This is a genomic window from Haloarcula marina, from assembly GCF_024218775.1.
Lineage (GTDB): Archaea > Halobacteriota > Halobacteria > Halobacteriales > Haloarculaceae > Haloarcula > Haloarcula marina.
Genome location: NZ_CP100404.1, coordinates 1,264,073 through 1,318,447, shown reverse-complemented (window position 1 = coordinate 1,318,447; position 54,375 = coordinate 1,264,073). Strand labels below are relative to the sequence as shown.

The following is a 54,375-nucleotide window of genomic DNA, read 5'->3' as shown; positions in this document are numbered from 1 at the left end:
CCGGCGACGAGTTGCTGGACCGGGTCACGAAGGACCTCCGAAATCGGGTGTCCAGTCGGGACGTGTTCGCCCGCATCGAACGCCACCACACGCCGCCGCACGTCCTCGCATACTCCGACGAGGGATACGCCATCGTCCGCCCCGACGGAAGCGTGGAGGGCGAGGGCACCGTCCTCCGGGACGTGAAGCCGACGGTGGCGCTGTGCTCGATGGACTCCTACGACGTGCCCGAGAGCGTACCCGACAACCCGCTCCCGGAACCGGACGAGGTCCCGGAGGGCGGCGGCGAACTCGGCAACCGGATGTTGCAGGTCATCGCGGGCGCGCAACTGCTCGCTGGCCTCGCGCTGTTGGGTGGCGGCGTCCTGGCCGTCGCGGGCGTCGTCGGCGGTCCCGGAGTCAACATCGTGGCGCTGTTCGTCGCCGGACTCGCGTTCGTCGGCATCGCGCTGGTGCTCTTTTTCACCGTCGCGAACGCCCGCCTCTCCGATAAATTCCGCGCCGAGGAGTACCGGGACCGACTCCGCGCTGTCGGCCTGGAAGACGGCGAACGGCCCGACTTCGTCCCCGAACTCGACCCCCAGAACGGAGGGCACGAGACGGAGACCAACGAAACCGACGAAGTCGGTGCGTGACGGTGCCTGCGGGCGGTATCCGGTGGGTTTATACAAACACAGTCCTGACTTCGGGACGTATATGAACAGGCGGGAGTTCGTCCGGACCGCAGGAGGTGCCGCAGGTGCTGCGGCCACCCTCGGAGCCGCCGGGACAACCGCTGCCCAGGAAGAGGGCGGCGGCGGCGGCGAAACTGCACCGGACTACGGCGGCTATCTCGATCAAGTCGGGAACTTCGGCGGCCCGACGAGCACTGTCGACGCCACCGGACAGGACACCGTGACGGTCGAAGTCGGTGTCAACGCGAACGGCGGCGCCTACGGATTCGGCCCCGCGGCCGTCCACGTCGACAACGGCGCGACTGTCCAGTGGGAGTGGACCGGCGAGGGCGGCGGCCACAACGTCAAATCGACCGGCGATGGCCCGATCGATTCGGGTAGCGCAGTCGCGAACGCTGGCGTCAACTACGAGCACACCTTCGAGGAGGACGGCGTCTACACGTACTTCTGTGCCCCCCACGAGGGTCTCCAGATGAAGGGCGCAATCGTCGTCGGCGAGGACTACGCCACCCAGACAATCGGTGGCGGCGGACCGCAAGAGGTGGACCCCCACTACGCGGGCGTCCCGATTCAGCCCCACTACGTCGGCTTCGGCGCGGGGCTTGCGGTGGTCATCCCCCTCGTCTTCACGTTCTTCCAACTGAAGTACGGCGAATCGCCCCACACTAGCGGAGGGAACAACTGATGGCGTCCGAAGGCTCCACCTACGGCGACATCCACCGGTACGAACCGCCGCGCGAGAGCACGGCCGCCGCGATGGGTATCGTCCTGCTGACGGTCATTCAGGTCGCCCTCGTCGGCCTGTTCACCTACGGGATGCTCACCGGATGGGCGTCCGGTATCGGGACGACGCTGACGGTTCGACTCATCGAGGCCAACATGTTCCTCGGCGGCGTCCTGACCGTCATCTTCCTCGACTTGGCGTTCATCATGCTGCTGTACCGCAAGGAGTTCCTCCCGGACGTGATGATCGTCAAGAAGCGCCGTCGCAAGTGGGAGGACCTCTACATCCGGCAGGAGGACGTCGACGGGGCCTCTCTCGCCGACGAGGAACAGTTGGTCGACACGATCAAACGCGCAGTCTACCCCTACTACAAGAAGTAATATGCCACTAGACGAAGACAAGTATCCAGCCGAGACAGGTCGTCGGCGCTTCGTAAAGGGAGTCGTCGGCAGCGCCGCGCTCTCCAGCGTCGGAGTCGGCGGTGCCGCGGCCGTCGACGCAACGACTGACGCCGCCGGAGAAGGCGGCGGGACGACTACGTTCGTCGGCGTCGAGAACACCGACGGTCCAGCACCGCGTGGGATGCCCATCATCCCCATCGAAATCAACGGCGGCGAGATATCCGGCCTCTGGCCGGAGTTCGACCCCGAAGCGGGCGTCGCAATCGCGCCGGACTTCGGCGGCAGCGGAATCGACTACTCCTCCGCGTGGTTCCAGTACTGCGGTATTCAGAGTTCGCCCGGTATCTACCCGCAGGCCGAGCGAACGAACACGTTCCTGAACAGTCCGGGGTCGTTCGCGTGGCAGGGAGAGGTGGAGCGAGGCGCACCGCTCACCGTCGACATGTTCGACGACTACCAAGAGTGGGGCAACGGTATCGGACGGTCCGGCCTCGGGAAACCCGCGAGCGCCAACTGGCGCGCGGGCGACGAGGACAGTGGCGTTCCGATACAGATTCTCCGATCCGTCGAAATCGAGAAGATGGCAAACGGGGAGGGCCAGTACGGTGACCTGCCCAACAACATCCAGAACTTCATCTCGGAAGCGACCCAAGACGGGTTCATCGCGTGGCTGAACAAGTGTACGCACTTCTGCTGTGTCCCGGGCTTCAAGACGCAGGAGGGGAGCGTGAACTTCGGCGCAGAGGACAGAATTTACTGTCAGTGCCACCAATCCGTGTACAACCCGTTCAGTCCCGTCCAGAAACAGTTCGTGGCACTGCCACGCCCCCCACAGGCATAGACAATGAGTCTCGAACGCAAAGACGAACACGACCACAAAGGCTGGATGGAATCGCGCGAGCTATCGCCGCTCGAATCGATTTATCTGACCGCGCTCATCTGGCTCGATAAGCGCCTGCGCGTCGTTGACTACCTCGAAATCCTCGAGGACCTCTACTACAAGGTCAACATGCAGATGCCGAAGAGCCACACCGAGCAGTACAACCTCGACAACAAGTTCTGGTACTGGTACCCGCTGTACGCGCTCGGGTCGTTCTCGACCATCGCGTACGTCGTGGCCGCCATCTCCGGCGCGCTACTCGGCTTCTACTACGCGCCCGCGGCGGCCGCCGCCGACGGGTCGCCGACCGTCGCGTACGACTCGGTGCTGCTCATCATGGGCCAGTTGAACCTCGGCTACTTCCTGCGGTCGGTCCACCGCTGGGCCGCGCAGGTCATGGTCGCGGCGGTGTTCCTCCACATGCTCCGCGTCTACTTCACGGGCGCGTACAAGGAGCCCCGCGAACTCAACTGGCTCATCGGCATCATCCTCATCTCCCTGACGCTGGTGTTCGGGTACACCGGTTACCTGCTCCCGTGGAGCCAGCTATCGTTCTGGGCCGGACAGATAGGCGTCGAGATGTCGCTTTCCATCCCGCTCATCGGCGAATGGGTGGCACAACTGATGTTCGGCGGGTTCACACTCTCGCAGTCCACGCTGCAACGGATGTACATCCTGCACGTGTTCTTCCTGCCGTTCATCACGACGGCGCTCATCGCCGTCCACATCGGCATCGTCTGGATGCAGGGCATCGCGGAACCACACTGATACAATGAGCGACAACGAAACCAACGACGACGTTCGCACAGACGGCTCGGGCGGTGGCATCGTCGCGCCTGACGACGAGACCCCCACGTGGTCCGAGCGCAAACAGCGGTCGCAGGGCCTCTCGCGGCTCACCTACGAGTACTTCGAGCGTGCCCGCCGCGAGGACCAGGACCTCCGACAGGAGTCCGACTACGTCGAACGCGACGTGCTGGCGTTCCCGGCGTGGCCCCACGAGATGATTCGGAACCTCGCGCTGACGAGTTTCTTCGTCGGCATGATTCTGTTCCTCTCGGCGGCGCTCCCGCCGGAGATGCCCAACGCGGCGAACTCCGGCGTGACCCCCGCCATCATCCTGCCCGACTGGTACCTCTACTGGTCGTTCGGCCTGCTCAAACTCGGGCCGCTGAACCCGGACCTGTCCATCCTCGGCGGACAGAAACTGATGGCCGACCGGACCTACGGCGTGCTGGCGAACGTGGTCGTCGTCGGCTTCGTCGCTATCGTCCCCTTCCTCAACAAGGGGTCGGCGCGCCGCCCCGTCGAGCAGCCCTTCTGGGCCGCCGTCGGGATGGCTGGCGTCATCTTCAGCCTGACCATCGCCGCGCTGTCCATCAAGAACCTCATCCCGATGGACTCGCACCTGCTGTTCGACCTGACGTTCCTCGTCCCCATCGTCGCGGGCACCATCACCTACGCGGTGCTGAAGACGATGCGCGAGGGCTACATGTTCGACCTCAACCGCCGGTACTACCGACTCCGCCCGCCGAAGTAACGCGTTCGTCTACCCGTTTTCCCGCCACACACTACCGTTCGCGAGCGACGCGCGGCGACGCATTGTCCCCGTCTCGCCGCAGTAAAGTAGCTCCCAGCCCTAGCGGTGGTAATGACCGAGGACCAATCCGCCACGGAGGACGACCCGGACCTCACTGGCGTGCGGAGCGCCGAGGGGTCGCGTGACGTGGTCGTGCCGCTACGGGTCTACAAGACGGTCACGGTGTTCTCGACGCTCATCGCGGTGTTCAGCGTCGTCGGCGGGTTCATCCTCGTCGACGTCGCCACCGACCGCGCCTCCGCCCCAGCGTCGGAGATAGACGTGCCGGTGGCTATCGGCGGCGTCGGCCTCATCCTGTTGGGGACCGTCGTCTACGCCTTCTCGACGCGATTTCGCACCGAGGAGATGGGAAAGTCTAAAGACGACGCTAACGAACACTCAGATAATGGCTGACGAGTTCATCAAAGGGTTCGGCGCGCTGATGGTCGGCGGACTCGGCTGGATGACTATCGCGGGCTGGTACCGCACACCGAGCTTCGAGGGAGCACAGCTCATCGGCGAGGTGACCGTCGAGGAGCCCACCCTGTTCGACAGCATCGCACTGGCCCTGATGGACGTGTTCTTCTGGTTCGCCATCTTCGGGGCCCTGACGTTCTGGGTCCTCATTCCGCTGCTCGAAGAACTGCGCGAGTACCTCGACGAGCGGTCGGCGTAAGTCGTCTCTTTTCACGATAGCGAGCCCTGAGCAGCGCCGCCGCCGGTCGACGGTTTCGGTCCGACAGCACACCAGCGCGGTTAGCCGCGGCAGGACTGCCGTAGCACAGAAACGAATATGGCGGCCTGCGTGACGATGGCGACGTACGTGAGTTCGGCCAGGTTACCCTACTCGGGCCGGTGACGTGTAGCGACACGTCGCTGTGGGCAACAGCGGCACCGCTCGTCCGGAGGAAACTACCGAAAACGGAGACGTGACGATTTCAGACGATGGCCTGCCACGGAGCCTTGATGAGCCAGAAAAGGCTCTGATAGCTCGCGTACAGCAGGACGACCATCGCCGCGGTGACCGCGCCCTTCGGGCGTTCGAGCGCGAGGTCACTGCGGGCTTCGACTTTTCGCGACTCGAACTCGAAGAAGTCGGTGATGACCATCCCGAGGACGAGAACGGACATGACCATGCCGCCGTGGTGAGCGAGCGTCATGTAGTACAACGACGTGACGACCAGCAAGACGTTACTTGCGAGGTGGGCCGGATGCCGACTGATTTCGTCCGCGCCGCCGTCGGCGTACTGCGCAGTCTGTCGTCTGTGGGCCAACAGGCGCGTCCCGAAGTTGGCAACCACCAGCACGAAGAGGATATACTCGATAACGAGCACGTCCCCGGGAGCCGTACTCCCCATAATGGTGTCCAGTGGCCCGAAGAGGGTTACGGATGGCTGCATATTCGTGTCTCCGTCCGAGGGCCATTAGTGTCTTTCCAATCAGGGCGGGGTCAGTCGAAGCGCGAGCGGCTCGCACCGACGACCGCGACTCGCGCGGTGCCGGACAGCGCGAGCGACACTGCGTCCCCGCAGTCGACAGTTCCCCGTCGCGTCCCGTCGACGAACAGCGCGACGGTGGCCTCGTCGCGCTCGACCGACAGCGAGAGGGCGTCGATCGGGAGGACCCAGTGGTCGGGACTGGTCGCGAACGGCGCGACGGGTGCGACGACGCCGACGGCGTCCGACGGTGCGAGAATCGGCCCGCCGATGCGGCGGGCGTAGCCGGGTGACCCGGCGGGCGTCGCGACCGTGACGCCGTCGGCCCGGAACTTGCCCACGGCGTCGGTCGGCGTCTGGATGGCGTACTCCGAGATGTGGGCGGCGTCGGCCGTGACGACCGTCACATCCCACACGGCCATGCCGGTTGGCTCTCCGGCGACCGTGACCGACAGCACGGGGTGTCGTTCCACCGTCGCGTCGTCGAGCGCGTCCACGGCGTCCCCGACGGCCGCCCGAGAAACGGAGCGGACGCCCCGACCAGCGTCGACCGGGAGGACGAGCGAATCGCCGTCGGCCGTGGCGACGGCACGCACCGCGTCGCTTCCGACAGCGACGACGCTGTCGGCGGTCGGCACGTCCTCAGGGGTCCCCCGAACGACCGAGTAGCCAGCGTCCCGAACCGCCTCGGCGACACCGGCGTCGCCGACGACGCCCACCGTGTTACTCATTGTGAGAGAATCCGGTCGGGCGGAGAAAAGCCTGCCGCACTCGGTTTTTTTCGGTCCGCGCGTCGCGGCGCGGTTCGTCAGTTCGAGAGTCGCTGGCGAGCGTACTTCGCCAAGAGCGGGAGGTCAGAGAGGTGGAACAACTGGGCGAACGCCCGTCGGTTGCCAGAGTTGACCTCGGTCAGCACGTCGTCGTCGGTCTGCTGGAGGTCGGCCATCAACTGGTCGTAGCGCTCGTTTGGCGCGAGGTACAGCAGTTCGGTCATCGTCAGTCGCGTTCGCTGTTTCGGGGCCACGTCGCTGTGCCACAACTGATCGTAGACCGCCAGCGACTCCGCGGACGTGTCCGGGTCGTTCGGGGTGAGGGCGGCGTCGACGGTGGCCGCGGCGGCGCGGGCGGATTTCATGCCCTTGTGGATGCCCTCGCCCCAGAGCGGGTCGATGCTGGGGACGGTGTCGCCGATGGCCATGAAGTTGTCCGTGCTCAGGGAGGCCGGCGGCTGAATGTGTGCCGAGCCACGATGAGCGTGTTTCCCCTCGATTCGTTCGGCGTTCTCGAAGCGGGGGTCCCTGTCTAACCAGTATTCGAGGTAGTCGTCGATGCCCATGCCCTCCTTCGAGTAGTCGTGGTGGGCCGCGTTCTGAATGTAACAGAGGCCGACCTTCGCGGTGTCCTCACCGGTGTGGAAAATCCACGAGTAGCCGCCGGGCGCGAGGTCGTGGTCGAGGCGGAGCATCATCGCGTCGTTGAGGTCGGCGTAGCCCGCCCGATTCATGTCGACGCCCTCGTACTCGTACTCGATGCCGATGGCCTGCTTCTCGCGTTTGAGGTCGCAGACGCCGAGTTTCTTCGCCAGCGGCGCGGCCGGGCCCGTCGCGTCGATAATCACGTCGGCGTACACCTCTCTGTCGCCGTCGTAGCGGACGCCGACGACCTCGCCGTCCTCCATGATGGGGGCCGAGACTCGCGAGTCGAAGCGATAGGTCGCGCCCTTCTCGCGACTGTCGCGGACGAGGAAGCGCTTGAAATCGGCGAACTCCAGCACTGCGCCAGTCTGGGTACGGACGTAGTGGTCGTTCGGCGATTCGAGGACGACCTTGTCGGTGTAGTGCATCACGACGTCGTCCGGGATCGAGAAGGCCGTCATCGCAGAGGGGAACGTCCCGGCCGTCGATTTGTTGCTCTGACGTGGGAAGTCCGATTCCGACTCGGTTTCGAGGACCAGTACGTCGTAGTTCCGCTCGGCTAAGTCACGAGCACACTGGCCGCCCGCGGGACCAGCCCCGGCAATCACCACGTCAAAGCGGTCGCGCATGCTTGTGGGTTACTCGTATCGGTTATCAGTCTTGCTTTATCTACCGCCGACGCGCCGTCTCTCGAAAGGGTAAAGGACCCGCCAACCACAGCAGTTGCCACACTCGGAGAGACGATACATGGTGCTCAAGACAGGGGCTGGCGCGCTCGCCGACAGTCGAAGGCTCCCGACCGCACTCCGGTCGGTCCTCGGCTACTACGCGGACACCGGCGTGTTCGACTACAGCAGCCTCTCGCTCAAGTCGGAAATCGACGACCGGACCGAACGGATGCTCGACGACGTGTACGACCGCGTCGAGGCGGCGCTCGAAGACGAGTTCGGCCGCCCCGTCTCTTTTCGCTACGACACGAAACTCATCCTGCCCGCGCAGTTGACGCTCGGGTACGTCTATCGAGAGGCCCGTCGAGACGCCGGCACTGACCCGGTGACCGATAACATCGCCACCGGTGTCCCGCCCGTCGAGACGGCGGGCCTGAGCGGCGACACGCCCGACATCTCGCCGCGCGAGCAGGTCGTCCGCGCCGAGCAGATGACCCGTCTCTCCATCGAAGCGCTGGTCGACGGCGACATGCGCGACGCCATCAACGACGACGAGTTCGAGGACTTCGAGACGGACATCGACGCCGACCCACGCCGGGTCGCTGAGACAGCGCAGGCCGCGTTACAGTCCCACCTCGACGGCCTCCTAGACCAGATGCCCCCCGTCGTCGCCGACGCCTACCAGTGGGCCGTCGACTACTCCGAGGCCCATCAGGACCGCGACGACTACTTCCGCGACCTGATGACGGCCGCCGAGGACGGCGACGAGGACGCGAAAGACGCCATCCGCGAGGAGTACAAGTTCGCCGACTACGATGAGGACCCGGCGGCGCTGACCGAGGCCGAGAAGCAACTCCCCTACAGCAAGACGCAGTACGCCCGCGTGGGGGTCATCTACGACGGAATGCTCGACCTCTATCGACTCGCCGGACTGGACATCGACGACGACTTCGCGAAGGCCATCGTCCTCGCTATCATCGGCGCCCAGGTGTGGCTGGACGACGTGGACGACTACGCTGACGACCGGGCCGAAGGACAGTTGACGCCCGTGACGGCGGAGTACCTCCTCGCGCCGGACGACCGGGCGGCCTACACGCGGGTCGTCGACATCACCGAACAGTACCTCAACCTCGCCAAAGAGTACGCCACGGCCGCCGAGTCGCCGCTGACTGGCGTCGCTGTCGAGTACATCTATCGCTCGGGCGACCCGAGTGTGTTGCCCGGCCACCGCTGAGCGGTTTCTCGTACCGCCGCGTTGTCACAGCGCACACCCAACCACGTCGGTATGCCGTAGTTACTCCTGTATCGCCTATCTTCCACGTGACCACGAACGCTCGCTCGGCGGCGGTGTCCCACCTCGTCGACAGAGACTACCTCGCGGCCGCGCAGTCGTACACTCACGACGCCCACCGGCGCTTCGGCGGCAGCGACACCGGCAGCACGCTACTCGAACCCGGTGGCAGGGGACGGACGGCGAAGGGACTCGCGTCGCTGACGCTCGCTGGCCTCTGTTTCCGACTGGTGGGACTGGACGACCGAGGAGAGACGCGGTGTCGAGAAGTCGAACTGCTCGCGGGCGAGCAACGCGACCACGTCCGGGAGGGCGTCGAGAGCGCACTGTTCTCCGAGTTCGTCGGCGACGCGAGAGCGGTCCGCGGGGCCGACCCGGGCGACGCCTACACCGACGCCGCCGACCGCTACCGCGCCTGTGCACCCGTCGACCCGATGGAGCAGGTGACAGCGCCGACGTTCGACGCCGCGAACGAAGTCGTACTGCACGCCTCTCGGAACACGAGCGCAGAGGTCGCGTGGGACGATATCCACGGGAGCGACACCGGGTCCGTCGGCTACCTCACACACCGCCCGGCGTTCAAACGGCGGACGTTCCCCGGAGTCGTCGACGCGGTGCTCGACGCCGGGATACTGCACGTCCCGCGCGGAACCACAGAGTTCAACAACGCGAACTTCCGGTGTCCCGACTGCGACCGGACCGACGTGAACTGGGTGGCCGGAGAGACGGTCTGTCTGCACTGTAGCGTGCGGATGGCCGACCGCTGACTCCCGCACCTACCGCTTCCCGAGTGCCCGCTCGAACACCCGCTGTGCCCGTTCGTACGCGTCGTTCCGGTCGACTATCGGCCCGGGATAGTCGGGCGCGAGTTCCTCGCGTTCCGCCGCCGGGAGCGTCGGCCAATCGACGATTTTCGAGGCCGGTACGCCGCGCAGTTCCGGGACGTACTCGGTGACGTAGTCGGCCCCGCTGTCGTACTTGCTCATCTGCGCCACCGGGTCGAAGATGCGCACGTCGACCGAATCGGTCCCCGTCGAGGCCGTCCACTGCCAACTGGCGTAGTTCGAGGCCGGGTCGTGGTCGACCAGTCGCTTCGTGAAGTACCGCGCGCCCTTCCGCCAGTCGGTGAGCAGGTGTTTCGTGAGGAAGGAGGCGACGTTCTGTCGGGGTCGGTTGTGGACGTACCCCTCCGCGTCCAGTTGCCGTATCCCCGCGTCGACCAGCGGATACCCCGTCTCGCCGCGTTTCCACGCCTCGAAGTGCTCTGGGTCGTTCTCCCACTCGATGGCGTTCGGGAAGGACTTGTAGTTCGCCGTCAGGAGCGTCGGATTGTGGTACAGCAGGTGGTAGCTCTGTTCGCGCCACGAGAGTTCGTAGCGGTACTTCTGGACGTTGCGCTTCCCGTCGGCGCCGACCACGGCGTGGCGGTCGCTGGCGTCGCGCCACACTTCGCGGATGCCTATCATCCCCGCCGCGAGGTACGGCGACATGCGCGAGACGGCCCCGACCGGTCGTTCGACGGCCGCCTGCATGTCGTCGCGCGTGTCGTTGTACGTCTCGATGCCGTCGGCGAGAAACCGGTCCCAGCGGGCGCGGGCAGCGTCGTAGCCCGCCGCGGGAAGGTCGATATCGGCCTCGATTTCCGGCGCAGTCTTCGAGTCGCTGACGGCGGCCAGCGAGTCGTCGTCCGGCGTCTCGGCAGGTGGCAGTTTCTGGACGGCCTGCCAGTCGTCGTAGAACCGACTGTGGTTCTCGTACCGCTGGTCGAGTCGGGCGGGGTCGACGAGCAACAGGTCGGTCAGGGACTTCGTGGGGAGGGCGTCGTCGACGCGGCGCTGGCGGTTCCGCCGCGCAGGTCGGTAGTGCTCGTTGTAGAACACCCGGTCGGCATCGTGCTCCTCGACCACCTCGGAGAGAACGTCGACGGCGGACCCCGAGCGAACGACGAGGTCACTCCCGCGCTCGCGATACTGCCGCTTCAGGGCACGAACACCGCGCATGAAGAAGGCGCGCTGGCGCTTGCCGACCTTCTTCAGCAGGTCGGAGTCGACGACGTAGACGGGGACCACGTCGGCGTCGTTCGCCGCGAGCGAGAGGCCGCGGTTGTCCGGAATCCGAAGGTCCCGCTGGTGCCAGAAGACGTGCATACCTCAGGTTGGGACCGCGCACTTATGGTCCGGACCCAATCCAGTTGTGTGTGCGACGGCGTGGCAGTGAGAACGGTGCGGTAACAGGGACGCTGTGCGGTCGCGGGCACCGATACCGTCCCGAACTCGCGGTATCGCCCACGTGTTTGGCCCGCAGTCGAGCGTTCGTCTGTGGCGAGCGCGAACCCGACAGGAAAGAAGAAGGCCTAGTAGAACTCGCGAACGAGGTCCATCGCGCCCTCGGGCGCGCCGTCGGGGATGTCGTTCATCGGGGCCTCGATGCCTTCACGTTCCTCGAAGGGGACGGAGTCCTCGTCCTGATAGAGGACGCCCATGTACTCCTTGTCGCTCTCGAGTATCTTGTCCTTGGCCTGGTCGCGGTTCTGCGCGTCGTGGTCCGTTTCGTCCAAGTCGACGATAGTGTCGCGGAAGTAGTCGTACGTGTCGACGTCGTTGAACGTGACACAGGGCGAGTAGACGTTGACGAAGCCGAAGCCGTCGTGTTCGATGGCCTGCTGGACGATTTCAGCGTGGCGCTGAGAGTTCGAACTGAACGACTGCGCGATGAATGTCGCACCGGCCGCGAGCGCCAGCGCCTTCGGGTTGACCGGCGGTTGGCCGGGACCTTCGGGGGTCGTCGCCGTCTCGAAGTCCTGCCGCGAGGTGGGCGAGGCCTGCCCCTTGGTGAGGCCGTAGATGCGGTTGTCCATGACGACGTAGCTCATGTCGACGTTCCGGCGGACGGCGTGGATGAAGTGGCCCGCACCGATGGAGTAGCCGTCGCCGTCGCCGCCGGCGACCATCACTTCGAGTTCGGGGTTCGCCATCTTCACGCCGATGCCGACCGGCAGGGCGCGGCCGTGGACGCCGTGCAGCGCGTAGCTGTGCATGTACGTCCCGATTTTGCCGGAACAGCCGATACCGGCGACCACGAACGTGTTGTCGGGGTCGTTGCCCGTCTCGGCCAGCGCTTTCATCATGCCGTTCATCGTCCCGAAGTCGCCGCATCCGGGACACCACGTCGGTTGCTTGTCGGATTTGAAGTCTGTGAATCGGACGTCTGAGCTCATTCTGCTTCGACCTCCTGTGTGCCCGCGTCGCCAGCGAGCGTCTGTTTGATTTCGTCTGCCAGTTCGTCTGCCTTGAATCGCACGCCGGTGTACTTGTTGATGCGCTCGACGCGTTCGAGGACGTCGTGTTCGATGACGTCGGCGAACTGGCCGGTGGCGTTACACTCGACGACGATGACGTCGTCGGCGGATTCGACTTCCTCGGTGAGGTCCGGCCGCGGGAAGATGTAGGGAACGGAGATGAACCGAACGTCGTGACCGTCCTCGTCGAGGAACCCGAGGGCTTCTCGCATCGCGCCCTCGTTCGACCCCCACGAGATGACCAGCGTGTCCGCGTCGGCGTCGCCGAACTCGCGGTAGTCGAAGTCCTCCTCCTCTTTGGCCGTCTCGACCTTCCGCTGGCGCTTGTCGACCTGTTCGACGCGGACCTCGGTGTCCTCGGTCCGGCGACCGAGTTCGTCGTGTTCGAGGCCGGTCGTCATGTGCGCGCCGTCGGTGGTGCCGGGGAAGGCGCGCGGCGAGATGCCGTCTGCGGCCGGGAAGTGCGCCTGGAAGCGCCCCTTCTCGTCCAGCCACGCGTCGATGTCGTTCTCGTCGACGACTTTGCCGCGCTCGATTTCGACCTCGTCCATGTCGAAGGTCTCGGGCGAGAACGTCTGTTCCGTGACCGCGAGCGCGAGGTCGGAGACGAGATATACCGGCGTCTGGTACTTCTCGGCGAGGTTGAACGCCTCGACGGTCTTCCAGAAGCACTCGGAGATGGTCGTCGGCGCAAGGACGAACCGCGGAATCTCGCCGTGACCGCCGTACAGCGTCATGTTCAGGTCGCCCTGTTCCTGCTTGGTCGGCATCCCCGTCGAGGGGCCCGAGCGCATCACGTCACAGATGACCAGCGGCGTCTCGCTGGTCGCGACGAGGCCGAACGTCTCGGTCATCAGGTCGATACCCGGGCCGGAGGTGGCGGTCATCGACCGCGCACCGGCGCGGGCCGCGCCCAGCGCCATGTTGATGGCCGCGAGTTCGTCCTCGGCCTGTACGACTTTGCCGCCGAACTGGTCGACGCGCCCGGTCATGTACTCCATCACGTCCGTCGCCGGGGTGATGGGGTAGCCAGCGTAGAAGCGACAGCCACCGGCGATAGCGCCCATCCCGATGGCCTCGTCGCCGTTCAGAAGGACGTAGTCGGCGTCGGTGGTTTCCAGTTCGTAGCCGAACTCCTCGTCGTACTCCTCGCGGACGTAGTCCCGGCCTTTGCGGGCGGCCTTCTTGTTGTTCTCGACGATGGCCTCGCCCTTGTCGCCGAAGCGCTTCTGGAGGCTCTCGTCTAAGTTCTCGATGGGGAAGTTCGTCACTTCACAGGCCGCACCGAGGGCGACGACGTTGAGCATGATGGCCCCACCGGCGTCCTCGGCGAGACGCTTCAACGGGACTTCCAGGGCGGTAGCGTCGCCGGGCACCTCGACGTCCTGCATCGTGGTGCGCTCGCCGTCGTAGATGATGACCGAGTCGTCGTGCAGTTCGTCCTCGTTCTCGTGGATGGTCCGCTCGGTCAGGGCGATGAGGATGTCGAGGCGGTCGACGACGCTCTCGACGCGGTCGACCGCGGTTCGGACCTTGTACGCGGTGTACCCGCCACGGATTCGAGAGGCGAAGTCCTTCGAGGTGAAGACGTGTCGACCGGCCCGGGAGAGTGCCTGCGCAAAGATTTTCCCGGTCGAGTCGATACCATCGCCGGCTTCCCCGCCGATGGCCCAATTGAGGTCGTCTGGCATACTATCTCACGGGTAGCCTGCGGGGTAGGAAAAGGCTTCTGTATGCGCCCGCGCGCGAGGAACTCGGAATCGAAACAATATGTGCAACAGGCGGCAGAATCAACCGAAATCCCCTTGGCTGGCCCCCGCTACGTCCGCCACATGGACGAACGTTCACTCACCGTCGCAGACGTTCGGTCGGTCGGGCCGAACGCCATCGCTATCGACATCGAGACGCCGCCAGAATTCGACGCCCAACCCGGTCAGTTCGTCAAACTCACGCTCGCCGTCGACGGCGAGGACGAATCACGCTTCTACACCATCTCCTCGCCCGACGTGACCGACGAGTTCGAGATTACCGTCGGCATCGACCCAGACGGCGAAGTCGCGCCTCACTTGGCCGACCTCGAAGCGGGTGACACGGTCCGCATCGCCGGTCCCTTCGGGTCGGACTTCTACGAGGGCGAAGCACGGGCGGTACTCCTCGCTGGCGGCCCCGGCATCGGTCCGGCCGTCGGCATCGCAGAGCGCGCGCTGGCCGACGGGAACGACGCCGCCGTCGTCTATCAGGACGACGACCCGATTCACGAGGACCGACTGGCCGCGCTCGAAGCAGACGGCGCGTTCGTCGCCGTCCTCGACGGGGACGACGGCCTGACCGACGCCGTCGCCGACGCCACCGCCGATGGCGGTCAGGTGTTCATCTACGGCTTCGCCGACTTCTTGGACGACGCGACGGCCGCGCTGGAGGCCGCCGGTGTGGACGCCGACGACGCGAAGGTGGAAAACTTCGGCTGAACCGCTTTGTTCGTCGGGTTCGCGCGGAGCGCGAATCATTTCTGGAAAGGCGTTCGTGAAAACGACCGAACTCCGGCGTCGTCGCGAGTTCGGGACGTATCGGAGTGTGCGACCGCAGAGCAAACCACGGAACTGCGAGGTCGATACCAGTCAATCGACTACTCCCGGGACCGGCGCGTCGTCAGCGTCTCGGGAACCAGTCGCCTGAGTTCGAACGACACATCCTCGACTGGCCGGTCGAAGATGTCGACGGCGGGGATGTCGACGTTCTCCAGTCCCGCGAGCGACCGGTCGGCGACGTCTTCGATGCGGACGGGTTCCAGTCGACCCGACGCGACGACGCTCCGGTACCCCTCGCCCGACCGGTCGTAGGTGACAAACGTCACCGGTCTGCCGTCGGTGGCGCGGTCGCTGGTCGGCCGGGTCGCCAACCGGAAGTAGAACGTCGTCTCGCCGGGGTCGTACCCGTACGACACCGGGACGGCATCGGGCGGGCCGTCACCGGACGCACTGAACGCGAGGACGCCCGTCCCGCCGACGCCGAGGAAGGTGTCGCGTTCGTCGCCCGTCATTTCCACTGCGCTCGTGTCACTCATACGTAATTTGTGGCGAGCCGCGGTAATAAATGTCGAGACGGCGATGGAACCGTAACAAAACCTATTACCGACGGTTGCCAAGCAATCCCATGCGTGAGGCAAGTCGGACGACGCGCCAACGCATCGCCGATAGATTACGCGACGAGACGATGGCGGCGGGGACAATCGCGAACACGTTCGAGATACGCACGAGCAGCGCGCTCAGCCACGTGGAACACATCGCGAAATCGCTGGACGCCACCGACGAACAACTGCTCGTCGCGCCGCCCGAGTGCGAGAAGTGCGGGTTCACGGACTTCGACGACCTGACGAACCGGCCGAGTCGATGCCCGGAGTGCAAATCTGAGAGCGTCGCCGAACCCGCCTATCGAATCGCTTGAGCGGGGGTGCGGTCGACGCTACTGCCCCGAAAAGCCGATGCGTCCGCCCGAGGAGAGGTCGTGGTCGCCCGACGAGCCCTGCTGTTCGAACTCGTAGCGGTCGTCGGTCAGGTACACCGCGCCGTCCTCGACGGTGACGGCGACTTCCTCCAGCACCGCGCCCTCGCAGGGGCCGAACGTGCAGGTGCCGGTATCCGACTCGAACGTCGCCCCGTGTTTCTCACAGACGAGTTCGTCTTCGCGCATCGTCGCGCCGCTTCCCTTGTCCAACCGGATGTCTCGCCAGTGAGGGCAGTAGTTCTCGAAGGCGACGACGCCGTCGGTGAGGCGCACGAGGATGGCTTCCTCGGTGTCGAACCCGTCGCGGACCGTGAACAGAAAACTCCCGTCCTCGGGGACCTCGTCGACCGCCACAATCCTGCTGTCCTCGTCCATGTTGACTCGAGATATGTGACTGGCCCGCTTCAATTCCTCGGTCGGAAACTCTCCATTCAATAAACGTTTATTCACGCGTCGGACCAACTCCGTGGTATGGACGAGGTCGTCATCTACGGGTCGTACGGGTACACGGGAGAACTGGTCGCCGAGGAAGCCGTCGACCGCGGATTGAACCCTGTGCTGGCCGGGCGCAACCGGCGGACAATCGAACGACAGGCGACCGAGTTGGGGTGTAACTACGAGGTGGTCGGCCTCGACGAACCACGGGCACTCGACGCGATGCTCGCCGACGCGACAGCAGTCCTCCACTGCGCCGGTCCCTTCTCGCGGACGTGGGAACCGATGGTCGACGCCTGCCTCCGAACCGGGACGCACTACCTCGACATCACCGGGGAACTCGGCGTCTTCGAGGCCATCCACGACCGGGACAGCGAGGCGGACGAGGCGGGGGTGATGCTGTTGCCCGGCGTCGGGTTCGACGTGGTTCCGACCGACTGTCTGGGCGCGCACCTCCACGAACGACTGCCTGAAGCCGACACGCTGGAACTGGCCTTCCACGCCGAGATGGGGGCTTCGACGGGAACGGCGAAGACGCTGGTCGAACACATCGACGAGGGCGGGGCCGTCCGGCGCGACGGCCGAATCCGGCAGGTCGGCGTCGCCCACGAATCCCGAACAATCGACTTCGGGTGGGGACACGACGGCCGCCACGCCGCGAGCATCCCGTGGGGTGACGTGGCGACGGCGTACTACACGACCGGCATCCCGAACGTCACCGTCTACATGTCGATGCCACCGAGCGCCGTGCGGCAGACGCGACTCGCCGGAACCCTGTCGCCGGTCCTCGGCCTCCCCCCGGTGAAGGCGGGCCTCCAGTGGCTCATCGAACAGACGACCGACGGCCCGGACGCCGACGAACGGGCCAGCGGCGAGAGCCTCGTGTGGGGCGAGGCACGCGCCGCGGGCGGCGACCGCGTCATCAGCCGACTTCGCGGCCCGCACACGTACACGCTGACCGTCGAAACCGCCATGGCGACCGTCGAGCGCGTCCTCGACGGGAACGTCCACACCGGCTATCAGACGCCCGCCGGTGCGTACGGTCCGGACCTGATTCTCGACATCGACGGGGTGGAGCGCGAAGACGTACTCTGAGTGCCGACGCGTCGAGAACGCGGTTGGACGGCGTCGAACGCGGCGTCCGCAGGAGCGCCCCACGACCCGTGTCGCGCGAGTCGCTGAGTGCGGTCGAACAGCCACCGAGATATTGAGAGAGAATAGCACACAATACCAGTCAGCAACGCTACCACAATCCCACAGACTCGAACACCTGACCGGGAGAGCGCCGCGAAGGAGGCCTGCATCGAGCGCATATTGAAAAGTTTGATTGAATTTTTCAGTCTAGTTTTCGAATATATTACAAACCAATAACATCCTTATCTTTAATGTTATGTAGTAATTCTTCATGGATGTAGGCATGGCAGCGCAGACCACACGGCACGCGGTAAACGATCACGGAAATACAGACAGATGACAGGATTCAACGCAGGGAGAAGCGGTGGCTTCTCTCGACGCGACGTACTCAAAGGCATGGGCGCGCTCGGCGCAGCGGCGACGGGTGCATCACTCGCGAGCGGTGGGGCCGAGGCGGTCGGTTCGAGCGCGGTGTATCAGTACTACCACACCGACTGGAACCAGGTCAAAAGCGACCTCTCGACGATTGCCGACCAAGGCTACGACGCGATTCAGGTGCCGCCAGCGCAGTACAGTCGGCTGGACCGGAGCCATCAGCAAGGCGTGACAGACCCGCCGCTGGGGTATCAGCCGGTCGACTTGAAGAACTTCAACAGCGTCTTCGGCACCGAGTCGGAGTACGAGGACATGGTGGCCGAGGCTCACGCACAGGGCCTCGATGTCATCGCCGACGCCGTCATCAATCACATGGCGGCGAACGACGACTTCCGCGGCGCGCCCGGCATCTCCTTCGCGGACCTGCCGTACTTCAGCGAACAGGACTTCCATCCCGAGTCCTCCATCGACTATTCGGACCCCGAATCGGTCGAGGACGGGTGGCTCGTCGGCCTGAAAGACCTCAAACAGGAGTCGTCGTACGTCCGCGGCCAACTGAAAGACTACGTCGAGAAGTACGCGGGACTCGGTGTCGACGGCGTTCGGTGGGACGCCGCGAAACACGTCCCCGAGTGGTTCTTCAGCGACTACGCGAACCAGTGGGCCGACGACCTCGGCCTCTACAAGGTCGGTGAAGTCCTGCAAGGCGACGTGAACTACTGTCAGGGCTACGCGAACACGGGCATGTCCGTCACGGACTACGCCCTCTACTACACGATGAAGGAGGACGTGTTCCACCAGAACGGCGACATGAACGCCCTCGACGGGGCCGGACTGGTCAACCAGTCGCCGTTCCAGTCGCTCACCTTCGTCTCGAACCACGACAGCGGCCCGCCGCAGTACGAGAAACTCGCGTACGCGTACATCCTCACCTACGAGGGATACCCGCGCGTCTACAGCAACCGCATCGGCGTCAGCGACGGTGACATCCGCAACCTGCTGTGGATAAAGAACAACCTCGCAGGCGGCGCGGCCTACACCCGCCACGTCGACCAGAACCTCTACATTTACGAGCGGCAGAACAACCTGCTCGTCGGCCTGAATCGGTCCGACTCGTGGCAGGGCAAGTGGGTCTACACGTCGTGGACCAACCAGACGCTCAACGACTACAGCGGCAACGCCGGTGACGTGACCACGAACGGGGACAACTGGGTCGAAGTGTGGGTCCCGCCCCAGAGTTGGGTCTGTTACGCACCGTAGTAAACTGTCAGCACGGGTTGCATCGTCCTACTTTTTTGCCGGTCTCTCCGCCAGAGCGACTGGCTCAGTAGTGTTCGGTCTCGATTCGCTCGTCGTACAGGCGCTGGAGCAGTTTCGTCATCGGACCGGCACCCACGTCGATGCCGTCGACGGTCCCTATCGGGCGAATCTCCCACGTCGAGTTCGTCAGGAACGCCTCGTCGGCGTCCCGAATCGCGTCCAACGAGTACGCCCCCGTCTCGACGGGGAATCCCTCTTCCTGGGCAAGTTCGACCACGACTTCTCGGGTGATGCCCGGAAGCAGGTCCAACCCCTCGCTCGGCGTCCGGAGCGCGTTGTCGGAGACGAAGAAGACGTTGCTCGTCGCGCCCTCGACGACGTTGCCGTCTACGTCCCGCATGAGACACTCGTCGGCGGCGTCGCCGTCGACGGCCGCCCGTCGGAGTTCGAGTCGCCCGAGGATGCCGTTGAGGTAGTTGTGGGTCTTCGCGTCCGCCGGGACTGCCTCGCTCGGAATCCGACGAGTCCGGACCGTCTGCACGTCGGCGGGGCCGTCCCAGACTCGCTCGCCGTCCCGGCCGCCGCGCGGGAGTTCTTTCACGACGACGACTACCGTGGGGTCCACCTCGGCCCCGGGGGTGAGTTTCCCCGGTTGGACGCCGCGAGTGACCGAGACTTTGCAGTACGCCTCGGTGAGGTCGTTCGCGTCGAGCGTCTCGTCGACTCGTTCGCGCAGGTCGTCCGGAATCGCCTCGCCGAACCCCAGCGTCTCGGCGCTCCGCTGGAGGCGGGCGCGGTGGGCGTCCCACGCAAACGGGTCGCCGCCGTATACCCGCAGGGTCTCGAACACGCCGTCACCGTAGGCGAACCCGCGGTCAAGCACCGACACCGTCGCCTCGGATTCGGGTACGAGGTCGCCGTTTACGTGGTAGTGCATGTGTGACAGAAGTTCTCGACCATCCGTTTCCCGTGGTCGGTCAGGATGCTTTCAGGGTGGAACTGGACGCCGACGTGGGGGAGTTCGCGGTGGCGGACGCCCATGACGATGCTCTCCTCGCCGCCGTCGTCCTCCACGGTGTAGGCCGTCTCCTCCAGCACGTCCGGCAGGTCGTCGCGGCGAACCGCGAGCGAGTGATACCGGCCGACTTTCACGGGGTCGGGCACGCCCTCGAAGATGCCCTCGCCGTCGTGGGTCACGAACGAGGACTTGCCGTGGACGACGGCCTCGGCGTGGCCCACGGTCGACCCGTTGGCGGCACACAGCGCCTGATGGCCGAGACAGACGCCGAGCGTCGGATACCGGAGTTCCGCGAACGTCGGCATCGAGATACCGGCGGCTTCGGGAGTCCCCGGTCCCGGCGAGACGACGATGCCGTCCGGAGCGAGGTCGTGAATCTCGTCGACGGTGACGGCGTCGTTGCGCCGAACGAGCACGTCGTCCTCCGTGCCGTCCAGTCGCAGTAGCACCTCGCCGACGTACTGGACGAGGTTGTACGCGAACGAGTCGTAGTTGTCGACGACGAGAATTGTCGGGGCGAGCGAGTCGCTGGGCGGTGCGCCGCGACCCCGCTGGTGGCTCGAATCGCTCATCGGGACCCCCCCACCGAGAGGTTCGCCCGACGACCCAGCGCCTCGTCGACGGCGGTGACGAGCGCCCGGCCCTTGTCCAGCGTCTCGTCGTACTCGCTGTCCGGGTCCGAGTCGTGGACGATGCCCGCGCCGACCCGGAGGTGGTACTCGTCGGCGTACCGGACTAGCGTGCGGATGACGATGTTCAGCGTCGCCCGGCCGTCGAATCCGAAGATACCGATAGAACCGGTGTACGGGCCGCGGCGGGTCCGTTCGACCTCGTCGATTATCTCCATCGTCCGCGGCTTGGGCGCGCCCGTGATGGTCCCGCCGGGGAACACCGCCGCGATTGCGTCTTCGAGGGTCGCCCGCTCTCGGAGTCGGCCTTCGACTTCCGAGACGAGGTGCATCACCGCCGAGTAGCGGTCGACGCGCCGGTAGTCGGTCACCTCGACGCTCCCGAATCGGCTGACCTTCCCGAGGTCGTTTCGTTCGAGGTCGACGAGCATCGCGTGTTCGGCCCGCTCTTTCTCGTCGTCGAGCAGGTCGGCCTCCAGTTCCTCGTCGGCCGCAGTCGTCTCTCCGCGCGGTCGGGTCCCCGCGATAGGTTCGGTGACGAGGCGGTCGCCGTCCCGATGGAGGAGGAGTTCCGGGCTGGCGCTGACCAAATCGACGCCGGGAAACTCCACGAGCGCCGAGTACGGTGCTGGGTTGACCGTCCGAAGCGCGTCGAACGCTTCGACCGGATGGACCGCGGCGGGCGCGGTGAGTCGCTGGGAGACGTTCGCCTGAAACGTATCGCCGTCGCGGATGTACTGTTTGACCGCTCGCACCCGCTCGGCGAAGGCGTCGCGGGTGCAGTCGCTCTCGAAGGCAGCGGAGTCGGTGTCGACCGCTGGCGGGCCGACGCTCGGGTCGCCGTCGACGGCCACGCGGGCGAGTTCGAGGGCGTGTTCGCGGCCGAACTCGTAGGCCAGCCCCGCGGTGTCGAACTCGTCGAGTCGCGGGCAGGCGGTAATCGTGAGTTCGACGGGGCCGTCACCGCGGGGTTCCTCCCACGCCGCGACGCGGTCGTACGTGGCGACCTGCAACCGCGGGAGGGCGCGGTCGGCGACTGCGTGCTCGGGCAGGTCTTCCAGTTCCCGGGCGATGTCGTAGGAGAGCCAGCCGATTGCGCCGCAGGGGTACGGGACCGAACAGTCCCCGCGAACGAGCGTCTCCCCGTCTAAGACGGCAGCGAGTCGAGGCAGCGAATCGCCATCCCCGGGATTCACCTCGCAGAAATCGGCTGGCGTCGTCGCGAAGTAGCCCCACCCGGACTGTCCGCCGGTCGTGCCGAGGTACACGCCACCAACGTCGTCGCGCGCCCGTCGGTAGGCGTCGAACGGGTCGTCGACGGTCACGCGGACGGCCACCGGCACGCGGGCTGTCGGCGGCGCGTCCGCCGCGAGTCGCTCGAAAGCGTCGCGGCCAGTCTTCACCGTTGGCATTACCGAGAGAAAGCAGACGGGAGTGTAATTCCCTTGCGGTTCGGGCAGTCAGTAGTCCTGTGCGCGTTCTATCCACCCGGCGACGCGGCTCTCCGAGAGGTCAGTCTCGGCCGCGATGTCGGCGGCGTCGGCCGCGGCGAGGTCGCCGACCGACTCGATGTCGAGGCCCGACAGTCGCTCGGCGTAGGCCGGACCGATACCCTTGATTTCGGTGACGGGCAGGGAACTCCCGTCGTCGGGTTCGGCCTCGGGGACCGTCGCGTCGGCGGCCGCCGCTTCCGACTCTTCCTCGGTCCCTTCCGGTATCTCGTCCTCGATTAGGTCCGCGTCCACGTCCTCCTCGGCCGCGTCCTCGGATTCCTCGGCGGCATCGCTCTCGCTGTCCGCCGAACTGTCGGCGTCAGTCTCGGTCTCGGTCTCGCTCTTGGTCTCGGTCCCTGTCTCGGATTCGGTCTCTGTCCCGGTCCCAGTGTCGGCCGCAGAGTCCGCAGTCGTCGCTGTCTCAGTCCCTTTGACCGCATCTTCGGATTCGGTAGATGGCTCTCGCTCGACGGTGACGTCGACATCTCCGGAAGAGCGCCTCCCGGAAGACTCCGAGCCGTCGAGCCCGAGCGCAGACTTTAGCTTCTGAAGTAGACCCATACGCGGGCTTACAGCCCCCCGACACTAATCTCTTGCTGGTACGTTATCGGTCACAAACCGGCACGGAGCGCCGCGTTCATCGAATCCACGGGCGCGTCTTCGCCCGTCCATCGTTCGAACGCCTCGACTCCCTGATACAGTAACATCCACGCGCCGTCGACGGTCGTCGCCCCCGCCGCGGCGGCGTCCCGGAGCAGTCGCGTCTCGATGGGCGAGTACACCGCGTCGAGGACGGCGAGGTCGCCGTGGAGCGCCTCGGCCGGAACCGGCGTCGCGTCCTCGTCCATCCCGACGCTCGTGCAGTTGACCAGCACGTCGGCGTCGGCCAGTAGTTCCGCGAGTTCGTCGAGGCCGTGCCCGCTCGCCTCGGGTACGTCGGCCGCGAGGTCGACGGCCTTCGATTCGGTCCGGTTGGCGATGCGGACCGCCATCCCTTCGTCGGCAAGTCCGAACGCGACGGCGCGACCGGCCCCGCCCGCGCCGACGACGACCGTCGTCCCGGATAGCTCGACGCCGTGGTGGTCGAGGGCGCGGACTGCCCCGACGGCGTCAGTGTTGTAGCCCCGCGGCGTCTCACCGGAGAAATCGACGGTGTTGACCGCGCCGATGCGCTGGGCCAACGGGTCCGGGTCGACGGCCGCGAGGACGTCCTGTTTGAACGGGATGGTGACGTTCAGACCCGCAACGCCAAGTTTTTCGGCCGCTTCGACGGCCGCCGCGCCCTCGTCTGCGGGCGGTTCGAAGGTGACGTACTTCGCGTCGATACCGAGCGCCTCGTACCCTGCCTCGTGCATCGGCGGCGACAGCGAGTGGCCGACCGGATTCCCGATGAGACCGTAGACGTTCATACTCGCGCCAGCGCGCGGGAGAGTTATGAACGCCACGCTATCCGGGCGGTCGGCGGTCCTTTCGCAAGCTTTTCACTCCGACCTCTGCTGTGCTCTGCTAGTGAGTCGTCTACGTCATCCACTCGTTCAGGTCGGCCTTGCCGTCCTGTTGACCGCTGGCTGGGTCGTCGCGGGTCTCCTCGGCGTCGGTATGGACATCCTCACGACCGTCGCGGTGAGCGGGCTCGCCGTCCTCGGCGCGTCGTTTCTCCTCGCGTGGGGCGCGGAGACTGCCGAGAAAGACGTACCGCGGGCGTTCGCCATCGCGGTCCTCGCCGTGTTGGCCGTCGCGCCGGAGTACGCCGTCGACGCGCTGTTCGCGTGGAACGCCGGGGCTGGCGGGGCGACTATCGAGGCCTGTAGCCAACTGTCCGCAGCGGCCATCGAAGCGGGCGAAACGCCGTTGGCGGAGGCCTGTCACGACGCCAACCTCGCCATCGCCAACATGACCGGTGCGAACCGCATCCTCATCGGCATCGGCTGGGCCGGTATCGCCGTGTTCACCATCCTCCGGGCCGCCTCGACCAACGACCCCGCAGTCGAGTCACGCGACGGATTGCTGGCCGACGTAGTCACCCTCGACAAAGACATCGCGACCGAAATCGCGTTCCTGCTCGCCGCGACGGCGTGGGCCTTCGCCGTGCCACTCGGCGGCGGTATCGGCGCGCTGGACACGCTGTTCCTCGTCGGTCTCTACGTCACCTACATCGGCCTCGTCCTCAAGTCAGATATCGAGGAGTCCGACCACACCGTGGGCGTCCCGCTGTACTTCCAGCAGTGGTCCCTCCCCTGGCGGCCCATCGCCGTCCTCGCGCTCTTCGGGTACTCGGGCGCGATGATTTTCACGGCCGTCGAACCGTTCGCGCACGGACTGGAGGAAATCGGCCTGCAAATCGGCGTCCCCTCCTTCTTCATGATTCAGTGGATTGCGCCGCTGGCGAGCGAGTCGCCCGAACTCATCGTCGTCGCCGTCCTCGTCAATAAGGCTCGCTCGACGGCCGGGTTCAACGCGCTCATCTCTTCGAAACTGAACCAGTGGACGCTCCTCATCGGGACAATCGCCGTCATCTACTCCCTCGCGCTGGGCCGGTACGGCGTCCTCCCCTTTGACTCCCGACAGTCGGCGGAGATATGGATTACCGCCGGACAGTCCTTCTTCGCGTTAGCGATTCTCTGTAACTTCGAAATCTCCGTTCGCGAGGCCATCGTGCTGTTCAGTCTGTTCATCTCGCAGGTGCTGATAGAGTTCGCGCTCATCCAGGACCTGCTGGTGTTGCCCATCACGAGCCACGACCTGTTGCTCGTCTACACGGGCCTGTACGTCGTCGCCGGAGTCGTCCTGTTCGCCGTCCGGTGGCGGTCGGCGAAACTGCTCGTCGGACTGGCCGCCGACGCGTTCCGGAGCGCGATGGGGAACGAACCGGTCCACCCCGAACGGGCCGACTGATGCTCGCTATCGTCGTCTCGCGCGCGGACGAAGCCTCCGTCCACGTCGGCGACCACCTCCGAGAACTCGCCGATTGGACGACGGTCGAGGACGAAACACGACCTGACGACGAGGGTGGCGGCACAGTGTACCGGACCGACGGCGCGGAACTCCGCGAGTTCGACGCGCTCCATCTGGACATCGACGACGCCGCGGCCGCCTTCGGCGACCCGGAGTGTCTCGTCTTCGCCTCGCGCCACGCCGGTGACACCGGGAAACTGCTGACTGCCCACCACACCGGGAACTTCGGCGCGGCCGAGTACGGCGGCGAGTCCGGTCGCTTCGCGCGTGCCTGCCCGAACGCTCACCGGGAAGTCGTCGACGCGCTGACCGAGTTCGCGCCGGACGACTACGAGGTCGGCATGGAGTGTACGCACCACGGACCGACTGAAGTCGGCGCTCCCTCGATGTTCGTCGAAGTGGGGAGCGCCGAGGCGCAGTGGCGCGACCCCGAAGCGGCCCGAGCGGTGGCACGGGCCGTCCTCGCGCTCCGCGACGCGACGGCCGACGCCCTGACCGAGAACGGCACTCGACGCCACCTCGTCGGCTTCGGCGGCGGTCACTACGCGCCCCGCTTCGAGCGCGTGGTCCGCGAGACGGACTGGGCAGTCGGCCACATCGCCGCCGAGTGGTGTCTCGACGCCCTCGACGAGTGGGCCGACAGCGACGAGGCCCGAGCGGCCACCGTCGACCGCGCATTCGAGGCCAGCGCCGCCGACTACGCGCTCCTCGAAGCCGACCATCCGGAACTGGTCGAGACTATCGAGTCGCTTGGCTATCGGGTCGTCGACGAGACGTTCGTCAGGGAGACGACGGGCGTTCCGCTGGGGCTGGTCTCGGCGCTCGAAGACGCCGTCGGGGCCGTCGCCGAGGGCCTGCGCTTTGGCGACCCGGCCGCCGACGACCCCGAGTGGCGCGTCGCCGAGATTCCCGAGGACTTGCTCGCGGAAGCGCGGGGCATCGACGCCGAGACGGTGCGGTCGTGGCTCGAACGCGACGCCGTGGCGTTCGGCACCGAACAGAACGGGACCGTCGTCGCCGGACCGGTCGTGCTGTCCGCCGAGCAGTCACGGGACGCCGCGGTGTCGATGCTGGCCGACGTGCTTCGGCAGCGCTACGACAGCGTCGTGCGCGAAGACGGTGCGCTGGTCGCCCGCGAACAGCGGTTCGATCCGGAGCGCGCGCGGACCCTCGGCGTCCCGGAAGGACCGAAGTTCGGCAAGCTGTCGGCAGGGCAACCAGTCGAAGTCGACGGAGACGAGATACCGCCGGAGAGCGTTCAGAGAGAACGTATACGTCAATTTACGTTGTAGTAAACCGGCGTTTCATTGCCCGAAACACCCCGAGAAATCGTCAGACGCGTGTCAGACGCAGGGGGAAAACTAATGAGTGTTCGTACGCAACGGGGATTTAAATATGGACTCGATTATCGACGACGCCATCGACGAAGCCGAAGAGGAGCACGATGCATCCTCGGACGCCGAGTCGGCAGCGGAGACGACGCCGAGCAGAGAGGACATGTCCACCTCCGGGCAGATGACCGACGAGGAACTCGCGAGCGTCGTCAAAGACCTCGAAACGAAGATTACCGTCGTCGGGTGTGGCGGGGCCGGTGGGAACACCGTCACCCGGATGATGGAAGAGGGTATCCACGGCGCGAAACTCGTCGCCGCCAACACCGACGCCCAGCACCTCGCGGACGAGGTGAAAGCCGACACGAAGATACTCATCGGCCGGAAGCGCACCGGCGGCCGCGGCGCTGGCTCGGTCCCGAAAATCGGCGAGGAAGCCGCCCAAGAGGACATCGAGGACATCCAGCAGTCCATCAGCGGGTCCGACATGGTGTTCGTCACCGCCGGTCTCGGCGGCGGGACCGGCACAGGCTCTGCCCCCGTCGTCGCACAGGCCGCCCAAGAGGCCGGTGCGCTCACTATCTCTATCGTCACGATTCCGTTCACCGCGGAGGGCGAACGCCGCCGCGCCAACGCCGACGCCGGTCTGGAACGTCTGCGCGCCGTCTCCGACACCGTCATCGTCGTCCCGAACGACCGCCTGCTTGACTACGCGCCGTCGATGCCCCTCCAGGACGCCTTCAAAATCTGTGACCGCGTCCTCATGCGCTCGGTGAAGGGGATGACCGAACTCATCACCAAGCCCGGTCTGGTCAACGTCGACTTCGCCGACGTTCGCACCATCATGGAGAACGGCGGCGTCGCGATGATCGGCCTCGGCGAGTCCGACTCCGAGAACAAGGCCCAAGACTCCATCCGCTCCGCGCTCCGCTCGCCGCTGCTGGACGTGGAGTTCGACGGCGCGAACTCCGCGCTGGTCAACGTCGTCGGCGGTCCGGACATGTCCATCGAGGAAGCCGAAGGCGTCGTCGAGGAGATTTACGACCGCATCGACCCCGACGCCCGCATCATCTGGGGGGCGTCTATCAACAACGAGTTCGAGGGGAAGATGGAGACGATGATAGTCGTCACCGGCGTCGAGAGTCCGCAGATTTACGGCAAGAGCGAGGCCGAACAGGAACGGGCCGCCCAGCAGTTGGGCGACGACATCGACTACGTCGACTGAGTCCGCAGTTCCTCACCGTCTCGGATTTTCCGTCGCACCCGCGTCGGTACCGACTGGTCTGTCCGGTGGGCGCGACGACCCTGCGGTCCGCTCACACCGCGGACGGCGACCACAATATAGAAAAGCCATCGGTGGATACGACCCGCTATGGACGTTCCCTACGACCTCACCTCCTACGTGCGCGTGCTCAAGTTGGCGAGCACCCCGTCGTGGGAGGAGTTCTCGCAAATCGCAAAGATAGCCGGTGCGGGCATCGTGCTCGTCGGCCTCATCGGGTTCATCATCTTCGCCATCATGACCTTCGTCCCTGGCAGCAAGCCGGTGTAAACAGATGGGTATCTACGCAGTCAAGACCACGGCGAGTCAGGAACGCACCGTCGCGGACATGATTATCAACCGCGAGGAACCGGACATCCACGCGGCGCTGGCCCCGGACTCGCTGACGAGTTACGTCATGGTCGAGGCCGACGACCACGCCGTGTTCGACCGCATCTTGGACGAGATTCCCCACGCCAACGGCGTCGTGCAAGGCGAGTCCTCCATCGCGGAAGTCGAGCACTTCCTCTCGCCGAAACCGGACGTGGAGGGCATCGCCGAGGGGGACATCGTCGAACTCATCGCCGGGCCGTTCAAAGGCGAGAAGGCCCAGGTCCAGCGCATCGACGAGGGCAAAGACCAGGTCACCGTCGAACTGTACGAGGCGACGGTCCCGATTCCGGTCACCGTGCGCGGCGACCAGATTCGCGTGCTGGACAGTGAGGAGCGCTGAACGCGCTCCACAAGCAATCGGCACGGCCTCGTCGCGCCGAATATAACGAGAAACAGAGAGCGAAGCAAGCCGTGAGACGGCAGGCGGCGGTGAGCGAACGCCCGGTGGCGTCACCGTCGGTCACTGAACGATTCCGGTTTTCGAGTCCCATTCGCATAGCGTCTGCTCTGGGCGCGTACCGAAGGGAGACGACAGACAGGGTGACCTACCTTACCCTTCCAGTCGCTCGATGACTTCGTTCATGTCGGCGGCGGCCTCGACTGACTCTTTGATGTTCTCGCGGCGACGGACCTCGGCGGCGGAGGCGTCGTAGGCGCGGACGTACTCGGCGCGTGAGTGTTCGTCGAAGGCGTGTTTGATGGCGAAATAGCCGTCGGGGACGACGGTCCCGCACACCTTACACGAGATGCGGTCGTGTTCGGTCGACTGGTGGACGATGAGGTCCTCGACGTGGTCGAACTGGCTGTCGTCCCCCTCGATGGCGCACTCCCAGCGTGGCATTGCTGAGAGGCAGGCCGCCCTCGGATAAAAGCGTTCGCCACGGCCAGGGTCGCTTCCGCGAATAGAAACCTCTAATGGGTACACCGGGATAACGAAACGCGTGACGAGTGAGGGGTACGCCGTCGACCTGCACGTGAAGATACTGAACGAGCAGGTCGTCCAACGAGCGAAAGCCCGCGGCCTCGACGCCCTCGTGTACGCGCCGCACTTCATTCGGTTGCCGAACATCAGGGCGCGGGCCGAGCGGTTCTCCGACGAAGAGTTGCAGATTTACCCGGCCCGCGAACTGTTCACGGGGACGTGGCAGCGCCGTCGGCACCTCCTCGCCGTCGGCCTCAACGAGCAGGTACCGGACTTTCTCACCCTCGACGGGACGATGGCGGAACTCCAGCGACAGGACGCGGCGGTGCTGGTTCCCCATCCCGGATTCCTGAGCGTCAGCCTCGGTATCGAGGAGATACGGACCCACGCGAACAACATCGACGCGGTGGAGGCGTACAATCCCAAATACCTGCCCCACCACGAACGGCGGGCGCGCCACATCGCCAGCGAGACGGGCCTGCCGACGTTCGGGTCCTCCTACGCGCATCTGACCCGCACCGTCGGCGAGGTGTGGACCGAATTCGAGGAACCGCTGGCTGACGAGGCGGCCCTCGTCGAGGCGTTGCAGTCCGGCGCACCTCGGCGGGTCGTCCACCGTGACGGACCGAGTCACGCGCTCCGGCGGGCGCTGGAGTTCGCGCACCTCGGTTACGAGAACAGTTGGGAGAAGTTCGACCGCGTGATGTTACAGGGCACCGCGCCGACCCATCCGGACCACGTCGCCTACGACGGGCAGTTCGACGACGTGAAGGTGTACTAAACGACGAGCGTGGTGTTTTCCGCGAGCATCTGCGTCATCTCCGGCGGGAGGTACTGCGGGAGGACGTGGACGATAGCCGCGATAGCCGCGAGTTCGACGATAGTGATAGCGACGGTGACTATCTCGGCACGGTCGCTGGAGGTCGTGACGCCGAACGGGAAGCCGTACTCCGTATCGGACAGCGGGTAGAACAGCGCGATGCCGCGTCTGGACCCGAGATAGTCGAGTACGTAGTGGGTCAGCACCCCGAGCCACACCCACTGGAGGTTGCCCCCGTGGTAGATGGGGTGGGCGAGGAAGATGATGAGAACGGGGAGGTTGTGGAGCGTCTTCCGGTGTTTGCCGAAGGCGGTGTCCACGTCGGGGAACAGCGCTCCGAGGACGACTGGGAGGAACACCTCGGCGATGGTCGCGAACGTCGAGACGTCGCCCGACGGGTCGAGGACGTACCCCAACCCGATGCTCAGCAACACCGCGTTCAGCACGTGGCCGCGTTTGTTCATCTATCCCGCCCGAGTACCGCGCGACCGAAAGGCTTTGCTACTGGTCCTGTGCGGCCGTCAACAGGTCCGTCAGCGCCTGCTCGGCGAACTGCGCTTTCACCGCGGTCCGACTCCCGTCGAACTCGTAGCGCGCGACGGCACACTCGGAGTCGCCGGACTCCCACGGCGCGGCGTAGGCGACGCCGACGTAGACGGTTCCGACCGGTTTCTCGGGCGTGCCTCCGCTCGGTCCAGCGATACCCGTCGTCGCGAGGCCCCAGTCCGTTCCGGCGGTATCGCGGATGCCGCGGGCCATCTCGCGCGCGACGGGTTCGGAGACGGCCCCGTGAGCGTCCAGCGCCTCCCGAGAGACGGCCAAGAGGTCCTGTTTGGCCGCGTAGGAGTAGGTGACCACCGAGCGGTCGAAATAGTCGCTCGACCCCGGCACGTCTGTCAGTCGGGACCCAACGAGGCCGCCCGTGCAGGACTCGGCGACGGCGACAGTCTCGCCGCGTTCCCGCAGTACGTCGCCGACCCGTTCCTCGACGGGTCGGTCGGTGTCGCTCATACCCCCGCGTTGGACGCGGGAGCGAATAAGGGTTCAGCCGTCGGCCCGGAACCTTTCAGTATGGAACGACGACGTGTCGTATGTCCTACCAGACGACGGTCGGATGGTCGCTCTTGTCCTCGGGAATCGTGACGCTCCTGCTCGGCTTCCTCCCCGGGTCAGACTTCCTCTGGGGCGGCCTGCTCCTCGTGTTGGGCGTCGTGACGCTGTACGTTCGGCAGTGAGCACGCAGACACAACGGAAAGACACAGGATGGCCGCGTCCGCAGAGCGCGTATGGACTACGAGACGCCCCAGTTCTTCCGGGTCATGCAGTACGCGGCGGAGGCAGACCGGGACGTCGTCGACATGGTCTCGGGCAACCCCGACTGGGACCCGCCCGAGGGGCTTCGGGACGCGCTTCGAGACTACGCCGAGGCTGGCGTCGACGAGTATCAGTACGCCCCCAGTCCCGGGCTGACGGAACTCCGTGAGGAGATAGCGGCCCGGCGCGGCGTCGACCGGGACCGCGTCGTCGTCACCAACGGGGCTGGCGGGGCGAACCACCTCGCCATGACCGGCGGACTCGACCACTTTCCGGGCGAGGAAGTCCTGCTCACCGACCCCGTGTACCCCTACTACGCCGGGCGCGTCAACTTCGTCGGGGCCGAGATGTCGTTCGTCCCCGTCGACGACGACGGGCGACTCGACCCGGCGGCCGTGCGCGCGGCCGCCAGCGAGGACACCGCCGTCATCGTCGTCAACTCGCCGAACAACCCGACGGGCGCAGTCTACGACGCCGACGCGATGAGAGCGTTCGTCGACATCGCCGAGGCCAACGACGCCCTGCTGGTCAGCGACGAGGTGTACGACCACTTCGACTACGCCGGGCGGTTCGCGTCGGCGCTCCGCTTCGACTCGCCGAACGTCGTCGCCACCAACTCCTTCTCGAAGTCGATGGCGATTACCGGGTTCCGCGTCGGCTACGCCGTGTTCCCGCCCGCGGACGGCCCGCACGGCGAACTGCTGGACCGCGCGCAGACGCGGCACATGCTCACGAACGTCTCAGGGAGTCGCCCCGCACAGTACGCCGTCCTCCGCGCCTTGCAGACGACCAGCCCCGACTACTACGCCGCCAGCCGTCGCCGTCTGCAACGGCGCATCGATACCTTCTGTGACGCGCTTGCGGATGTTGGTGCAGAGTACAACCGCCCCGACGGCGGCTTCTACGTCATGGCCCGATTCCCCGGCTTTCCGGGGAGTTTCGAGAACGTCTTCGAACTCGTCGACGAAGGGGGCGTCGCGGGGATGCCGGGTGCGGCGTTCGGCGACTCGCGCGCCGACTGGATACGGTTCGCGATGATGACCGACCGCGTCGAGACAGCCACGGCGCGACTGGCGGACTTCTTCGACTGAGACGGAACACGGCTACACCGCTTCGACGCGCCGGAACAGCGCCGCACCGAGCGCCACCGTCACGACGGCCGCGACGACCATCGCCCCGAGGTCCAAGACGAGCGCTCGCTCGGAGTAGCCGACCAACGCCCCTCGCAAGCCGTCGACGCCGTAGGTGAGGGGGTTGAGGTAGCCGACGACCTGAATCGGGAGCGGCAGGTTCGACAACGGGTAGAACGCCCCGGAGAGGAACGCCAGCGGAAACAGCGCGAAGTTGATGATGAGGTTGTACCCCTGCGTGTCCTTGAACTGCGAAGCCATCGCCAACCCGAGACCGATGAACGTCGCCGCGATGAGGACGAGAAAGACGACGGCGAGGGCGACGCCGACCAGCGACCGCGGACGGAAGCCCAGCGGCACGGCGAGCGCGAGGATGAGCAGCGCCTGCAACATCGTCGTCGTCGCGCCGCCAGCGATGCGCCCGACGACGACGGCCGTCCGACTCACCGGCGCGACCAGAATCTCCTTCAGGAAGCCGACTTCGCGGTCAGAGAGGACGGCCAGGCCCGTGAACGACGCCGAGAACAGCATCGTGAACCCGAGGATGCCGGGGACGAGGTAGTCCAGATACGACAGCGACGACGGGATGGACCCGAATCGGGCGTCGCTGAACCCGAACCCGAAGAACACGAGGATGAAGAACGGTCCCAACAGGAGGCCGACGACGCGGCTCTTGGCCCGCCAGAACCGCACGAGGTCGCGCTTCCAGAGGCCGTAGACGGCCACCGCCTCGCGAGTGAGACGGGCGGACGAATCCGTCATCGTTCCTCCCCGTCGCTCTTGCCGCTTCGACCGTCGCCGTCTGCTCTCGCAGAGGCCTTCTGTGGTGTCTCCCCCATCTCGGCCTCCGCCTCGTCGACGGTCCGGCCCGTCAGCGAGAGGAACACACGTTCCAGCGTTGGCCGGTCGACGGAGACGGTCTGTACGCCCGCTACCTCGCTGGCCGCGGTGACAAGCGCCGCGACCCGGTGTTCGCCGTCGTCGACGCCCACGTCCACGCCGTCCGCTGTGGTCGTCACGGACCGGACCCACGGTTCGTCGCCGACGGCGCGCGTGACGGCCGCCGGGTCGTCCGTCCCGAGACGGACCACGTCCCCGCCGAGGCCGTGTTTCAGCGCGTCGGGCGTATCGAGGGCGACCACGTTCCCGTCGTCGACGATGGCGACCCGGTCACAGAGCGCGTCGGCTTCCTCCATGTAGTGGGTCGTCAGGACGACGGTGACGCCCGCTTCGCGGTTCAGACGGGCAATGTACTCCCGGACGGTCTTGCGCGTGCCCGCGTCCAGTCCGACGGTCGGTTCGTCCAGAAAGAGGACCGACGGTTCGTGGAGCAGACCGCGCGCGAGTTCGAGACGGCGGGCCATGCCCCCCGAATACTCGCCGGCCGGTTTGTTGGCATCGTCGGCGAGGTCCACGAGGTCCAGCACCGCCCGCATCCGCGCCGTGCGCTCGGCTCTCCGAATCCCGTACAGACGGGCGTGAAAGCGGAGGTTCTCGACGCCGGTGAGTTCCTCGTCGAGCGCCGGTTCCTGAAACACGACGCCGATGCTCCCGCGCACGCCGCCGGGGTCGGTGCGCACGTCGTGGCCCGCGACGCGGGCGGTCCCCTCGCTGGGTCGGAGGAGGGTACACAGCGTGTTGACGAGCGTCGACTTGCCCGCGCCGTTGGGGCCGAGCAAGCCGAGAATCTCGCCCTCGGCCACGGAAAAGGAAACGTCGTCGACAGCGACGAGGTCGCCGTAGCGCCGCGTCAGTCCGTCGACTTCGATGGCTGCCATTGCCGTCTCGACGGGCCGGACGGGCTTGAGGGTTGGTCCGCGAGCGTCAGTTGAACACGAGGTCGACGGTCAGCGCCCGCTCTAAGAGCGCGTCGTCGTAGAATTCGCTCGTCTGTCCGGGGTGGGCCTCGTCGATGGCACGGACCTTCACGACGGTGTTGGCGAAGTTCTTGTAGGTGGCCTCGTCGACCATCTGCCCGTCGACGACGACGGCCCCCGTCCCCTCGCGCTTGGCGTCGTTGAAGGCCTCTATCTTCGTGAGGTCGCGGTCCAGTTCCTCCGTCGTGGGCATGTGGATGCGGTTGGCCTGGACGGTCTGTTTGGGGTGGAGCGACCACGACCCGTCGATGCCGATGGTGGCCTCGCGTTCCACTTGGTCGGCGTAGCCCTCGGCGTTGTAGTAGGTGACACCCGCCCGTTCGTGGAACAGTTGGTCGAAGGGGCCGCCGATAGCGACGAGGTCGACGGCGCTCGTCTCGTTCGAGAGGGCTTCGAGCAGGCCGTCCCAGCGCGGTCGCTCGCCGTGGAGCGCCCGGCCGCCCAGTTCCGCCGTGTAGTCGACGGGGCCGAAGACGATGCCCGACAGTCTGGAATCGGCCGCGAACTGGCAGATTTCCCGAAGGTCCGACCGGGCGGCCGCGGTTTCAAGGATGATGGCCATCTCCAAGGCCCCGTCGTCGAGGCCCGCCTCGCGTTCGGCGTCGGCCAGCACCCCGGCGGCGTCCCGGACGTTTTCGAGGCGGCCGACCTTCGGGAAGACGATGCCGTCGAGGTGTTCGCCCACCTCGCTCGCGAGGCGACGGACCTGTTCGGTCCCGCGCTCGCGGAACTCGGGGCCGTCGTAGGCCCACTCGACGCGCGGGAGAATCTTCCCGGCGAAGTCGGGCGCGTGGTCGGGCAGGCGGTCGACGATGTTGTCGACGGCCTCGGCTTTCATCGACGGGGCCGTCCCGTCTTCGATGTCCGGCACGAGCCAATCGGGGGTCTGGAACCCCTCGCTGGTGAGGCCCGAATCGAGGAACTTCGCGCTGTTGTCCCGGGGGACGGCAGCGGGTGCGGTCTGGAAGGTTCGGCAGAGTCGTGTGTCGGTCATTGTCGGTGAACGAGTGCAGTTCTCCGGCCGGAGTAGACCGGGGTGCTGTGCTGATTGAAGGCGACGTGTTCGAAGGTGACCGCGCCCGCGTCGTCGGGACCCGAATCACCGTCGCAGTCGAGGACGCGGGTGAACCCGTAGACGGTGTCGCCGAGCGTGACGAACGAGTGGAACCGCTCGTCGTCGAAGCGACGTTCGCGGTAGGTCGCCTCGTCGGAGCGGGCGTGCGCCAGCGCGATAGAGCGAGTCACGTCGCCGTAGGCCACGATGTCGCCCGACGGCGAGTCGGCCATCTCGTCGCGGTTGTGGTGCTGACGGGCGGTGTTGAGCGTCGCCAGCGGCAGACCCGCGACCAGTTGGTCGTCCATCGTCCGCCCGCGTTCGTGGCGGTACGCGACGGCCGCCGACTTCGTCCGTGAGCGCCGCAGTGCGTCGCGGAAGTCCTCGAAGTACTCGCCGTCGGGAGCTATGAGCGTCTCCGGGAGGTCGGGACCGCCGTCGGGTTCCGGGTGCTTCTCGGCCGTTCCACCGTCCGTCGCCGTCGGTTCCCGCCGCGGAATCATGTTCGTCCGCTCGTAGGTCACCAGCGTCTCGCCGGTCACCCGGTCGCGGCCCTCCGTCTCCCACGTCACGATGCCGTAGTTCGGCCGCGAGGAGGAGGTCCGCGTCCCGACGACGCGGGAGGAGACGGCGAGTTCCGTCCCCGGGTACGCGGTCCGGTGGAACTCCACGTTCGTGCGACCGAGGAAGTACCCGCCCTTCTCCGAGAGGTCCTCGACGGTGATGCCCATCACGCAGGCGAGGAGGTAGTCCGGGTGGACCGGCGGGTCGTCGAACCCCCGTTCGCGGGCGGCGTCGGGCCGCCAGTACGCCGGGTCGTGATTGAGCGTCTGGCCCATCCACTGCTCGCTGCCGTGCTGTGAGAGGCGGAGTCCGGGGTCGTGGACGAGTTCGTCGCCGTTCTCGAAGAACTCGAAGTAGTGGCCCTTCTCCCGGGTCTCGGCGCGGTCGAGGAGCGTCTCGAACGTCGACTCGTCGGCGCAGTCGATGGCGTCGGGGGCCGACCAGTCCGTCATCGGTCCGTCCCCCCGTCGGGTCGCGCCTCGCGGCTATCGTCCGGTCGCCCGGCGGCGTGCCCGCGGGTCGTTCCCATCCGTGCGAGCGCCCGCCGCATCTCGTTCGTGACGACCATGAATCCCTCGTCGAAGCCCATCCCGGGCTTGGCGAGGACTTGGGCGGCGTCGGTGGCCAGGGCGACGTGGGCGCAGGCCCGCGCCGAGGTGACCGTTTCGTTGCACGTCCCGCCGAGGTACGCGCGGGTGTCCGTACCGTCGCAGTACAGCACCGCCTCCGCGGAGCGCTGGACACCGCCCAAGTCGGGCGTCTTCACCTGCACCACGTCCGCCGCGCCCGCGTCGACGAACGCCCGCACGTCCTCGAAGGTGTTGCACCACTCGTCGGCGACGATGTCGACGGCGACTCCCGCGCTCCGCAGGCCGTCGCGCAGTTCGGCCATCTGTTCGATTTGGGCCGCCCGGCCGCCAGCGTCCATCGGCCCCTCGACCTGGAGGGGGTACGGCGCGGCGGCCTCTCGAAGCGTCTCGAAGTAGTCCGTGACCTCGGCCCGGTCGTACGGCGGGCCGAACACCTTTCCGAGGATGCCGTACACGTCGACGTGGAACCGCGGGGCGTAGCTCTCGGGGCCGAGTTCGCCCGCGCGGTCCGAGAGCCACGCGAGGTAGTCGCGCAGTCCCTCCCCCGATTCACCGACCTTCTCGACGCTGTTGAACAGGCCGTGGGGGAGGACCGGAACGCCCTTGATGAGCATCTTCTCCGCGTTGGTCCGGCGCTCGTCGCCCGACTGGCCGAAGACGGGGACCGGACGCGTCGCGGGTTCGGTGTCGTAGGCCGCTGCGAGCACCGCCGTCGGCGTCTGTCCGCGCGCCCGAGCGGCGGCGTTCAGCAGGGCTTGAGAGACGCCGTACCGGACCGCCGTGTGCAGGCGGTCGCCGCCCGAGCGCGCGGGGTCGATGGCTTCGAGCGTCTCGGCGTTCTCGCGGAACAGCGTCGCGTCCCGCCCGCGCAGGGCGTCGGCGACGACGCCCTCCACGACCGGCCGGTACTCGCTGGCCCGAAAGAGCGGGTCTCGCCCGCCCGCACCGGAGTACTGGACCGCGGCGCAGTCGCCCGTGACCACCGACCCGTCGGCGAGTTCGAGTTCCACGATGAGACACTCACCGGCCTCTCGCACCCGGTCGAACCCCTCGGTGACCGGCGCGCCGTCGTAGGCGAACCCCTGCTGGGTCGCGCCGTCCTTGATGGCCCGCTGGTCGTCGAAGAAAAAGCCGGAGAGGCCCGGATAGGCGCGAATCGCCTCAATCCGCATCGCTCTTGCCTCCCCGTCCGCCGGTCGGTCGACCGATGAGTTTCCCGTCGCTGATGGCGTCCACGTCGTCGGCGACCATCCGGAACGACTGGTCGCGGCCCTCCGTGCGGGCGCGTTCGCCCAGTCGGGCCTTGTGGGTCTGTTTGATGTCGTCGGGCAACGCGAGGTCGGCGAACTCGAAGATGCGGACCCGGCCATCGTCGTCGCGGGCCGGGAGGACTGCCCCCGCCGCGGCGTCGCTGGGCGCGAATGGCACGTCCAGCGCGCCGGTCTCGAACGCGCGACAGACCCCTCGCGCCACGTCGCCGTCGCCGGCGTCGTAGATGGCGTCCATGAGCGCGCGTGTGGCCCGCTCGATGAGGCGTTGTTCCTCCTCGATGCCGCCGAGTTCGATGTCTTGCTCTATCATCATATCGATTAGCTGTCTCGTCGTCCGGAGTCCGGCGGCGTTGGCCTCCTTCGTCGGGACGCCCTGGAACTCCTGTGCGGACTTGGTGATGACCTTGTCCGGTTTGGCGACGGCCGCCGTCGCGCCGCCGAGGCTGATGACGCCGTTCGCGCGGGCCTCGTCGGGCGGGAATCCGCCCATCCACTCGTGGAAGACGGTGGTGACCGTGACGGCGTCGGGCAGGTACTCCTCGCCGAGTTTCCTGAGCGTGCGGAGCGCGGCCACGTCTTGGACGACGTTGCCGACCTGCCCGTAACCCAGCGTGAGCGACCGGACGCCCTGCGTCGCCGCGAGCTGTCCCTCGACGAGCATCACCGCGATGGCGATACACGGCGGAACGAGCGTCCCGGTCAGCGGGCCGAACGGTTCGCGGTTGATGGTGACGCCGCGCTCGGTGTACGCGCCGCAGAGGCGGTCCACGAACTGCCAGTGTTCGATGGTCGTCGCCAAGTCGTGCCGTTTCGTGTACGGGATGTTGTACGAGATGGGGCCGCCCTCGAAGGACTGGAAGCCCCCCGCGAGGGTGACCATCGCCAGCAGGCGCGCGTCGGGCGTGCCGTGGCGAACTTCGATGGGTGTATCGAGCGCCCGGACGAGGCGGCGGCAGTCCTCGACGCCGTGGTTGACGGCCGGAAAGCCGTTCAGTTCGTCCGTCTCGCTGTTGCGCGAGGCCGCGAGGCCTTCTTCCGCTTTCTCGTACTGGTTGTCCCGCGTGTAGGAGTCGATGGTCGTCGGCAGGAGGTCCGCGCCGCCCTCGTCCTGCAGATAGCGCAGGAGGTCTATCTGGGCTTCCAGACAGGGAACCCCGGCGCGGGGTTGGAGGAGCGGCTGGTCCGCCGTTTCGAGGACGCGGGCGAACCGCTTGCCCGCTGGCAGCGACTCGTGGAAGTCGACGGCCTCCTCGAAGTCGACCTGTCGGCCGGTCGGCCAGTCGTCCCGCAAGTCGTTGGCGATACGCTGTAGCTCGTCGGTGGGGAGTGGCGTGTCCGTGGGCATGGCCTTAGCTGTCGACCCTGACCCGTTCGCCCTCTGTGGTGGTGACGTTGAGGTCGCGCCGGAGGGTGGCGATAGCCTCTTCGGGGTCGGTCTCCGCGTCGAAGACGCGGTCGAAGCCCATCTCGCGGAACGTCTCGCGAGTGGTCTCGAAGTCGTCTTGGCCGACCGCGAGGTTCCCGCCGACGTAGGTCAGGACGTCGAGTCCCGCCTCCGTAAGCCGGTCGTGGAACCCCTCGCAGTCCTGCCGGGCGTGCCCGTACAGCGAGGAGACCAGTACAGCCTCGGCGTCGTGAGACTTAGCAGCGTCGACGAACTCGGCCTGTGACGTCTGGACACCGAGGTTTTCGACCTCGAAGCCAGCGGCCGAGAGCGCCTGCTCGAGAATCGTGATACCGACGACGTGGGCGTCGGATCCAATCACGCCGAGAATGACGGTCCGGGGCATGTACTACTGGGTGCTCACGGCGACCGTATAAACTTAATGGTCTTTCATGATAATATGCCCTTAGAGAATATATAATGATTTATCACCAAAGTTTATCAGGGTCCGACCGGTCCCCTGTTGCATGGGTGCGCTTGCCGACTTGCGTGTGCTCGACCTGACGCAAGTCCTGTCCGGACCGTACTGCACGATGCTGCTCGCGGACATGGGCGCGGACGTGGTAAAGGTCGAGCGACCCGGCGGCGACATGATTCGGTCGAACCCGCCGTTCGTCTCCGACCCCGACGCGGAGGCCTACGGTGGCTACTTCCAGAGCGTCAACCGCGGCAAGCGCTCGCTGGAACTCGACCTGCGGACCGACGAGGACCGCGCGGCGTTCCTCTCGCTGGTCGACCGGGCCGACGTGGTCGTCGAGAACTTCAAGGCCGGGACGATGGAGAAGTTCGACCTCGGCTACGAGACGCTCCGCGAGCGGAACCCACAGCTAATCTACTCCTCGATTCGGGGCTTCGGCGACCCGCGCACGGGTGAGACACACCGACAGGGCCAACCGTCGTTCGACCTCATCGCCCAGGCCTTGGGCGGCGTCATGGAGATAACTGGCCCCGAAGACGGCCCACCGACGAAGGTGGGGCCGGGCGTCGGCGACATCTTCACCGCGGCGCTGAACGCCGTGGGCATCCTCGCGGCCGTCCACCACCGCGAGCGAACGGGCGAGGGCCAGTACGTCGACACCGCGATGTACGACGCGATGGTGTCGCTGGCCGAGCGGAGCGTCTATCAGTACTCCTGTGACGGCGAGTCGCCGACCCGGCAGGGCAACTCCCACCCGACGCTGTTCCCGTACGACGCCTTCGAGGCCGCCGACGGCCACGTGGTCATCGCGGCGTTCAACGACCGCCACTGGCAGACCCTCTGTGAGGCGATGGACCGCCCCGACCTCGCCGCAGAGTACCCGACGACGCCGGACCGCCTCGAACACCGCGAGCAGTTGCGCGCGGAGTTGGCGGCGTGGACCCGCCAGCAGACGAGCGACGAACTGCTCGAACTGCTCGACGGCCGCGTCCCCGCCGCGCCGGTGCAGGACACCGCCGACGTGTTCGCGGACCCGCACGTCCACGCACGGGAGATGCTGGCCGACGTGGCGCAACCGGGGGCCGACGGCGAGATGACCGTCGCCGGAAGCCCCATCAAGATGAGCCAGACGAACCCGCGTCCGCGGGGACGTGCGCCCCTGCTTGACGAACATCGCGAGGAACTCCTAGGGGAGACCGAGTCGGCGGGGGACCGACAACCGGCCGAGAGCGACGACTGACGGCGGCGGCACTGGGGCCGACGCCAACGCTTTACCTCTACCCGACTGTCACTTCAGACGATGCTCGTCGAGGTGGCCCTGTTTCTGGTCGGGTTGGCGGCCCTCGTCGTCGGCGCGGACCGCGCGGTCACCGCGTCTGGCGACCTCGCGCTGTACTACGGCGTCTCGCCCTTCTTCATCGGGGTGACCGTCGTCTCCGTGGGTACGTCCGTCCCGGAGATGGTCACCTCGATATACGCGGCCTTCTACGGCGCTGGCGACCTCGTCGTCGGCAACATCGTCGGGTCCGAGACGGCCCAAATTACGCTCGCCATCGCCGTCGTCGCGTTCGTTTCCCCGTTCGTCGTCGAGCGCCGGAGCGTCCTCGTCTACGGGACGGCGATGATTCTCGCGATGATAATCATGATTCTGACGCTGGACGACGGCGTCATCGGCCGCGCCGAGGGCCTGTTGATGATGCTCGCGTACGTCCAGTTCATCTACACGCTGTACACCAACGAGGGCGGCGAGGAGATTACCGAGGAAGTCATCGAGGAACCCCGGTCGCCGCGCGAGACCCTCCCGTGGATTCTGGGGGGTCTGCTGTTGGTCGTCGTCGGCGGGCAACTGATGGTCACGAACGGCGTCGCCATCGCCAGAGTGGTCGGCCTCTCGGAGTTTTTCATCGGTCTGCTGACCGGCCTCGGGACGACTCTGCCCGAAATCTTCATCGCGGGTATCGCGGCCTACGAGGGGCGGAGCGGCATCTCCGTCGGGTCGATTCTCGGTAGCAACATCACCGACCCCGTCTTCTCGCTGGGTATCGGGGCCGTCTTCTTCGACGTTGCGGTGGGCGACCCCGCGACCATCATGCCGTCGCTGCTGTACATGCTCGGTGTCTCCATCGCCGTCCTCGGCCTGTTCTACTGGCGACGGGGCATCGACCGCCGCGCGGCCGTCGTCTGTCTGGCGCTCTACCTCCCTAGTTTCCTGGTGTTGTGAGCGGATAGTCGAACCCGGCGGTTCAAATACCGGGCCGCCCAACCCTGTCCCGATGCGGGATACGGCCTCGGCGGGCGGCGAGTCGTGGCGGCAGTACTTCGGCTTCGACGCCCCGTACGAGAACCAAGCCGACGCGATAGAGCGGGCTATCGAGGCCGGGAAGTCGCGCGGCTTCCTCGCGATGGAAGGCCCCTGCGGGACTGGCAAGACGATGGCAGCGCTGACTGCCGCCGCTCACCTCGTCAACGATACGGACCTCTACGACCGCGTCGTCGTCGTCACGCCGGTCAAACAGCAGTTACAGCAGTTCGTCGACGACCTGCGGACGCTGAACGCGGGCGTCGAGGACCCCCTCGACGGCATCGCGCTGGTGGGCAAGACAGACCTCTGTCCGTACGGGCGCGAGGGGAAGTTCCCCGAGGACGTGGGGACGCACGACCGCTGTGAGGACCTGCGGGAAGCGACGGCCCGCCTCGTCGAGGACGACGGGCGCGGCGACGGGGCTGCCGTCGCCGAGACAGCCATCCAGAGCGACATCGACGACGAGGACCAGTGGTGGGACCCGCGGAAGGGACAGGACCTCGCGGCGGCGGCCCGCCCCGACGCCGTCTCACAGACCCGACTCGGCGAGGACACGCTCTCGACGGCAGGCGCGGCCTCGCCGTACCGACCGGACCAACCGACCGCCCCGGAGTCGATGGCCGAGAGCGACGACCCGCCGCTGTACTGCCCCTTCGAGGCCGACTGGTACGCCCGGAACAAGGGGTCTCCGGTGGACTTCTCGGCGGGACCGAACAACGTGGTCACGCTGGAGAACTACCTCCCGGCGGCCGTCGAGCGCGGGACCTGCCCCCATCGCGTGATGAGCGTGATGCTGGAACGCGCGGACGTGGTGGTCGGCAACTACAACCACCTGTTCGACCCGACGGCCCGTCCCCTGCTGTCGTCGGTTCTCGACGACCGCACGTTCGTCGTCGTCGACGAGGCCCACCGCCTCGAAGAGCGCGTTCGTGACCTCCTCTCGGACCGACTCGGGAAACAGACCATCACGCAGGCGCGCAACGACTGCAACCTCCTCGTCCAGCGCGCCCAGCAGAGCGCCGACCACAAGAAACAGGTCCGCGAAGTGCTGTCGGCCCGCGAAGTGCCGCTGGAAGCCGTCGACCACGCCCGGAAGTTCTACGACGACTTGGGACGATGGCTGGACGACCGCGTGGGGTCGTTCCTCGACGCGGAACACGAGGGCTGGCGGGCGAATCCCGGAATGCTCCCCGAACGGGACCGCGAGATTCCGCTCCGGGACCCCGACACCGTCGAGCAGGACGAACTGACACAGTGGGCCGAGCAGAAAGGGTACGACGGGCAGTTGTGGCGCTCGCTCTCGAAAATCGGCGCGGCCGTCGAGGACGCCATCGACCAACTCGGTCTGACGCGCCAGCCCGTCTGTGCGGCCGTCGGCGTCATCGCCGGACAGTGGTGGGAACGGGACCACTCGACGTTCCTGCGGGAGATAGAACTCGAATACTCGCCGAACGAGGGGCGGACTACCGACGCCGACTACGAGGCCGTCTACACGCCCGGACTGCTCTGTTACAACTGCATGCCAGCGCTGGCGCTGCGGGACGTCTTCGACGAGTTGGGCGGCGGCGTGCTGATGAGCGCGACGTTGGAGCCGATGGACGTGTTCACGCGTGTCTCGGGGTTGGACGCGCTGGCCGAAACCGACGACGGCGACGACGAGGACGACCTGACGCGGTCGGTTCGCTCTGCGACCTACGACCTCCGGTTCCCGCCGGAAAACCGCGCGTCGTATATCGTCGACGCGCGGCCGTTCACCGCGCGCAACCGGGGCGACCCCGACGACATGAAACCGCTCGGGGAGAACTGGAACCCGACACGCGACGAGTACGCGCAGGCGTTGCGGGCGCTCGCTCGGTCACCCGGCAACGTCATGGTCGCGATGCCGAACTACCGGGAAGCGCGCTGGGCGGGTGCGTACCTACAGGAGGCCGTCGAGAAACCCGTCGTCGTCGACGAGTCCTCCACCAACGAGGAGACGGAGCGACGCAAACAGTCGTTCATCAGCGGCGAGGGGAAGGTGCTCGTCACCTCGACGCGCGGGACGCTGACCGAGGGCGTCGACTACGACGGCGAGAAACTGTCGACGTGCGCCGTCGTCGGCGTCCCACTGGTGAACATCGGGTCGCCCCGAGTGCGGGCGGTTCAGCGGGCCTATGGCGATGCGTTCGGTGAGGAGAACGCCTTCGAATACGCGTTGACCGTCCCGGCGGTTCGGCGTTCTCGACAGGCCATCGGGCGCGTCATCCGCGGAACTGAAGAAGTCGGCGTGCGCGCGTTCGTCGGCCGACGGTACACCCCCGACGGCCGCCACTCGGTCTACCGGTTCCTCCCGGAAGGCGAACGCGAGGAGTTCAAACGGATGACCACCGACTTCCTCGCGGGACAACTCGACCTGTTCTGGGACGGACACGCGTAAGCCCCGCAGGGCGTCTCGACGCCGTGATTAACCGGATTATTTCGTAGGCAACAAAAAGTATATACAAAATCGTTAGAGTGTTTCAAAGGATGCCCGAGTGTCAAAACTGTGGAGAGTTCGTAACGGAGCAGTACGTGCGGGTTTTCACACCAGAGTCTGCCGAGGCGCACGGCCCGCGGGTCTGCCCGAACTGCGAAGACAAACTCCGTGACGGGGCGGAGGTTCGAGAAGCGCGGTCCTCGCGACAGTAACGCCGCTCCCTTTTCGAGAAGTACACAAGTCGTGACCCACAGGCACAGGTATGAGCGACATCGACGTGCAAGCGGTCGACGACATCGACGCACCGACCGGCGTCGACGCCCCCGACTACGTCCTCTACGGCGGGAAAGGCGGCGTCGGCAAGACGACGTGTGCGGCGGCGACGGCGCTGGCCTCCGCGCGCGACGGAACGGCGACGCTCGTCGTCTCGACGGACCCGGCACACTCGCTGTCGGACACACTCGAAACCGAGATTCCGGCGACCCCGACACGCATCCGCGAAGATACGCCGCTGTACGCCGCCGAAATCGACCCCGAAGAAGCCGTCGGGGAGGGACCGCTCGGCATGGAGGAAGACGCGCTGGGTGGCCTCGGCGGGATGCTCGGCGGTGAGGGCGGGCCACTCGGCGAGGGCGACGGGACGGGTCCCGTCGGCGGCGACGACGGCCTCCTCGGCGGGTCGATGCCCGGCGCGGACGAGGCGGCGGCGATGCGCCTCCTGCTGGACTACGTGGACGACCCGCGGTTCGACCGCGTCGTGGTCGACACCGCGCCGACGGGCCACACCCTCCGCTTGCTCGAACTCCCGGAGACGATGGACTCGATGGTCGGGAAGATTCTCCAACTCCGCGAGCGGTTCTCGGGGATGATGGGCAACCTCACGGGGATGTTCGGCGGCGACGACGAGGACGTGGACCCCGAAGCGGGTATCGAAGACCTGCGGGAACTGAGCGAGCGCATCGAACACCTGCGCGGGATTCTCCGGGACCCCTCGAAGACGGACTTCCGCATCGTGATGGTCCCTGAAGAACTCTCCGTCGTCGAGTCCGAGCGGTTGCTAGGCCAACTTCGGGAGTTCGGCATCCCCGTCGGCACTATCGTCGTCAATCGCGTGATGCAAGACCCGAGCGAGGTGCTGGGCTACGACGTGGACATCGCCGGACCGAACCACGACGACTGCGAGTTCTGCGCTCGCCGGTGGGAAGTCCAGCAGGGCGCACTGGCCCGCGCACAGGACCTGTTCCGCGGTCACGAGGTCCGGCGGGTGCCCCTGTTCGCCGAGGAGGTCCACGGCGAACGACTGCTGGCCGTCGTCGCCGCCTGTCTCGACTAGTTGGTCAGTCGGCGGACGAGCGAGAACGCGGCGTCTCGCCAGCGAGCGGGGACGTGCCGTGCGAGAAGGAGAAGGTTCGCGCCCTCGCCGACCGGATACCGCGGTTCGGGGTCGCTGGCGCTGGCGGCGTCGCGAATCGTCAGTGCCACCGCGCCCGGCGTCACCGATATCGCGTCTCTGACGCCCGCGAGTCGCGCGTCTTCGCGCGTCCGATAGAGCCACTCGTACGCGCCGGTTCGCTCGGTGTCACGCTCGTCGTCTTCCTCCTCGTCGTACGTCTCCACTGGCCCCGGTTCGACGACGACCACGTCCACGTCGTGGGCCGCGGCCTCCATCCGTAGGGCGTCGCTCAGGCCTTCGAGCGCGAACTTCGAGGCGGCGTCGGCCCCCTGTCCCGGGAGCGCGAGTTGGCCGACCACGCCTGAGACGTTGACGATGGTCCCGTTTTCGCGGGCGCGCATGTGGGGCAACGCCTCGCGGACGAGACGGTGCGGCCCGAGGACGTTCGCGTCGAGTTGCGCTTCGAGGTCGGCGGTCGAGATGTCTTCGACGGCCCCGAACTGACTCGCACCGGCGCGGTTCACCAGGCAGTCGATTCGCCCCGCCTCGTCGACCACGTCCTCGACGACGCGTTCGCACTCGCGGGCGTTCGTCACGTCCAGTTCGGCGGTCCGACACCCGGCGTCGGCGAGGTCCGCGATATCGTCTTCGTCAGGGGCGGTCGCCCACACCGTCCAGTCGTCGTCCAGAAACGCCTCGGCGGTCGCCCGACCGACGGCCGAGTCCGCTTCCGTAATCAACACCGTCTTAGCCATGGATGGGGTGACACACGCCGGACAATTAAGCACCCCCGGTCCAGTCGCGGGTCAGTCCCCGCTCAGGCCACGTCGGACTTCACGTCGTCCGCGTACGCGTCTGCGAGTCGCGTCGGTTCCGGGAGTTTGTAGCCGCCCGCCGTCGCCAACACGAGGTCGGCGGCCGTCTCGGCGCTGACGCGGTGGCCGGGGCTGACGATGAGCGGGTTGACGTGGCGGTTCGGCGAGTCGTACTGGCGAGTCTGGACGGCGTAGCCGACGACAGTTCCCGCTTCGGTCGTCTCGTACTCCTCGTCGGCCTCGATGGGGACGCGCGTTCCCGCCGGAAGCTTCCCGTCGATAGACTCGCGCGGCCTACCACAGAGGAGGTTCTTCGCGACGCCGACGGTGGGCACGTCCAGCGTCACCCCGATATGCGTCGCCAGTCCGGCCTCCCGGTAGTGGATGCGACCGCTCCCGTCGACGAACACCACGTCGGGGTCGTGGGCCAACTGCTCGAACGCCGAGAGGATGGCCCCGCCCTCCCGGAACGAGAGGAGACCCGGGATATACGGAATCTCGGTCCGTTCGACGGCGTAGGTCCGTTCAACCACCTCGCGCCCGCGCAGGACGACGATGGCCGAGACGGTCCGGTCCCCGACGAACGCTTGGTCGACGCCCGCGACGAGCGGTCGGACAGGTTCGTCGCCTGTTTCACCGCCGCTCTCGTCGAGCGTCTGCTGTCCGGCCGGACCGTCGAGCCTGACGCTTGCCGGGTCGAACGCGAAGTCGTCCTCGAAAACCGCTTCGGCGGCGATGTTACGCTGGAGCGACTCCATCTCCGCCGTCGACAGCGACGGGTCGGGAACGAACTCGGGACGAACGATATCCATCGTCAGAAGGGACCGCGTCCGCCCGGCCCACCGGGACCGCCCGGACCCCCGGGACCGCCGCCGCCGAACTGTAACTGACTGGGGATGCGCATCTGGTTCTTGAACCGGTTACCGTACCACAGGCCGATTGCCAACCCGATGAGGTGGGCGGCGTGGGCGATGTTCCCGCCGAGAAGCCCCGTCGCGCCGGGCGAGAGCGACCCGAACACGCTGAGCAGGAGGTAGAATCCGGTGATAGCCCAGATGGGAACCGGGATGAGGAAGTACAGGTAGACGCGCAGACCGGGGTTCAACACCGTCAGGAACGCGAGGATGGCGAGCGCCGCGCCGCTCGCGCCGAGGACGCCGTAGGAACCCGTACTCTGGACGGCCTGCAGCCCTATTTGGCCGAGGCCAGCGAGCATTCCCGAGGCGAGGAAGAAGACTGTGTACCGCTTCGACCCTAGCTGTTGCTCGACGAGGCGGCCGAAGAAGTAGATGATGATGCCGTTGCCGAGGATGTGGTAGAAGGTAAACGGCTGGTGTGAGAAGACGGAGGTCACCCACGTCCAGACGTACAGCGGATTGTCCGGACTGAGGACGAACAGCGCCTGAAACAGCGCTCTGCTCCCCGTCGCGAGGATGACGACGTGTTCGAGGACGAAGACGACGGCCATCACCGCGAGGAAGAGGTAGGTCATGTTCCCGCGGAAGTACGCCAGTGGTCCGCCCGTCCCGGTGTTGAGGCCGAGTCGGTCGGTGACGCTCCGCGACTCGGCGGACTGTCGGCCGTTCACGCTGTCGTCGAAGCCGCTGTCGAAGACTCCCTTCGGGTCGTTCCAGTTGTCGAGACCTGGGCAGTCGTGGGCCTCGGGCAATCGGTGTTCGCCGCAGTAAGTCCCCCCGCAGTGCCCGCACTGGTAGGGCATGTTCTCCTGCTTCCCGCAGACGTCGCACTCCGACATTGCTCGTTCTTCGGGTGGACCGTGCAAAGGGATTGTGTTTGCGTGTCCGTACACTGACCGGCGCGGCGGCCTACTCGCCCGCTTCGGTTTCGTCCTCGGCGGTTCGGAGGACACCGATCCACGCCGGTGACCCGTCGTAGTCGATAGCGCCGCCGGAGAGTTCGACGGGCACGTCTTCGCCGTCGGCGCGCACGCCGGTGAACGTCGATTCGAACGAGTCCAGCGACCCGTGGTCGTCGGACTGGACGTACTCGAAGAAGCGCTCGGCTTCTCCCTCGGCGGTGATGCGAGCGGGCGACTCGCCGATGAGTTCGCTCTGCGTGTACCCGAAGGTCTCCGCGAGTTTGCGGTTCACGTAGACGAACGCCCGCTCTTGGATGATGCAGACGCCCGCAATCTCCTGTTCGACGAGGCGCTGGTACCACGACAGCGCGTTCCAGAACTGCTGTTCGGTCCGGTACTGCTCGACGGCGTTCTCGACTCTGTTGGCGAGGACTTCGTACTGCTCGGTCCCCGTCTCCTTCTGCATGTAGTCGGTCACGCCCGCCTGAATCGCCTCGCTGGCTATCGCCTCGCTCCCTTCGCCGGTAAAGAGGATAAACGGCACGTCCGGGTACTGCTCGCGGACGATTTCCAGGAACTCCAGCCCGTTGGTGTTGGGCATCTGGTAGTCGCTGACGATGCAGTCGACGCCCCCGTCGCGCAGGTGGTCCATCGCCGCGACGGCGCTCGTCTCCGTCACCACCGACAGGTCGTCGTTGATGCGTTCGAGGAACGTCTGAATCAGTTCCCCGATTTGCGGGTTGTCGTCGACGTGCAGGACCCGTATCTGCTGGTCTGACCGCACCTTCGCCAGCGGAATCGGAACCTCGGTCAGGACCTCCTCCGCCGACTCGGAGGACTGCGTCCGGATGAACGGTACGCGCTGTTGCGACGCGCGACCGCTCCCGCGGAGGATGTCCCGCGAGAGCGCTATCGTCTCGGTTCCCTGCGAGTGGCCGCCGTCGGCCGTCATCTGTGTCCTCCCAGTGCTGACACCGTCTGAACAGGAGCGCCAATCATAGTCATAATTTCATTGTCATGATGGCGGGCTGTCTCGCTCGGCGACCATCGATTCGCCGAAACCGCGAGACGCGACGGTTCCCATATGCGTCGTGTGCCATCTGTCTGAACTCTAGTCCCTTATTCGGTGGCCGGTCACAAAACGATACTGATAATGACGATAGTCACCAACCAACACACAGTAAGCTATGCCAAACGAATAGCGACGACGGTGTAGCCGCGGTACGTGCCGAGTTCGACCACCCTCATCTCGCTTTTCGCTCGGCCTTCGCATCTGCGGCCGAGCAGGAAAACATTTCCTCGCAGTGTAGAGTTGGTTTTTACTTAATCTCATTTTATATATGTCGGAACACTTCAAAAATATTTAATATAAATCCCCCTGATATTTTGGATGTACCATGTCCGACTCAAGCATGAAGGCGTACCTCGCAGAGCACCCCAAGATGACCGGCGCACTGTTCACGATTCTCCTCCTGCTGACGCAGGCCGGGAGCGCGGCGGCAGGTAACGGTGCGACTATTGCAGGCCCCTGAAACGACCAATTTACTCGCAGAAGGTTCGGTAGAGTATTTCGTACGATCTGCTTCTTAGAGGTTGTGTAACTTCTTCTCGATAAATTCAGGACTCCAGATAGATTCCTCACGAAATTTTATTGGAATATCTTCTAAGCAAAGGTAATTATAAAGCTCCTGTTTTGAAACGACAAACTCGTCAATGGGCCCAGATGCCAAATAATAGAGATTGTTCTTGCCGATGAAGGGCATGTGGATGCTACCAAGCCCTTTCTGGTCAGTCGGATAGGTCGTTATTTTCACGTTATATTCTTCGCTCACTTCTTCTATTTCGAGCAGATTTGGTGACCCACCTGCGGGTTGCGTCACCGTGATTCCCCCGTCGCCGACGACGATGTACTGGCCGCCGAGGATGCTCTCCTCGCGGGCGATGGTGAGCGCCGCGCGGAGTGGGAATCCGCTGTTCAGGAGGCGGGCGACGGATTCACCGATGGCGACTGCGCCGTCGTTCAGCACTTCGTTGAGCGTGACGATGCCACCGATTGCGCCGCGTTCGACGAGCGCAAGGCCCTGATTGTACGAGTTACAGGCGTTCAGGAGGAACGTGTCGACGCCGACGGCGTCGATGTCGCGGGCGTCGAGCGTGCCGTCTTCGCAGGTGAACCCGTCGTGGTCGGTGTGGCCGATGTAGTGGAAGAAGTCCGAGGATTTGCGGAGTTCGGCTTCGAGTTCGTCGGTGGTCAGGTTCTCGCGGACGGTGATGTCGAACGGCAGGTCCGAGCGGTTGCCGTACACCGCGTCGGCGATTTCCCGCTCTTCGGCCATGCGGGCGTCGTTCTGGACGACGGTGATGGCGATGTCGCCCTCGGTGGTCTCGCGGTCCAGTCGGTTCTCGAATGCCGCCTGGGTGAGTTTGCTCGCGCCGATGGGGATACGGTCGCCTATCCACGCCTGTTCCAGCGTCTGGTCGGACTGCGGTTCGACGTAGTCGGTAGTGCCAGAGTCGGCGTCGGCGTCGGCGCTCGCCGAGCGCGTGAAGTCGTTCGCGCGGGTGAGTTGCTGGTCGTAGCCCGCGGGCGCGCTGGTACCGGTCGTCGGGGCGGCCTGCGGCGTCCGGACGATAGCGAGGTCGTCGACCACGAACGGCAACTGCGTGGCGTGCTCCGCGAGCGGTTCGATGTGGGTGGTGAGTCGCCACTCGGGAACGTGGTCCGCGACCACGTCGTACGACACGCCGAGGTAGGCCGCGACCTGTTCGGAGAGCGGGCGGTCGTACAGGTCCGCGAAGTCGAGGTCGACGTAGGGTTCGACCGCGCGGCGCTCGTGGAGGTCGATTTCGTAGAACCCCTCCGTTCGGGTCACGCAGTCGAGGAAGAACAACTGCTTGAGGGTCCGTTCGACGGTGCGTTCGTACCCGTCGGGACCGGCCAGCGAATACTCGAAGCCGTCGTCGGTGAGAAGGCGTGGCGACGGCCCGGGACGAATCGACGCGCCGAGGTAGTACGAGAGCGGCGCGGCGACGAAGACGGACGGGAGGTCGGGCGGCAGTTCCAGCGTGATGCCGGTGTCGGGCCGCTCGATGGTGTCGGGAATGTCCAGCGAATCGCCGAGTTCGAGCGCTGGCGGATGCCCGCGGAGCGTCGGATACGACCGCTCGGGGTCGGTCGTCTTCAGCGCCGACCCGAACGTCTCGACGGCGGCCATCACGTCGAGGGGGTCCTCGGTGGTGGTGACCGTCGCCGCGGGACGTTCGTGCCGGGAGCGCGCGCCGACCCGAACGTCGACTTCCTCCGCGAACTCGATGCGCGTCTCCTCCATGGAGACGCTGACCTCGAAATCGGCGTGGACCCGGAGGTACGTCTTGATGCGCGTACAGAGGTCGATGCTGTAGGTGTCCGCGGGCACCTCGGCGGACTCGAACTGCTTGACCTCCGCAACCAGTCCGCCGTCGGCGTCGCGGACGTACACGGGAACGACCGTCGGCAAGACGATAGCGCTGGTGCGGATGTCGACGGCCGACCCCACCGGGAAGCGGAAGGTGTCGGTGCTCGCCGGCGTCGGCTGAACCGGGTCGGGGGTCAGGAGTCGGTAGCGCTGTCGCTCGACGGGGTCGATAACTTCGACCCCAGGGCATTCATCGAGCGGCGTGAACGTTAACCCCATCTTACCGACGGCTCCCGACGACAGTGTTCGGTTATACTATAGTAGGTTGCGAGAGCACGAAAAAGATACCGGCGATAGAACCGGGGGGGAACGAAGCGGGTAAAACCCCGTAGACCGAACGCGTTGGTAGTGCAAGAGTTCGAGCGCAAACAGTTGTTGGAGCGCATCGAACGGGAGGGCGCGACCGTGGGCGCGGCGATTCCCGACGAGATTACCGTGCAGGGCGACGAAATCGACCTCCAGTCGTTCGTGTTCGAAATCAAGCGCCGGGACACGATTCCGCGCGGCAAGCGCGAACGAGTCGACGAGGCGAAGAAGAACCTGCGACGCGAGCGCATCGAGCGCAAGGAACTGATAGCGGAGGGAGACATCTCCTTCGAGGAGGGCGAGGAACTCGCCAACGCCATCATCGGTATCGACCGGGCGTTGAACGCGCTGGAACAGCTCGGTCCCGCCAACCTCGAAGCGGAGGCGAAAGCCCAAGAGACGGCCGACACGAAGCGGTGGATGAAGTTCCTGCAGAAGGCGCTGGGCCACCAGGACGCGGACTCCGGCACGGGTCGTGCCGGGCGCGGGAGATAGAGAGAGCATGAGCCGAAACGACGAAATCGCGACGCGACTGGAGGAGTTCGCCGACCTGCTCGACGCGAAGGGCGTCGAGTACAAACCGCAGGCCTACCGCCGCGCGGCCGAGAACATCCGTGACTATCCCGGGGCCGTCGAAGGCCTCGCCGCGGATGGCGCGGACGCCGTCGGTGAAATCGAGGGGGTCGGCGACGCCATCTCCTCGAAAGTCGTCGAGTACTTCGAGACGGGCGAAATCGCGGAGTTAGCGGAACTGCGCGCCGACCTACCCGTCGACATGGAAGCGCTGACCGCCGTCGAGGGCGTCGGCCCCAAGTCGGTCGGGAAACTGTACGAAGCGCTCGAAATCACCACGCTCGACGAACTCGAAGCGGCCGCAGAGGCTGGCGAGATACAGACGGTGTCGGGATTCGGTGCGAAGACGGAACAGAACATCCTCGACAACATCGACTTCGCCCGCGAGGCCCACGCGCGGACGCTACTCGGTGAGGCACGACCCTACGGCGAACGCGTCGAATCGTACATGGCCGACGTGGAAGGGGTCGAGAAGTACGCGCTCGGCGGGTCGCTCCGACGGTGGCGCGCGACCATCGGCGACGTGGACGTACTGGTCGGGAGCGAGGCCGCCGAGGCCGTCGTCGCGGCGTTCACCGACTGGCCCGACGTGGACCGCGTCATCGAGGCGGGCGAGACGAAAGCCAGCGTGATGGCGGGCGGGGTGCGGGTCGACCTCCGCGTGGTCGTCCCCGAGGAGTTCGGGGCCGCACTTCAGTACTTCACCGGGAGCAAGGACCACAACGTCGCCGTCCGCAACCGGGCCATCGAGCGCGACCTGAAGGTTAACGAGTACGGCGTCTTCGACGTTTCGGGCGTCGAAGACGACGACCAGCGGGCGGGCGAGCGACTCGCGGGCGCGACGGAGGAAGGCGTCTACGAGGCGCTGGGCATGACGTGGATGCCGCCCGAACTGCGGGAGAACCGCGGCGAAGTCGAGGCGGCCGTCGACGACGACCTGCCGGACTTGCTCGAAGAAGACGAGATACGCGGCGACCTGCACACGCACACAGAGTGGTCCGACGGCGGCAACACCGTCGCGGAGATGGTCGCCGGTGCGGCCGAGTTCGGCCACGATTACATCGCTATCAGCGACCACGCGACGGGGCCGGGAATGGTCGGTGGGGTGGGGGTCCCCGACGAGGAGTTGTGGGAGCAACTCGAAGAGGTTCGGTCGGTCGCCGAGGACGCCGACATCGACGTGTTCACCGGCGTCGAGGCCAACATCGGCGAGGACGGCGCTATCTCCGTCGCCGACGACTTGCTCGCCGAACTCGACGTGGTGGTCGCGTCGCCCCACGCCGCGCTCGACGGCGACGGGACCGACCGTCTCGTCGCCGCCGCCGAACACCCGGACGTGAACGTCATCGGCCACCCGACCGGTCGCTACCTGAACCGTCGTCCCGGCCTCGATGTCGACGTGGAACGACTGGCGGACGTGGCCGCCGCGAACGGCACGGCGCTCGAAGTGAACGCCAGTCCCGCGCGGCTGGACCTGAGCGGCAGCGGCGTCAAGCAGGCCATCGAGGCCGGTGCGACCATCGTCATCGACACCGACGCCCACAGCCCCGGCAACTTCGCGCAGATTCGCTACGGTGTCCACACCGCCCGACGCGGCTGGGCGGAGACGGCGGACGTGTTGAACGCGCGCGACGCCGACGGCGTCAGGGAGTTCCTCGATGAGTGAACCGGAGATGCGGGACCCGCTCCTGCTCGACGC

Annotated in this window: 59 protein-coding genes (2 of these 59 only partly in view); 31 read left to right on the top strand and 28 right to left on the bottom strand. The window is 66.2% G+C overall.

Annotated elements, in window-relative coordinates; genetic code table 11:
* From NJQ44_RS06875 to NJQ44_RS06840, 8 genes are all read left to right on the top strand, one after another.
* Positions 1-635 carry the 3' portion of a DUF7319 domain-containing protein gene (locus NJQ44_RS06875; RefSeq protein WP_254273944.1) on the top strand. Its footprint begins 217 nt before the window's first position, so 635 of the gene's 852 nt are visible here — the last part of the coding sequence; its start codon lies beyond the left edge, outside the window; it ends in the stop codon at positions 633-635.
* A 61-nt stretch (positions 636-696) separates the two neighbouring features.
* Positions 697-1,359 (top strand): halocyanin domain-containing protein, encoded by a 663-nt coding sequence (locus NJQ44_RS06870; protein WP_254273943.1) that lies wholly within the window; start codon positions 697-699, stop codon positions 1,357-1,359.
* Complete coding sequence (locus NJQ44_RS06865; RefSeq protein ID WP_254273942.1) at positions 1,359-1,778, top strand: DUF7318 family protein; 420 nt, start codon at positions 1,359-1,361, stop codon at positions 1,776-1,778. Before NJQ44_RS06870 ends, NJQ44_RS06865 begins: the two co-directional genes overlap by 1 nt.
* A gap of 1 nt (position 1,779) precedes the next feature.
* The gene (locus tag NJQ44_RS06860; protein ID WP_254273941.1) at positions 1,780-2,640 is read left to right on the top strand and encodes a ubiquinol-cytochrome c reductase iron-sulfur subunit; all 861 of its coding nucleotides are present in this window, start codon (positions 1,780-1,782) and stop codon (positions 2,638-2,640) included.
* Between the two features lie 3 nt (positions 2,641-2,643).
* On the top strand, positions 2,644-3,447 hold the full coding sequence (locus tag NJQ44_RS06855) for a cytochrome b (protein WP_254273940.1): 804 nt from the start codon (positions 2,644-2,646) through the stop codon (positions 3,445-3,447).
* Between the two features lie 4 nt (positions 3,448-3,451).
* Positions 3,452-4,219 (top strand): cytochrome b family protein, encoded by a 768-nt coding sequence (locus NJQ44_RS06850; RefSeq protein ID WP_254273939.1) that lies wholly within the window; start codon positions 3,452-3,454, stop codon positions 4,217-4,219.
* 111 nt (positions 4,220-4,330) lie between these two features.
* A complete protein-coding gene (locus NJQ44_RS06845) occupies positions 4,331-4,672 on the top strand; it encodes a DUF7315 family membrane protein (protein WP_254273938.1) in 342 nt (113 codons plus the stop codon).
* A complete protein-coding gene (locus tag NJQ44_RS06840) occupies positions 4,665-4,934 on the top strand; it encodes a DUF7314 family protein (RefSeq protein WP_254273937.1) in 270 nt (89 codons plus the stop codon). Before NJQ44_RS06845 ends, NJQ44_RS06840 begins: the two co-directional genes overlap by 8 nt.
* A gap of 262 nt (positions 4,935-5,196) precedes the next feature.
* Here the strand turns inward: NJQ44_RS06840 and NJQ44_RS06835 are convergent, their stop codons facing one another.
* From NJQ44_RS06835 to NJQ44_RS06825, 3 genes are all read right to left on the bottom strand, one after another.
* On the bottom strand, positions 5,197-5,658 hold the full coding sequence (locus tag NJQ44_RS06835) for a DUF7313 family protein (protein ID WP_254273936.1): 462 nt from the start codon (positions 5,656-5,658) through the stop codon (positions 5,197-5,199).
* 50 nt (positions 5,659-5,708) lie between these two features.
* A complete protein-coding gene (locus tag NJQ44_RS06830; protein ID WP_254273935.1) occupies positions 5,709-6,425 on the bottom strand; it encodes an NAD(+)/NADH kinase in 717 nt (238 codons plus the stop codon).
* A gap of 77 nt (positions 6,426-6,502) precedes the next feature.
* Positions 6,503-7,738 (bottom strand): digeranylgeranylglycerophospholipid reductase, encoded by a 1,236-nt coding sequence (locus NJQ44_RS06825; RefSeq protein WP_254273934.1) that lies wholly within the window; start codon positions 7,736-7,738, stop codon positions 6,503-6,505.
* Between the two features lie 118 nt (positions 7,739-7,856).
* Here NJQ44_RS06825 and NJQ44_RS06820 point away from each other — a divergent pair, with 118 nt between their 5' ends.
* Both NJQ44_RS06820 and NJQ44_RS06815 read left to right on the top strand, forming a co-directional pair.
* Positions 7,857-9,011 carry a hypothetical protein gene (locus tag NJQ44_RS06820; protein ID WP_254273933.1) on the top strand — a complete coding sequence of 385 codons (1,155 nt, stop codon included), beginning with the start codon at positions 7,857-7,859 and terminating at the stop codon, positions 9,009-9,011.
* A gap of 86 nt (positions 9,012-9,097) precedes the next feature.
* On the top strand, positions 9,098-9,835 hold the full coding sequence (locus tag NJQ44_RS06815; protein WP_254273932.1) for a hypothetical protein: 738 nt from the start codon (positions 9,098-9,100) through the stop codon (positions 9,833-9,835).
* 9 nt (positions 9,836-9,844) lie between these two features.
* Here NJQ44_RS06815 and NJQ44_RS06810 read toward each other — a convergent pair whose 3' ends face one another.
* From NJQ44_RS06810 to NJQ44_RS06800, 3 genes are all read right to left on the bottom strand, one after another.
* Entirely contained in the window at positions 9,845-11,215 is a 1,371-nt protein-coding gene (locus tag NJQ44_RS06810) for a cryptochrome/photolyase family protein (protein ID WP_254273931.1), read from the bottom strand.
* Between the two features lie 206 nt (positions 11,216-11,421).
* Positions 11,422-12,285: a 2-oxoacid:ferredoxin oxidoreductase subunit beta gene (locus tag NJQ44_RS06805; protein ID WP_254273930.1), complete on the bottom strand. Its 864-nt coding sequence runs from the start codon at positions 12,283-12,285 to the stop codon at positions 11,422-11,424.
* Positions 12,282-14,057, bottom strand: a complete 1,776-nt coding sequence (locus tag NJQ44_RS06800; RefSeq protein WP_254273929.1) for a 2-oxoacid:acceptor oxidoreductase subunit alpha — start codon at positions 14,055-14,057, stop codon at positions 12,282-12,284. The genes NJQ44_RS06805 and NJQ44_RS06800 overlap by 4 nt, the downstream gene beginning before the upstream one ends.
* A 141-nt stretch (positions 14,058-14,198) precedes the next feature.
* Here NJQ44_RS06800 and NJQ44_RS06795 point away from each other — a divergent pair, with 141 nt between their 5' ends.
* The gene (locus NJQ44_RS06795; protein WP_254273928.1) at positions 14,199-14,834 is read left to right on the top strand and encodes an FAD-dependent oxidoreductase; all 636 of its coding nucleotides are present in this window, start codon (positions 14,199-14,201) and stop codon (positions 14,832-14,834) included.
* A gap of 158 nt (positions 14,835-14,992) precedes the next feature.
* On the opposite strand, the gene NJQ44_RS06790 is transcribed toward NJQ44_RS06795, so the two are convergent.
* The gene (locus NJQ44_RS06790; protein ID WP_254273927.1) at positions 14,993-15,430 is read right to left on the bottom strand and encodes a pyridoxamine 5'-phosphate oxidase family protein; all 438 of its coding nucleotides are present in this window, start codon (positions 15,428-15,430) and stop codon (positions 14,993-14,995) included.
* Positions 15,431-15,519: 89 nt separating this feature from the next.
* Here NJQ44_RS06790 and NJQ44_RS06785 point away from each other — a divergent pair, with 89 nt between their 5' ends.
* Complete coding sequence (locus NJQ44_RS06785; protein WP_254273926.1) at positions 15,520-15,810, top strand: transcriptional regulator; 291 nt, start codon at positions 15,520-15,522, stop codon at positions 15,808-15,810.
* Positions 15,811-15,828: 18 nt separating this feature from the next.
* Here the strand turns inward: NJQ44_RS06785 and NJQ44_RS06780 are convergent, their stop codons facing one another.
* Positions 15,829-16,245 (bottom strand): Rieske (2Fe-2S) protein, encoded by a 417-nt coding sequence (locus NJQ44_RS06780; protein ID WP_254273925.1) that lies wholly within the window; start codon positions 16,243-16,245, stop codon positions 15,829-15,831.
* Between the two features lie 96 nt (positions 16,246-16,341).
* Between NJQ44_RS06780 and NJQ44_RS06775 the strand changes: the two genes are divergently transcribed.
* Positions 16,342-17,400 carry a saccharopine dehydrogenase family protein gene (locus NJQ44_RS06775; RefSeq protein ID WP_254273924.1) on the top strand — a complete coding sequence of 353 codons (1,059 nt, stop codon included), beginning with the start codon at positions 16,342-16,344 and terminating at the stop codon, positions 17,398-17,400.
* Positions 17,401-17,775: 375 nt separating this feature from the next.
* Positions 17,776-19,074, top strand: a complete 1,299-nt coding sequence (locus NJQ44_RS06770; RefSeq protein ID WP_254273923.1) for an alpha-amylase domain-containing protein — start codon at positions 17,776-17,778, stop codon at positions 19,072-19,074.
* A 64-nt stretch (positions 19,075-19,138) separates the two neighbouring features.
* On the opposite strand, the gene NJQ44_RS06765 is transcribed toward NJQ44_RS06770, so the two are convergent.
* From NJQ44_RS06765 to NJQ44_RS06745, 5 genes are read right to left on the bottom strand one after another with little or no spacing between them, the layout of a single operon-like run.
* Positions 19,139-20,011, bottom strand: a complete 873-nt coding sequence (locus NJQ44_RS06765) for an aminotransferase class IV (protein WP_254273922.1) — start codon at positions 20,009-20,011, stop codon at positions 19,139-19,141.
* Positions 19,996-20,664, bottom strand: coding sequence for an anthranilate synthase component II (locus tag NJQ44_RS06760; RefSeq protein WP_254273921.1), 669 nt, complete (start codon positions 20,662-20,664; stop codon positions 19,996-19,998). The genes NJQ44_RS06765 and NJQ44_RS06760 overlap by 16 nt, the downstream gene beginning before the upstream one ends.
* On the bottom strand, positions 20,661-22,133 hold the full coding sequence (pabB, locus tag NJQ44_RS06755) for an aminodeoxychorismate synthase, component I (RefSeq protein ID WP_254273920.1): 1,473 nt from the start codon (positions 22,131-22,133) through the stop codon (positions 20,661-20,663). Before pabB ends, NJQ44_RS06760 begins: the two co-directional genes overlap by 4 nt.
* 48 nt (positions 22,134-22,181) lie before the next feature.
* Positions 22,182-22,775, bottom strand: a complete 594-nt coding sequence (locus NJQ44_RS06750) for a helix-hairpin-helix domain-containing protein (RefSeq protein WP_254273919.1) — start codon at positions 22,773-22,775, stop codon at positions 22,182-22,184.
* A 50-nt stretch (positions 22,776-22,825) separates the two neighbouring features.
* A complete protein-coding gene (locus NJQ44_RS06745; protein WP_254273918.1) occupies positions 22,826-23,623 on the bottom strand; it encodes a shikimate dehydrogenase in 798 nt (265 codons plus the stop codon).
* A 100-nt stretch (positions 23,624-23,723) separates the two neighbouring features.
* Between NJQ44_RS06745 and NJQ44_RS06740 the strand changes: the two genes are divergently transcribed.
* The 5 genes from NJQ44_RS06740 to NJQ44_RS06720 all read left to right on the top strand — a co-directional run bounded on the left by NJQ44_RS06740 (position 23,724) and on the right by NJQ44_RS06720 (position 28,494).
* A complete protein-coding gene (locus NJQ44_RS06740; protein ID WP_254273917.1) occupies positions 23,724-25,109 on the top strand; it encodes a sodium:calcium antiporter in 1,386 nt (461 codons plus the stop codon).
* Positions 25,109-26,461 (top strand): D-aminoacyl-tRNA deacylase, encoded by a 1,353-nt coding sequence (locus tag NJQ44_RS06735; protein WP_254273916.1) that lies wholly within the window; start codon positions 25,109-25,111, stop codon positions 26,459-26,461. Before NJQ44_RS06740 ends, NJQ44_RS06735 begins: the two co-directional genes overlap by 1 nt.
* A 103-nt stretch (positions 26,462-26,564) precedes the next feature.
* A complete protein-coding gene (gene ftsZ, locus NJQ44_RS06730) occupies positions 26,565-27,725 on the top strand; it encodes a cell division protein FtsZ (RefSeq protein WP_254273915.1) in 1,161 nt (386 codons plus the stop codon).
* A 147-nt stretch (positions 27,726-27,872) separates the two neighbouring features.
* The gene (locus NJQ44_RS06725) at positions 27,873-28,052 is read left to right on the top strand and encodes a protein translocase SEC61 complex subunit gamma (RefSeq protein ID WP_254273914.1); all 180 of its coding nucleotides are present in this window, start codon (positions 27,873-27,875) and stop codon (positions 28,050-28,052) included.
* 4 nt (positions 28,053-28,056) lie between these two features.
* Positions 28,057-28,494 (top strand): transcription elongation factor Spt5, encoded by a 438-nt coding sequence (locus NJQ44_RS06720; protein ID WP_166969030.1) that lies wholly within the window; start codon positions 28,057-28,059, stop codon positions 28,492-28,494.
* Positions 28,495-28,704: 210 nt separating this feature from the next.
* Here NJQ44_RS06720 and NJQ44_RS06715 read toward each other — a convergent pair whose 3' ends face one another.
* Entirely contained in the window at positions 28,705-28,995 is a 291-nt protein-coding gene (locus tag NJQ44_RS06715; RefSeq protein ID WP_254273913.1) for a DUF7565 family protein, read from the bottom strand.
* 100 nt (positions 28,996-29,095) lie between these two features.
* On the opposite strand from NJQ44_RS06715, the gene NJQ44_RS06710 reads away from it, so the two are divergent.
* A complete protein-coding gene (locus NJQ44_RS06710; RefSeq protein WP_254273912.1) occupies positions 29,096-29,857 on the top strand; it encodes a PHP-associated domain-containing protein in 762 nt (253 codons plus the stop codon).
* Here the strand turns inward: NJQ44_RS06710 and NJQ44_RS06705 are convergent.
* Together NJQ44_RS06705 and NJQ44_RS06700 are read right to left on the bottom strand one after the other, a co-directional pair.
* A complete protein-coding gene (locus tag NJQ44_RS06705) occupies positions 29,854-30,360 on the bottom strand; it encodes a metal-dependent hydrolase (RefSeq protein ID WP_254273911.1) in 507 nt (168 codons plus the stop codon). The two genes, NJQ44_RS06710 and NJQ44_RS06705, sit on opposite strands and share 4 nt — an antisense overlap.
* A gap of 37 nt (positions 30,361-30,397) precedes the next feature.
* On the bottom strand, positions 30,398-30,907 hold the full coding sequence (locus NJQ44_RS06700) for a CinA family protein (protein ID WP_254273910.1): 510 nt from the start codon (positions 30,905-30,907) through the stop codon (positions 30,398-30,400).
* 80 nt (positions 30,908-30,987) lie between these two features.
* Between NJQ44_RS06700 and NJQ44_RS06695 the strand changes: the two genes are divergently transcribed.
* Positions 30,988-31,131, top strand: a complete 144-nt coding sequence (locus NJQ44_RS06695) for a hypothetical protein (protein WP_254273909.1) — start codon at positions 30,988-30,990, stop codon at positions 31,129-31,131.
* Positions 31,132-31,182: 51 nt separating this feature from the next.
* On the top strand, positions 31,183-32,301 hold the full coding sequence (locus tag NJQ44_RS06690) for a pyridoxal phosphate-dependent aminotransferase (protein ID WP_254273908.1): 1,119 nt from the start codon (positions 31,183-31,185) through the stop codon (positions 32,299-32,301).
* Positions 32,302-32,313: 12 nt separating this feature from the next.
* Here the strand turns inward: NJQ44_RS06690 and NJQ44_RS06685 are convergent, their stop codons facing one another.
* From NJQ44_RS06685 to glmS, 7 genes are read right to left on the bottom strand one after another with little or no spacing between them, the layout of a single operon-like run.
* On the bottom strand, positions 32,314-33,102 hold the full coding sequence (locus NJQ44_RS06685; RefSeq protein WP_254273907.1) for an ABC transporter permease: 789 nt from the start codon (positions 33,100-33,102) through the stop codon (positions 32,314-32,316).
* Positions 33,099-34,118 (bottom strand): ABC transporter ATP-binding protein, encoded by a 1,020-nt coding sequence (locus NJQ44_RS06680; RefSeq protein WP_254273906.1) that lies wholly within the window; start codon positions 34,116-34,118, stop codon positions 33,099-33,101. The genes NJQ44_RS06685 and NJQ44_RS06680 overlap by 4 nt, the downstream gene beginning before the upstream one ends.
* Positions 34,119-34,164: 46 nt before the next feature.
* Positions 34,165-35,211: an L-malyl-CoA/beta-methylmalyl-CoA lyase gene (citE, locus tag NJQ44_RS06675; RefSeq protein ID WP_254273905.1), complete on the bottom strand. Its 1,047-nt coding sequence runs from the start codon at positions 35,209-35,211 to the stop codon at positions 34,165-34,167.
* Positions 35,208-36,287 (bottom strand): 2-methylfumaryl-CoA hydratase, encoded by a 1,080-nt coding sequence (gene mch, locus NJQ44_RS06670; RefSeq protein ID WP_254273904.1) that lies wholly within the window; start codon positions 36,285-36,287, stop codon positions 35,208-35,210. The genes citE and mch overlap by 4 nt, the downstream gene beginning before the upstream one ends.
* Positions 36,284-37,597 carry a methylaspartate ammonia-lyase gene (locus tag NJQ44_RS06665; protein ID WP_254273903.1) on the bottom strand — a complete coding sequence of 438 codons (1,314 nt, stop codon included), beginning with the start codon at positions 37,595-37,597 and terminating at the stop codon, positions 36,284-36,286. Before NJQ44_RS06665 ends, mch begins: the two co-directional genes overlap by 4 nt.
* On the bottom strand, positions 37,587-39,041 hold the full coding sequence (locus NJQ44_RS06660) for a methylaspartate mutase subunit E (RefSeq protein WP_254273902.1): 1,455 nt from the start codon (positions 39,039-39,041) through the stop codon (positions 37,587-37,589). The genes NJQ44_RS06665 and NJQ44_RS06660 overlap by 11 nt, the downstream gene beginning before the upstream one ends.
* Positions 39,042-39,045: 4 nt before the next feature.
* Positions 39,046-39,486, bottom strand: coding sequence for a methylaspartate mutase subunit S (glmS, locus tag NJQ44_RS06655; RefSeq protein ID WP_254273901.1), 441 nt, complete (start codon positions 39,484-39,486; stop codon positions 39,046-39,048).
* A gap of 121 nt (positions 39,487-39,607) precedes the next feature.
* Here glmS and mct point away from each other — a divergent pair, with 121 nt between their 5' ends.
* From mct to NJQ44_RS06635, 5 genes are all read left to right on the top strand, one after another.
* Complete coding sequence (mct, locus tag NJQ44_RS06650; RefSeq protein WP_254273900.1) at positions 39,608-40,798, top strand: succinyl-CoA:mesaconate CoA-transferase; 1,191 nt, start codon at positions 39,608-39,610, stop codon at positions 40,796-40,798.
* A 60-nt stretch (positions 40,799-40,858) separates the two neighbouring features.
* Complete coding sequence (locus tag NJQ44_RS06645) at positions 40,859-41,779, top strand: sodium:calcium antiporter (protein WP_254273899.1); 921 nt, start codon at positions 40,859-40,861, stop codon at positions 41,777-41,779.
* Positions 41,780-41,831: 52 nt separating this feature from the next.
* Positions 41,832-44,276, top strand: coding sequence for an ATP-dependent DNA helicase (locus NJQ44_RS06640; protein ID WP_254273898.1), 2,445 nt, complete (start codon positions 41,832-41,834; stop codon positions 44,274-44,276).
* A gap of 89 nt (positions 44,277-44,365) precedes the next feature.
* On the top strand, positions 44,366-44,527 hold the full coding sequence (locus NJQ44_RS19555; protein ID WP_431357787.1) for a DUF7563 family protein: 162 nt from the start codon (positions 44,366-44,368) through the stop codon (positions 44,525-44,527).
* Between the two features lie 50 nt (positions 44,528-44,577).
* Positions 44,578-45,648 carry an ArsA family ATPase gene (locus tag NJQ44_RS06635; RefSeq protein ID WP_254273897.1) on the top strand — a complete coding sequence of 357 codons (1,071 nt, stop codon included), beginning with the start codon at positions 44,578-44,580 and terminating at the stop codon, positions 45,646-45,648.
* Here the strand turns inward: NJQ44_RS06635 and NJQ44_RS06630 are convergent.
* The 4 genes from NJQ44_RS06630 to NJQ44_RS06615 form a co-directional block, all read right to left on the bottom strand.
* Positions 45,645-46,463, bottom strand: coding sequence for an SDR family NAD(P)-dependent oxidoreductase (locus tag NJQ44_RS06630; RefSeq protein WP_254273896.1), 819 nt, complete (start codon positions 46,461-46,463; stop codon positions 45,645-45,647). The genes NJQ44_RS06635 and NJQ44_RS06630 overlap by 4 nt on opposite strands.
* 62 nt (positions 46,464-46,525) lie before the next feature.
* Positions 46,526-47,335 (bottom strand): endonuclease V, encoded by an 810-nt coding sequence (locus tag NJQ44_RS06625; RefSeq protein ID WP_254273895.1) that lies wholly within the window; start codon positions 47,333-47,335, stop codon positions 46,526-46,528.
* 2 nt (positions 47,336-47,337) lie between these two features.
* Entirely contained in the window at positions 47,338-48,279 is a 942-nt protein-coding gene (locus NJQ44_RS06620; protein WP_254273894.1) for a rhomboid family intramembrane serine protease, read from the bottom strand.
* A gap of 70 nt (positions 48,280-48,349) precedes the next feature.
* Positions 48,350-49,294, bottom strand: coding sequence for a response regulator (locus NJQ44_RS06615; RefSeq protein WP_254273893.1), 945 nt, complete (start codon positions 49,292-49,294; stop codon positions 48,350-48,352).
* A 445-nt stretch (positions 49,295-49,739) separates the two neighbouring features.
* On the opposite strand from NJQ44_RS06615, the gene NJQ44_RS19460 reads away from it, so the two are divergent.
* Positions 49,740-49,874: a DUF7503 family protein gene (locus NJQ44_RS19460; RefSeq protein ID WP_256557209.1), complete on the top strand. Its 135-nt coding sequence runs from the start codon at positions 49,740-49,742 to the stop codon at positions 49,872-49,874.
* A gap of 54 nt (positions 49,875-49,928) precedes the next feature.
* Here NJQ44_RS19460 and NJQ44_RS06610 read toward each other — a convergent pair whose 3' ends face one another.
* Positions 49,929-52,016: a CHAT domain-containing protein gene (locus NJQ44_RS06610; protein ID WP_254273892.1), complete on the bottom strand. Its 2,088-nt coding sequence runs from the start codon at positions 52,014-52,016 to the stop codon at positions 49,929-49,931.
* Positions 52,017-52,145: 129 nt separating this feature from the next.
* Between NJQ44_RS06610 and NJQ44_RS06605 the strand changes: the two genes are divergently transcribed.
* The 3 genes in view from NJQ44_RS06605 to NJQ44_RS06595 are tightly spaced (at most 7 nt apart) and all read left to right on the top strand, a layout consistent with a single transcriptional unit that may run on beyond the window.
* Positions 52,146-52,598 carry a DUF5788 family protein gene (locus NJQ44_RS06605; RefSeq protein ID WP_254273891.1) on the top strand — a complete coding sequence of 151 codons (453 nt, stop codon included), beginning with the start codon at positions 52,146-52,148 and terminating at the stop codon, positions 52,596-52,598.
* A gap of 7 nt (positions 52,599-52,605) precedes the next feature.
* The gene (gene polX / locus NJQ44_RS06600; protein WP_254273890.1) at positions 52,606-54,342 is read left to right on the top strand and encodes a DNA polymerase/3'-5' exonuclease PolX; all 1,737 of its coding nucleotides are present in this window, start codon (positions 52,606-52,608) and stop codon (positions 54,340-54,342) included.
* A protein-coding gene (locus NJQ44_RS06595; protein WP_254273889.1) for a Mut7-C RNAse domain-containing protein crosses the window boundary here: on the top strand, positions 54,335-54,375 show its 5' end (the start). Its footprint extends 424 nt past the window's final position; only the first 41 of its 465 coding nucleotides appear in the window; the start codon lies at positions 54,335-54,337; its stop codon lies off the right edge, out of view. The genes polX and NJQ44_RS06595 overlap by 8 nt, the downstream gene beginning before the upstream one ends.

Bases quoted from the DNA above. Each gene is read 5' to 3' on its own strand.
- NJQ44_RS06645 (WP_254273899.1), top strand. From the start codon at position 40,859: ATGCTCGTCGAGGTGGCCCTGTTTCTGGTCGGGTTGGCGGCCCTCGTC.
- NJQ44_RS06860 (WP_254273941.1), top strand. From the start codon at position 1,780: ATGCCACTAGACGAAGACAAGTATCCAGCCGAGACAGGTCGTCGGCGC.
- NJQ44_RS06760 (WP_254273921.1), bottom strand. From the start codon at position 20,664: ATGAGCGATTCGAGCCACCAGCGGGGTCGCGGCGCACCGCCCAGCGAC.
- polX (WP_254273890.1), top strand. From the start codon at position 52,606: ATGAGCCGAAACGACGAAATCGCGACGCGACTGGAGGAGTTCGCCGAC.
- NJQ44_RS06680 (WP_254273906.1), bottom strand. From the start codon at position 34,118: ATGGCAGCCATCGAAGTCGACGGACTGACGCGGCGCTACGGCGACCTC.
- NJQ44_RS06620 (WP_254273894.1), bottom strand. From the start codon at position 48,279: ATGTCGGAGTGCGACGTCTGCGGGAAGCAGGAGAACATGCCCTACCAG.
- NJQ44_RS06825 (WP_254273934.1), bottom strand. From the start codon at position 7,738: ATGCGCGACCGCTTTGACGTGGTGATTGCCGGGGCTGGTCCCGCGGGC.
- NJQ44_RS06800 (WP_254273929.1), bottom strand. From the start codon at position 14,057: ATGCCAGACGACCTCAATTGGGCCATCGGCGGGGAAGCCGGCGATGGT.
- NJQ44_RS06845 (WP_254273938.1), top strand. From the start codon at position 4,331: ATGACCGAGGACCAATCCGCCACGGAGGACGACCCGGACCTCACTGGC.
- NJQ44_RS19460 (WP_256557209.1), top strand. From the start codon at position 49,740: ATGTCCGACTCAAGCATGAAGGCGTACCTCGCAGAGCACCCCAAGATG.
- NJQ44_RS06700 (WP_254273910.1), bottom strand. From the start codon at position 30,907: ATGAGCGACACCGACCGACCCGTCGAGGAACGGGTCGGCGACGTACTG.
- NJQ44_RS06785 (WP_254273926.1), top strand. From the start codon at position 15,520: ATGCGTGAGGCAAGTCGGACGACGCGCCAACGCATCGCCGATAGATTA.
- NJQ44_RS06840 (WP_254273937.1), top strand. From the start codon at position 4,665: ATGGCTGACGAGTTCATCAAAGGGTTCGGCGCGCTGATGGTCGGCGGA.
- NJQ44_RS06750 (WP_254273919.1), bottom strand. From the start codon at position 22,775: ATGGGTCTACTTCAGAAGCTAAAGTCTGCGCTCGGGCTCGACGGCTCG.
- NJQ44_RS06665 (WP_254273903.1), bottom strand. From the start codon at position 37,597: ATGCGGATTGAGGCGATTCGCGCCTATCCGGGCCTCTCCGGCTTTTTC.
- NJQ44_RS06610 (WP_254273892.1), bottom strand. From the start codon at position 52,016: ATGGGGTTAACGTTCACGCCGCTCGATGAATGCCCTGGGGTCGAAGTT.
- NJQ44_RS06640 (WP_254273898.1), top strand. From the start codon at position 41,832: ATGCGGGATACGGCCTCGGCGGGCGGCGAGTCGTGGCGGCAGTACTTC.
- NJQ44_RS06735 (WP_254273916.1), top strand. From the start codon at position 25,109: ATGCTCGCTATCGTCGTCTCGCGCGCGGACGAAGCCTCCGTCCACGTC.
- NJQ44_RS06865 (WP_254273942.1), top strand. From the start codon at position 1,359: ATGGCGTCCGAAGGCTCCACCTACGGCGACATCCACCGGTACGAACCG.
- NJQ44_RS06685 (WP_254273907.1), bottom strand. From the start codon at position 33,102: ATGACGGATTCGTCCGCCCGTCTCACTCGCGAGGCGGTGGCCGTCTAC.
- NJQ44_RS06850 (WP_254273939.1), top strand. From the start codon at position 3,452: ATGAGCGACAACGAAACCAACGACGACGTTCGCACAGACGGCTCGGGC.
- NJQ44_RS06835 (WP_254273936.1), bottom strand. From the start codon at position 5,658: ATGCAGCCATCCGTAACCCTCTTCGGGCCACTGGACACCATTATGGGG.
- NJQ44_RS06615 (WP_254273893.1), bottom strand. From the start codon at position 49,294: ATGACGGCCGACGGCGGCCACTCGCAGGGAACCGAGACGATAGCGCTC.
- NJQ44_RS06780 (WP_254273925.1), bottom strand. From the start codon at position 16,245: ATGGACGAGGACAGCAGGATTGTGGCGGTCGACGAGGTCCCCGAGGAC.
- NJQ44_RS06770 (WP_254273923.1), top strand. From the start codon at position 17,776: ATGACAGGATTCAACGCAGGGAGAAGCGGTGGCTTCTCTCGACGCGAC.
- citE (WP_254273905.1), bottom strand. From the start codon at position 35,211: ATGACCGACACACGACTCTGCCGAACCTTCCAGACCGCACCCGCTGCC.
- NJQ44_RS06660 (WP_254273902.1), bottom strand. From the start codon at position 39,041: ATGCCCACGGACACGCCACTCCCCACCGACGAGCTACAGCGTATCGCC.
- NJQ44_RS06870 (WP_254273943.1), top strand. From the start codon at position 697: ATGAACAGGCGGGAGTTCGTCCGGACCGCAGGAGGTGCCGCAGGTGCT.
- NJQ44_RS06790 (WP_254273927.1), bottom strand. From the start codon at position 15,430: ATGAGTGACACGAGCGCAGTGGAAATGACGGGCGACGAACGCGACACC.
- NJQ44_RS06725 (WP_254273914.1), top strand. From the start codon at position 27,873: ATGGACGTTCCCTACGACCTCACCTCCTACGTGCGCGTGCTCAAGTTG.
- NJQ44_RS06720 (WP_166969030.1), top strand. From the start codon at position 28,057: ATGGGTATCTACGCAGTCAAGACCACGGCGAGTCAGGAACGCACCGTC.
- NJQ44_RS06705 (WP_254273911.1), bottom strand. From the start codon at position 30,360: ATGAACAAACGCGGCCACGTGCTGAACGCGGTGTTGCTGAGCATCGGG.
- NJQ44_RS06830 (WP_254273935.1), bottom strand. From the start codon at position 6,425: ATGAGTAACACGGTGGGCGTCGTCGGCGACGCCGGTGTCGCCGAGGCG.
- NJQ44_RS06795 (WP_254273928.1), top strand. From the start codon at position 14,199: ATGGACGAACGTTCACTCACCGTCGCAGACGTTCGGTCGGTCGGGCCG.
- NJQ44_RS06855 (WP_254273940.1), top strand. From the start codon at position 2,644: ATGAGTCTCGAACGCAAAGACGAACACGACCACAAAGGCTGGATGGAA.
- NJQ44_RS06805 (WP_254273930.1), bottom strand. From the start codon at position 12,285: ATGAGCTCAGACGTCCGATTCACAGACTTCAAATCCGACAAGCAACCG.
- mct (WP_254273900.1), top strand. From the start codon at position 39,608: ATGGGTGCGCTTGCCGACTTGCGTGTGCTCGACCTGACGCAAGTCCTG.
- NJQ44_RS06630 (WP_254273896.1), bottom strand. From the start codon at position 46,463: ATGGCTAAGACGGTGTTGATTACGGAAGCGGACTCGGCCGTCGGTCGG.
- NJQ44_RS19555 (WP_431357787.1), top strand. From the start codon at position 44,366: ATGCCCGAGTGTCAAAACTGTGGAGAGTTCGTAACGGAGCAGTACGTG.
- NJQ44_RS06635 (WP_254273897.1), top strand. From the start codon at position 44,578: ATGAGCGACATCGACGTGCAAGCGGTCGACGACATCGACGCACCGACC.
- mch (WP_254273904.1), bottom strand. From the start codon at position 36,287: ATGACGGACTGGTCGGCCCCCGACGCCATCGACTGCGCCGACGAGTCG.
- NJQ44_RS06690 (WP_254273908.1), top strand. From the start codon at position 31,183: ATGGACTACGAGACGCCCCAGTTCTTCCGGGTCATGCAGTACGCGGCG.
- NJQ44_RS06775 (WP_254273924.1), top strand. From the start codon at position 16,342: ATGGACGAGGTCGTCATCTACGGGTCGTACGGGTACACGGGAGAACTG.
- NJQ44_RS06695 (WP_254273909.1), top strand. From the start codon at position 30,988: ATGTCCTACCAGACGACGGTCGGATGGTCGCTCTTGTCCTCGGGAATC.
- NJQ44_RS06625 (WP_254273895.1), bottom strand. From the start codon at position 47,335: ATGGATATCGTTCGTCCCGAGTTCGTTCCCGACCCGTCGCTGTCGACG.
- NJQ44_RS06810 (WP_254273931.1), bottom strand. From the start codon at position 11,215: ATGCACGTCTTCTGGCACCAGCGGGACCTTCGGATTCCGGACAACCGC.
- glmS (WP_254273901.1), bottom strand. From the start codon at position 39,486: ATGCCCCGGACCGTCATTCTCGGCGTGATTGGATCCGACGCCCACGTC.
- NJQ44_RS06765 (WP_254273922.1), bottom strand. From the start codon at position 20,011: ATGCACTACCACGTAAACGGCGACCTCGTACCCGAATCCGAGGCGACG.
- ftsZ (WP_254273915.1), top strand. From the start codon at position 26,565: ATGGACTCGATTATCGACGACGCCATCGACGAAGCCGAAGAGGAGCAC.
- NJQ44_RS06745 (WP_254273918.1), bottom strand. From the start codon at position 23,623: ATGAACGTCTACGGTCTCATCGGGAATCCGGTCGGCCACTCGCTGTCG.
- pabB (WP_254273920.1), bottom strand. From the start codon at position 22,133: ATGCCAACGGTGAAGACTGGCCGCGACGCTTTCGAGCGACTCGCGGCG.
- NJQ44_RS06715 (WP_254273913.1), bottom strand. From the start codon at position 28,995: ATGCCACGCTGGGAGTGCGCCATCGAGGGGGACGACAGCCAGTTCGAC.
- NJQ44_RS06820 (WP_254273933.1), top strand. From the start codon at position 7,857: ATGGTGCTCAAGACAGGGGCTGGCGCGCTCGCCGACAGTCGAAGGCTC.